The sequence below is a fragment of the Streptacidiphilus rugosus AM-16 genome (assembly GCF_000744655.1).
In the GTDB taxonomy this organism is placed as follows: Bacteria; Actinomycetota; Actinomycetes; order Streptomycetales; family Streptomycetaceae; genus Streptacidiphilus; species Streptacidiphilus rugosus.
Genome location: NZ_JQMJ01000001.1, coordinates 56,782 through 113,662, shown reverse-complemented (window position 1 = coordinate 113,662; position 56,881 = coordinate 56,782). Strand labels below are relative to the sequence as shown.

Genomic DNA, 56,881 nt, shown 5'->3' with positions numbered 1-56,881 from the left:
CGTCGCCGACCCGGTCGCACGGTGCGAGGGTGCCGTCGACGAGCACGTACTCGCTGCTCTCCTCGCGCAGGGCTTGGGTCAGGCCGGGCGCTCTGCGGGCAAGGAGGTCGGTGACCGCATGCACGTAGGCGTGGGCGGTGCCGACACTGATCCCGAAGCCGGCCGCGAGCTGGGCCAGGGTGTCGTGTTTGCGCAGGTACACCAGCGCGATCAGGGCTCGCTGGGACGGGCGGAGCTTGCACCGGCGGTCACCCTCACGGGTGACAATCAGCATGGTGACCCACTCGACGATCGCATGGGGCAGGTCGAGTGCGGCAGGATATGTGACCAACGAGGCCTTCTGGGTGATGAGTTGAGACTTCAAGCACCTCTCTCAACACCCCGAGGGCCTCGGGCGTTCTCCTGCGGTCAGCGGTCACGTGGGACATCACCCGATCGGTGCCCACTCTGAAAAGGCTCAATGCCTTCGAGGCCTACGACGTCGCCGCCGAGGTGTGGCTGACCCTCTCCGGTCTCGCCGCGGCCGGCGGATTGCCGGGACCGGACCGCGTGTGGACAGTCATGCGGCAGATCATCACCGTTGTCGTCACCGACACGCACCCGTGCGACAGCCCGCTGCCCTGCGCCCCGCAGCCGCGTCGCTAGCAAGGGTGCTTGTGTGCCAACACACCACGGTGGCCATGTGTCGACGCTCCCGCAATTCTGCGAGAGCGTTGACACCATGCTCATGATGGCCTTCCTTGCCGCCGTTCGGAGCCGGCGCATACCCCGCTCCATGAACGCTTTCCTGGCCCAGACATTCCAACGAGGTCCCGCCTGTTTTCAGGTAGCAGTTGGAACTGCGCGCGCATTGGTTTCCGTCCAAGTCAGGTGTTCGACGGGCCAAGGTGGTTTTGGGGTAGTTGCCTGGTACTGGTCTAGTGCGGCCTCCCCCAATTCTCGGAAGCCGTCCTTGATGATTTCCAGATAGTTTTTCATCACGACGACCGATGCGTTCGCTGAGAGCGCTGTTTGTAGCTGAGCGGAAATTTCCGGCCTTGGAACGTATGTGATTACGTGTGCACTTTCCTGCTTTTCTGCCCAACTCACGTGAGTGCTGACGTCGATGCGCTCGTACCCCTGCTCGCGCCGGTCCAGGCGGCCCAGGTCGTCCTCTGAGACCCGGTACACGGCGCCGATGCAGGTGTCCTTGGCGTTACTGGGGATGAGTCCCAAAGCCACGGTCACCCCGGTAAACTCCGTTCCGTCCGTGTAGCGGAGCACCCGTCCTAGATGCGCCGACCTAAAGGTCGGCTTGTTCCAGGTGCGCTTCCAGCCCCGGAGTGCGGCCTCGAAAGGGCCTTCGGCATTTATGAAGGAGCGGCCAACTGTCTGAGCAATCGAGCGCTGGCTCACCAAGGATCCGTACCCGAAGACGTAGAGATTTCCACATCTTCGAGTATTCTCGCCCGGAGATTTCTGGAGCAAAATGTCACTTCCTATCTGGATGGGCGAATGCGGCGTCCATGCTCTCTCGCCGATTCGATGCTGAAGATGCGCAGGAGGGCGAACGGCGGGGCGATCGATTAAAACGATCGGGCACGTTGCTGCCGGACATGCAGCAGTGCGAGGAGAGCTCGGTCGTCATCGCGTGCTCCCTAAGGGTGTCCCGTAATGGATCTTGGGATGCGTTTGGGCGCTTTGGGGGCTGGGTCCACGTCTGCTCAGCTGGCCTGGATGAGGTTCTGCAGGCGGGCGACGCCGAGCATGGCGTGGTGGACGCCGTCGTCGCCCTTGAGCCGGCAGTCGCGCAGGATCTTCCAGGTCTTCATCCGGGCGAAGACGTGCTCGACGCGGGCCCGGACCAGCTTGTGGGAGCGGTTGTGCTCGCGCTTCCATTCGCAGAGCTCGCCGCCGGCCGGGCGGCGGTGTGGGATGACCAGGCCGGTGCCCGGGTAGCCGTCGTCGGCGATCGTGGCGGTCTTCCCCACCGCCGCCTTTGCTCCGGACTCGACCCAGGCCTTGCAGTCGAAGCGGCCCGGTGAGGAGGCCGAGGTCGACTTCGCGGACCTCTGGCTGGACCTGGCCGGGCAGCGCCGCAAGTGCGTGCTGTTTACGCTGCGGCTGTCCTACTCCGGCAAGGCCGTCCACCGCGTCTACGCGACCGCCTCGCAGGAGGCCTTCCTCGAAGGCCACCTGGACGCGTTCACCGTGCTGGGCGGTGTCCCCTCGGTGCACATTCGCTATGACAACCTGCGGCCGACGGTGAAGCAGGTCCTGTTCGGCCGGTCCCGGCTGGAGTTGAACCAGTGGGCGAAGTTCAGATCGTGGTAGCAGTTCTCGGCCTTCTCCTGCGCCCCGGGCGAGGACGGGGCGCACGAGAAGGGCGGCGTCGAGCACGAGGGCGGAAGCTTCCGCAGGAAACATCTGGCCCCGCCGCCTTCTCTGAACTTGCCGCTTGAGACCCCTCGGCTGCCTCCAGGCCCTCGATAGAGTTGGGGTGATGACGGGGGAACCGAGGCCGCTGGCCAACGATCGATGAGGATCGCGGCGTCGAGGACGTGACGCTGCTAATCCTGGAGTGGCTGGGCGAGCAGGGTGTGAACGCCATGATCAGGATGGACGCCGAGAGGCTGGCTGACAACGCGCCAGCGTGGACGTTCGCCGCCAGCGGCGGCCCGTTGAAGCATGGCATGCGAGCTGACGGGAGGACTGTCCAGCAGTGCATGTCCGCCGCGCTGGCCCAGCTGCGCGACGCTGGACTGTCGGTTCCGTTCTGAGTCGTGGTGACGGGCGGTCAGGCACCGGTCTGATGACCGTCAGCCCATCTTCCCGATTTTCATGGCTCGTGCTCGCTCGCCGGTGTTCTCTGGGCGGATTCGTTCGGCCAGACAGCGCCGGTGGGAGATGACGGTGTGACTCCCCGGGCCGTCGTTGCTGCGAGAGTCCAGGATGAGGGCGTCCCCACCCGGGCTCAACGTGATCCGTTCACCGCAGAAGTCGCAGCGCCAGGTCATCGACTCCAGGTCGGCGGGGCGGATGCTGAGCCGCACTGATACCGGCGGATGCCAGCGGTGGATCTGCTCGATCACTGCATCGATCTGCGAACCGACCGGTGGAAAGAGCGCGAGTAGTTCGTCATGGCTGCTCGTGGTCCGGGAGAACTGCTGGATCATGTCGATCGAGGCCGACAGGTCGGCGTGCTCGTGACCGATGATCTCGACGATCACGCCCCATGGGTGATGGCTGAGGACCTTTGCCTGAACTTTCTGGCCAGGCAGCAGCGCCAGACTCTCCGTCTCGAACCTCTCCACGAACCGCTTCTCCATCCATCAGCCCAGCAGGCCGGACCGGGTAGCGCTCATGTCCGCGCCTCGTTGACGTCGGAGCCGATCACCGCGCTCAGGGCCCGCAAGGCGTCATCGTATTGGTGGCGGTCGAACTGGAACGGTCCGAACCCCGTGTAGTCGCGGGCCGTGCGGTAGGGCTGCTCGAAGGAGTCCCAGGTCACGAGTTCGGGGGTCGCGGTGATGTGGGCCATGAGCGGCCAGCATCCCCACTCCCTGCATTCGCAGCCGAGCTACGGCGTCTTCGGCCCCATCGCGTTGGTGGAGCGACCGTGGAAGTGGTCTTCCATCGGGCCGAAGCGGAAGAATTCTGGGATGAGTCCGCCGTAGGCGTCGCCTGCGGGCTGCATCCCGGCGTCCAGTTCGAACCTGTCGATCAGCTCGGGGAGGGGGATTCCGTCGATGCGCAGGACGATCTCGAGCACGCCGCGATCGTCGCGCTGTCGGCTGTCGAACCGGATCTCATTGCGGGCCATCCTTGGATTGTCCCAGCTCGTTGCTTCCCGTTGGCAGTCTGGCTTCGGCTGTGACGTGACGTCCCGCGATGTCGGGGAAGGCGGGCATGCCGAGGTGGACGGCGGTGGTGCGGTGGGTGATGAGGTTGTCGAGTTGGGCGGGTTTGGCGTTGGCCGCGGCGAGGCTGACCTTGAGGCCTTCCGCCTCGCCGGCCCACCCCTCGCGCTCGGCCTCGGCGATCCGGTCGATAAGGTTGTCGCGGATCTCGACGAGGCGGGGGCATTGCGTCGGCGTGACCCGCAGGAGTGGGCATCGGATGCAGCTGTGCTCGTGGATGCAGCTGGTGCCGTAGGCTCGGCCGCAGGCGCCGAGGGCGACCTTGCGGCGTTCGAAGTGGCCGAGGAACTCTTCCCACTCCTCCGCGGTGGGGCTGCGGTATTCCTCGCTGGGCCCCAGGTCTCGGCGGCGGGCGATGAACGCGCGGTGCCCGTTGATGGCCTCCTCGGGATAGACGGCCTTGTAGCCCATGGTCGTGCTGATGTCGCGATGTCCGAGGATCAGCTGGGCGATGTGGGGCGGCATGCCGTTCATGACGGCATCGGTCGTGAAGATCCTCCGGAAGTCGTGGGGAGCGAAGTGCAGCGGCTTGCCGGTGGGGTCAGTGAATCCGGTGGCGGCGAGCGCGTCTTGGAGGAGGGTGCGGATGCCGTCGATGGGGATCGGCCGGTCCTCCAGTCCGATCTTGCGCTGGAACAGCAGCGGTAGGGGCGGGTTCCAGACCTTCTCGTCATGGTCGTAGGCGATCACGAGCGGGACGCCGCCGTCGGCAGTGCGGACGCGGCAGATGATCGCCGAGAGCACGTCCGCGAGCCCCGGGGAGACGACCAGAAGCCGTTCCTCGTCGGACTTGGACGGGGCGATCTGCACCAGGGGAACGACCTCACCTGTGCTCGGCAGCCGGTATTGGACCAGGCTGTGGTGCGAGACCTCGCTCAGCTCCTCGATCCGGATCCCGGTCATGCGCAAGACTTCGACCGCGGCCCAGCCCCAGAAGGAGTTGCTCTCCTCCCTGGCCAGGTTCCGGCGTCGCCCGGTTGCGGGATCCTCGGCCCAGGGGTGAGGGGAATGCCGCTTGAGGGCCGCGCGCCGCAGGGTCTGCCCACCGGCGGTGAACAGCTCACCGGGGCGGGCTCGTTTGGCGGCGGCCAGACGGGCGGCGGCGGCCTTGCGGTTCCGGTCGACCGCTTCGATCAGTGCCGGCAAGACGGGGAGTCGCTCCTGGGTGCGCTGGTCCATGCGGGCCTTTTGCCGGGACTTCATCTTGCGGTGCTGCACGTCGGCGGCGCGGACTGGACAGGGGACGGCCCACGGGCCCCAGCGGGAGGGCTCGTCCAGGGCCCACTGGGCCAGGTCCAGGTAGAACGCGCGGACGGTCATCAGCGTGTCGGACGCGGTGGCCCGCTCCACCGTGGTCTCCACGACCTGGCCGTGTTCGTTGGTGCTGCGGACGGTGCGGATCTGCAGGCGCCGCTTCCAGGCCGTGGCGACGTCCGGCGCGAGCCGCAGCGAGTCGATCCCGGGGTGGTGCTTCTCCAGGTCCTTCCAGAACCACAGGGCCAGCGCGGTCGCAAGGCCGGTCAGCGTGTTGTAGTCGACGGCTCTGCCAGGCCCTTGAAGACCTCACTACCACCGGGAACCCCGCTGCGGCCGAAGCCGCCACGACGGTCGAGACCGCGTACCGCACCGCCCGCCAAGCCCTCACCTACCTGCGGGAGGAAATCCGCCGCCACAACGGACAGCACCAGTATCTGACCCCCGGCAGGAAACACGCGTCCTGGCTCAGGCGGAGAACCACACTGTGCGCAGCTCGTAGTCGCTCAGGGGGATACCGCTTTTGTGGGGGGCGAGGCCGTTCAGTTTCGCGGTGTGGGCGCCAATCTGATTGAAGAAGCCCCAGATGATGTAGCCGCCGCGGTCGTACTCGATCTGCTGGGCTTGGCGCAGAAGGCTGGTGCGGGTGTTCTGGTCGACGGTGGCGCGCGCCTGGGTGACGAGACTGACGTAGCGCGGATCGGTCCAGTGAGTCTCGTTGAACGGCGTACCGGGCAGGCTGCCCTCAGTTGCTTGGAGGATGTAGTTCCGGGTGAACCAGTAGTCCTGGGCGAAGGGCCACTTGAGGTAGTTGTCGCCGTAGAGCACGCCTGGGTCGACCTGGCGTACGTGGACGGTGATGCCGGCGGCGGCGGCCTGCTGGGCGAACAGGTGTGCAGATTCCACCAGGCCGGTGGCCACTGGCGCGGTGACAAGCTCGACGGTCAGATTCTCGTGGCCCGCCTGACGGAGGAGGGCCTTGGCCTGGGCGATGTCCTGGTGCCGTTGCGGGGCGCTGGAGAGGTAGGCGGGGTCGAAGCGGGCATACAGGTCGTTCGCGACCACTCCGTGGCCGCCCAGAACCTGACGCACCATCTGCCCTCGGTCCACGACCAGCCGAAATGCCTGGCGAACGCGGTCGTCGTCGAATGGAGGAGTGTCCACACGCATAGTAAGAGGCAGCCAGCCGCCGGTCTCTGACTCCAGTACGCGCAGGTCCGGTCGGCGGCCGACGGAGCCGATCTGTCCTAGCGGCAGCTCGTCGATCGCGTCGACCTGTCCGGCCAGGAGCGCATTCACGCGGGCGGTTTCATCGGGGTAGTCGACGATGGTGACCTTGTCGACGTACGGCTCGCCCGGACGCCAGTAACGGTCGTTACGAAGGAACGTGCTCTCCTTGCCGGGAGTGAAACTGGAGTAAGTGAATGGCCCGCTTCCCACTGGATGCCTCGGGTCGTAACCCACCGGCACGACCCCCGTGCTGTAGACCGCAAGAGCCTCGGGCAGGGTCACATCCGGATGCTTGAGAGTCAGCTGCAATGTCAGCGAGTCGACGATCCTAATGTTGTTCGGGTCAACCGATGCAAGGCTGGGCGCCGCGTCTTTCGGGTTTGCAGGGTCGAGGATCCGGCGGAGCGTGTAGACGACGTCCTCCGCCGTGACGGACTTGCCGTTGTGGAACACCACCCCGGAACGCAGTCTGATCGTCCACACTCGGGCGTCAACGGAGGGCTGGATCGATTCGGCCAGTGCGAACTCCACGGCGTAGTCCGCGTTGTAGATGGAAAGGGTGTCGTACAGCTGGATCACGCGAGCGATATCCGGAGCTGCCACTGGAGTATGGGCGTCGATTGTGTCCGCGGTCGATCCGCCGGTCACGCCCACCCGCAGACTGCCGCCCCGGCGCGGCACCCCTGGACTGCCCACCCCCTGCGACGGCGCCCGAGACGTACAACCAACCACAAGCCAACCAGCACCAGCCAGCCCCACACCAGCCCCCATACGCAGAACTTCGCGACGACGCGGTCCCCGGGGCGATCGAGGCACCTTTTCCGCCGCGAATTTTGAACCAATCCGATGCTTGTGCAAGCTCAACCTCACCACGATCTGTTTGTCGGCATGAGTAGCGGATCAGCCGCCTGGGACATGGCGCCGCCACACGTACATGCCAGAGCCTGTGCCTCGATCACGAATCTGCGACGCCTGGTCCGAGAAAATCACTCATCCCGAAAACCATGCCTTTCGGAATTCGTAGTCGCTCAGGGGGACGCCGCTTTTGTGGGGGGCGAGGCCGTTCAGTTTCGCGGTGTGGGCGCCAATCTGATTGAAGAAGCCCCAGATGATGTAGCCGCCGCGGTCGTACTCGATCTGCTGGGCTTGGCGCAGAAGGCTGGTGCGGGTGTTCTGGTCGACGGTGGCGCGCGCCTGGGTGACGAGACTGACGTAGCGCGGATCGGTCCAGTGAGTCTCGTTGAACGGCGTACCGGGCAGGCTGCCCTCAGTTGCTTGGAGGATGTAGTTCCGGGTGAACCAGTAGTCCTGGGCGAAGGGCCACTTGAGGTAGTTGTCGCCGTAGAGCACGCCTGGGTCGACCTGGCGTACGTGGACGGTGATGCCGGCGGCGGCGGCCTGCTGGGCGAACAGGTGTGCAGATTCCACCAGGCCGGTGGCCACTGGCGCGGTGACAAGCTCGACGGTCAGATTCTCGTGGCCCGCCTGACGGAGGAGGGCCTTGGCCTGGGCGATGTCCTGGTGCCGTTGCGGGGCGCTGGAGAGGTAGGCGGGGTCGAAGCGGGCATACAGGTCGTTCGCGACCACTCCGTGGCCGCCCAGAACCTGACGCACCATCTGCCCTCGGTCCACGACCAGCCGAAATGCCTGGCGAACGCGGTCGTCGTCGAATGGAGGAGTGTCCACACGCATAGTAAGAGGCAGCCAGCCGCCGGTCTCTGACTCCAGTACGCGCAGGTCCGGTCGGCGGCCGACGGAGCCGATCTGTCCTAGCGGCAGCTCGTCGATCGCGTCGACCTGTCCGGCCAGGAGCGCATTCACGCGGGCGGTTTCATCGGGGTAGTCGACGATGGTGACCTTGTCGACGTACGGCTCGCCCGGACGCCAGTAACGGTCGTTACGAAGGAACGTGCTCTCCTTGCCGGGAGTGAAACTGGAGTAAGTGAATGGCCCGCTTCCCACTGGATGCCTCGGGTCGTAACCCACCGGCACGATCCCCGTGTTATAGACTGCAAGAGCCTCGGGCAGGGTCACATCCGGATGCTTGAGAGTCAGCTGCAATGTCAGCGGGTCGACGATCCTAATGTTGTTCGGGTCAACTGAAGAAAGTTGGTGTGCGGCTTTCCTGGGATTTGCAGGGTCGAGGATCCGGCGGAGCGTGTAGACGACGTCCTCCGCCGTGACGGACTTGCCGTTGTGGAACACCACCCCGGAACGCAGTCTGATCGTCCAGGCGCCGGCGTCAGCGGATGGTTCGATTGATTCGGCCAGTGCGAACTCCACGGCGTAGTCCGCGTTGTAGATGGAAAGGGTGTCGTACAGCTGGATCGCGCGAGCGATATCCGGGTCGTCCACTGGATCGTGCGCGTCGATTGTGTCCGCGGTCGATCCGCCGGTCACGCCCACCCGCAGACTGCCGCCCCGGCGCGGCACGCCCGGGCTCCCGGCACCGCCCGAGGGTGCATGAGAGGTGCACCCGGCCACCAGCCACCCGGCGCCCGCGGCCACCGCCGCACCGGCGCCCATACGCAGCACCTCCCGCCGCCGCACATCAATCTCGGGCCCCGGCATATGCCCCACCCACCTTTCATGACAGTTATGGATAAATGAGACACTTGATGATCCTCCCACTCCTGGAACGGCACGAGGAGCAGGCGCACGGAAGGACACGAGGAGTCGCGCAGGGCAGGGCTGATTCGAAGTCCCGGTGATCTTGCGTCCGGGCTGGTCACGGGATGTTGAGGAGGTCGAGCGGGCGGGTGAAGGGCTCGTGGGAGACGTGGTGGAGGCCGGCGGCGATGTTGGTGTGGCCGTGGTCGCGGGGGGTGTGGATCGCGAGGTTGCGCAGGGTGGCCATGTTCTCGGGGCCGTGGCCGGTGTGGATCTTGGAGGCGTCCTCGCCGAAGGCGGTGTCGCGGACGAAGTGGAGCCGGTTCTCGGTGGTCCATTGCGAACGGGCCAGCTCGTTGATCCGCTGGGGTGTCGTGAACGTCCCGTGCAGGGCTTCTCGCTTCAGCCCCTGCCAAAACGATTCGGCCAGCGCGTTATCGTAGCTCGACCCGACGCGACCCATGCTCCTGCGGATCCCGAACCCGTCGCTGACCCGGGCGAACGCGGCGGAGGTGTACTGACCCGTGGTCGGCATGGAAGATCACTCCGTCCACGTGGCCGCCTCGGGCCGCCACCGCCATCGTGAGGGCGTCGACGACCAGCTGCGTGCGCATGTGGGTGGCCATCGACCAGCCCAGTACCCGCCGCGAGCAGATGTCGATCACGCACGCGAGATACAGCCACGAGCCACCGACCTGCACATATGTGATGTCGCCGCACCACTTCTCGTCCAGGTCCCCGGCCGTGAAGTCGCGTCGCACCAGGTCCCTGGCGGGCGGCGCGAGCCGGTCAGAGACCGTGGTGCGCTTGCGCCTGCGCAGGTGCCGGCCCTCGATCCCGTTGACGCGCATCAACCGCTCGACGCGCTTGCGGTTGACGGTGTGGCCGAAGCCCCGCAGCTCGGCGTGGACCCGGCGCACTCCGTAGGTGCCCTTGTGGTCGGCGCGGATCTCGCGGATCTCCGCGACCAGGGCCTCGTCGGCCACCTGGCGGGCCCGCCGGGCTTCGGCGCCAGGCAGCCACCGGTAGTAGCCCGAGCGCGAGACACCCAGAACCCGGCATATCCGCTGCACACCGAAGACGGCGCCGTGGACGGAGATGAAGCCCCAGCGGCCGGCCATGCCCTCATCTCCCGCGCGAAATACTGGGCCGCCCGCCGCAGGATCTCCCGCTCGAGCTCCCACTCCTTCTCGGCCTTGCGGAGCCAGCCGTTCTCGGCCCGCAGCCGGGCGAGTTCCTCATCGCGGCTCTCCGGCGCGACCTTGCCGTTGCTCGCCCGGCCGGCCTGCCGCACCCAACTCCTCAGCGTCTCGCCGGTCACCCCGACGTCCGCCGCGACCGCGGCAAACGTGCGCCTCCCGCCAGCCGCGCGAAACAGCGCGACCGCGTCCTTCCTGAACTCCACCGGATATGGAGACTTCCGTCCCACCAGACACCCTTCCTCGGACCATCAAGATCCATTGTCGAGTGTCCACACCTCGGGAGAAGTCTCGGAACATGTGACACCCCCTGGCAGCACAGCGGTGCGGTCGCCCGTCCCGGCGAAGGGATGGGGGCCGCGCCGCGCGCGTGCCGTCGGCTGTCAGAGCAGGTCGTCCGGGCTGAACTGCGCCTGCTGGCCGCTCAGGTCCTGGCCCGGCTGGTAGCCAGCGAAACCCGGCGCCTCCTGAGCGTCGAGGTGCTCCTGGTAGTCGCCCTGGCGCAGTGCCTGGGGGTCGATACCCAGCTGGTCGAGCATGTCCGCGTGGTCGGGCTGGCTCGGGTCGATGCCACCCACGCCCTGCAGCATCTGCGCGGCCTGCCCGTGGTCACCACCCGTCTGCCCGACGAGGTTCGCGATCTGGTGCGGGGAAAACGTCGCCACGATGACTCCTTGCAAGAGGAAGGATCGGGGGCCGCAGCTGGCCCCCGGCCAAGCCAACCCCCGATCCGCCTCCGCCGCAGCCCGGACTGCGCTGCCCGGGGCAGGCATCTACACCCAGCGACGATGAGACGCTCGAACTGGCGCCGAGTACGCCATCCATGATCTTGCAGGGTATCCCCGGCTTCAGCCGGGGAGGGAAGGCATCCTTGGCGCGGAGCCGCGGAGCCGCGAAGCGGCGGAGATCCCTGCGCCACTGTCTGTGATGGTTGCTCACGTTCTGTAGTATGATCCTGGTTGTCGACCTTGCAGGGGGGTGGGCCGGGTGATCCGTGCGTACAAGTTCCTCATGCATGCTCACCGTGGGCCAGACGCAAGCGCTTGCCGAGATGCTGCGTGACCACTGCTCTCTCTATAACGGGGCCCTTCAGGAGCGGCGCGACGCCTACCAGCACGCCTCGAAGACGAGCGTCACGTACGGGATGCAGTCGGCGCAGCTAAAGGAGATCCGGGCGTTCGCCGGGAGATGGTGCGCGCGGCAGCGGTCTAGCATCCCGAAGAGGTGGGCTTCGTCGGTGATTTCGCCGAACAGCACGGTCGTGTCCCAGAATGATGACGCTGTCCAGTTCGGGGAACAGCTCCTCGCGCGTCGCTTCGGTGAGGACGCCGCGCCCCGGATCTCGTATCGCACAGCCGGTCCTTCCCGGGCAGCCGTTCACCGACGATGGGGCCCTCACCATTTTCTCGTGTGAGTCGCGCACGGGCGCCGGGTTGCCGGGCTGTGCCGTCCGGGGGAGCGTTGGAGATATGCGGTCGCGCTCGGGGCATCCCCGTGGCCGCTCCGTTGTCCGCCGCGTCGCGAGCTGTCATTCCCAGCAGCCTGGCGGGGACGGCGACCGCCCTGCCTTCCGATAGCGGGGCGGTCTTGCTGTCACCCCGCGGCGGCGGTGCTCTTCAAGAGCCCCTTTGCCCGGTTCTACGATCATCTGGTGTCGTCTGTCGAGGAACTCAAAGCAGCTGTCCGGGAAGCTGACCAGCGTATGGTGGCCTACGCCGCGTCGATGAGCGAGCGTTCGGCGACCCAGTGGACGCTTGAGGAACGCGCCCGGCTGCATCAACTTAGCGAGGCGGCGCGCCAGGCACGTTTGGCGCTGCTGCGCGCTATCGATCCCACCGTACGCCCGGAGGACTGACCCTGGTGTGCGGCGGTCGGGGCAGTTGCCGCCGCACACCATAGGTGGGCGCCCGCAACGACGGGAGGTGTCGCAGGCGCTGCTCAGCCTTGAAGGAAGCCCCGGGCCGGCGCGCGTAGCGTCTTGGCTGCCGGTGCGTCAGCGATCCCCGGACCGCGGCAGAACCAGCCCGCGGAACTCGGGCTGCCGGTGATCGGCGGAAGACCAGGGAAGAAGGCCCAGACGGTGAACGATGATTCCCTTGAGCAGGCTGCCGCGGCGGTCGAGGCGGCGAAGCGGGATCTGTACGCGGCCCGTCGGGGCCTGGCCGCGGCCGTCACAGCGGCGCGCCGTGAGGGTCTGTCCGTCCCCCGTATTGCCGCGCGGACCGGCCTGGACGCCAGCGCGGTCCGTAATATGCTCGCCGCCGCCGGAGTCCGGTAGCCGGGTTCCACCGGAGCGTAACTTGGCTAGGGTGTTCGAGTTCAAGGCCGAGTCCGGGGGCCGCGTGAGGTGCGCTGGCATGTGGCGCCGGTCGGGATGAGCACGACCTTGTGCGGCGTTTTCTGGCTCCGGCCGTGGCCCGCCCGGTCGCCGGTCTGGACATCACGCGGGTCTGCTTGCCGTGCATGAACGCCCTCGCCATCAACTGAGTCGTCCACGCCCTCGCCGGCACCTCTGCCGGCTCCGCAGCCTGGTTGAAGGCCGCGTATTCTTCGGGCCCGACTGCCCACAGGGAGCGCATTCCCGCGGGCGCCACTGGGGGGAGTTACCCCGTAGCCGGGGTGCCGTGCCGAAGGGCGGACTCCGGGCAGCGCCCCGTGGCTGAGCGCTGCCACCAGGCTGGACAGCGCGCCCGCGGTTGGCATGCTGGGGGAGGCAAACGGGTGGCCACGAGGAAGGCCCGGCACCCGCAGGGGTGCCGGGCGGCGATCTCGCGCGAGCGTGATGAAGCGTTCAGCGACGGTGATCTGACGGCAGTTTACTGAGAGATCTAGGTCTTTCGGGCTCAACGCATGCGTTCGAAGGTCTGCAGGTGGTCGGGGGTGTACCAGGCGCTGCCATCGTCTCCGGTGACGATCCGCTCGGTGTCGCGGGGCTGTCCGGGCTGCTTGCGGTTCACGTCCCACTTCAGGTACTGGATCGGGTGGCCGGCACTGTCGGTGCGGGGCAGTACCCCGTCCTTGTTCGGCCAGGTGGTGCCGCCCTTGGTGCCGGAGCCGTCGTTCGGCGGCCACTGGCCGGCGTCGATCAGCTTCAGCGTCTGCCACGCCCTGTCCGGGACCGCGGCGCGTACGGAATCAGCCGAGGACGCGGCCGACCGCGCTTGTGCGGCACCCCGGGTCGCAGCGGGGTCAGCGTGGGCTGGTCCGGTGCAGGCGAGAGCTGCCCCGGACAGGGCAACGGCAGCCAGTACTCGCTGTGCAGTGTTGGTCATGCACCGCCAACGATCTTCAAGTGCAGGGGTCACGCACCGCCACATCGGCATCTGGCCCCATCCAGGGCGCGGGTGTGTCGCCGGGCCCCAGGTGAATGCTCGATTACCGTCCTGACTGTGCGTTCGGGCTGGTAGCTCGGCCGGGGGGCGGGAGGTCTGTGGTGTTCCTGGTCGGTTCGCTGGTGCGGGTGCTGCGCGCGGTGGGCGGGTACGAGGTCCGTGGGCTCCTCGCTTCCTGGTTCCAGGGTCGTGCCTGCCATAATGCCGCTTTCGCTTCGGCACGGCTGTGTGCGGAGCACCAGGCTCGTCAGCGGGCGGTGGAGTGGTGAGCGCGGGTTAGGGGGTGGGCCAGTGTTCGAGGGCGTCGACGAGTTGGGGGAGGGTCAGTTCGTTTCCGCCGGTGTTGGGGCCGTGGGCGCGGGCGAAGCGGAACGCGCCGTCGTGGTCGAACACGGCGAGCAGGGTCCACGGCCCTTTGGACATAAGGACGGTTCCGTCGGGTTCCCAATAGACCCGCCAGCCGAGGCCGCGGGCGGTCGCGTCGAGGTAGAGGGCGTCGCGTCCGAGCGCACTGTCGGCGTTGTTCACGACGGCATTCCGGTAGTGAGCTCGCAGATTGTCTCGTCACCGCGTCGCAGGACCAGCGTAAACGTCAGGCCCAGGGCGTCGGCGAGCCGCTGGAGGCTGCGCATGCTCGGCGACGAGGCACCCGTCTCGATCCGCGACACGGCACCCTGCGCCATCCCCGCACGCGTCGCCAGCTGTACCTGAGTCAGGCCGGCCTTGGTGCGCTCGCCCGCGAGCAGCGCGCCGATTCTCGGGCCGCAGGACGGTGCAGGGTCTCTTTGCTCCGGCACGACCGCAGTGCCGTGAGGAGCGAGGTCATTTAGGGCACTGGTCAGGCGTTCTGTCCGCATACTCCCTTATTGTGGATCCCCGGCTGTCCCGTGCCGGGATTCGGCGCGCGGGCCCGTCCTGACGCCTGATCCGGTCCGGGCGTGTCGCCCACGGGAGCCTGTGAGCGTGATTCCGGGTCAGCGGTGCATACGGGTCGGCCTGTCGGCGTTTGCGCTGTCGCGGCTGCTCGCGCTGGTGGCGCGGCGGTTGACCTCGTGCTCGACGGCGTGGAGCACTTCGCGCAGGCGTGCGGGTCGTAGCGTGTGGGGGTCACTGGTCGCTCGGGTGCTGGCGTAATGATGGACGCGGTGAAGCTGGCTGATGCTGAGCCGTTCGAGCAGGACGCGTTCCCGGGCGTTGAGGGAGTTCATGAGGGGTTCTGATCCTCGCTGGGCTGGGCCGTCGAGTGCTCGGGACGGGACAGGGGTTGCCACCCTGGGTCGTCTTGCCCAGCACTGTCCTGCCGAGGATCCGCCACTGCGCAGCGAGCTGGACCCGAAAATCGGCTCGGGTTGGCGAATCGATTCTGCAGCAGGGGTGACACATCTCAAGTCGTCGACGTCGGTACTCATGATTGGAACAACGAACGATCCGCTGATCGGCAACTCATCACCTTGAGTGTTGGGCCCTGACCCAATGCCGGGACTCTGTTGGTGATCTTGTGGGGAGTGCTGACGGCGGATCGGTTGTGCGGTTCGCACTGTGCACCGCCAGCGGCTGACCCTCACAAGATCGCCAACAGAGTCCCGGCATTGGGTCAGGGCCCCAGGTCTTCCTTGGTGTGGTCGTGGCGCAGCAGTTGGGCAGCAACGGGTTGCAGGCGCGCGACTACCTGATCGATCTGGGATCTTGGGCTGTCCATGCCGTCCATGATGGCCCCGCCCGGTTCGCGGGCGGGGGGCCTTCCATCATGTCCTGGCGACGGTGTCGGCAGCGGCGATCACGAACTCCTCCAGGGAGCGGCCTTGGCTTGCAGCGGCGTCCTCCCAGCGTGCCCGCTGCTCGGTGGTGGGCTGGATCTGGATTGGCTCAGGCTCGACACCGGCGTCCCGGGTGAGTGCGGCCTGCAGCACAGGGTCGGCATACACCTGCGCTGTGGAGCGCCAGGCGGCCAGCACTGCTGATCGTTCCTCGTCGCTGGCGGCGGCGACTTCCGCCTCGGCCTCCTCCAGCGCGTCGATCGGCAGATGTTGGCGAACCTCGGCCGGCAGCTCCGCCCCACTGTGGGTGGTGCGCTTGAGGTGCTCGTTGGGTGGGATGGGCATGCTGGGGCGCTCGTCGTCCATCCCGGTCACGGTACGCGCCTGCGCTGGCGGGGCGGGGCGCTTCCGGATGTGATCCACGTTCGGGTGAGCGTGGGCGTGTCCCGTGGACCGCGCCGTCGGCCAGCGTGATTCTGGCCTCGGGCCGCGCACCAATCGGACGAGCGCGCGACCTGCTGGAAGGCCTCGGCGCTGGGTGACTCCGGAGGGCCGGGGCCACAGCATTCCCGTCATTCGTTCGGGCGACCCTGGCGCCTCGCAATCCAGGCCGCTGCCTGGCGAGACTGAGCCGGTCGCATCTTTTGGTCGAGCGTGCGACACGGCCGGGCCTCATGCCTCCACCACCGCGGCACTCCCAGTGAGGTCCAGTCCTCCAGCCCCAGGCGGACGTCCGACGGGCCGTCGCTCATGACCCGAGCGTGGCGACTACCGCTTCCGGCTGCAGGTGCGTGTGGTTGCGCGGGGGCGCGCGACTTGGGTGGGGCGGGCCTGCTCCGAGGTCGTGGGCCCGCTTCGGGTTCGGCCTGGCCCGGTGGACGTGCCCGGCCGAAGCCCCCGGCCGGGGGCTTCGGCCGGGTTGGCGGAACTGGCAGACGCGGCCGCTTCAAGAGCGGTTGCCTGATGGGCGTGCGGGTTCGACTCCCGCACCCGGCACCCCACAGCGCCTACGAGCTGCGGAAATGCGGGCTGCGGGTGAGACTGGCAGAGGTCCGCGTGATCCTCAGTGTCGGCGGCCGTGGCAGAGTCCAGGTGTGCGGCCAGTCGAGTCCCGGTTGATGGCCACCAGAAATCCAGGTAGATGGCCTCTAGCCTGCGGTGTTCCTGATCGCTTCCTTATCTGAAGGAGACCCCTTCGTCCGGTTTGCTGGTGTTTGCGAAGCATCAGCGATACCGGTCGAAGAGGTCCTGTGACGAAGTCTGACAGAGAGATCATGGAGATATTCGAGGCGTACGACCTGACCGAGACGGTCTGGTCGGCGGCCGCGCTCACGGGGCACGACCCGAAGACGGTCAAGCGGTATGTCGAGGCCCGCGCCAGCGGGCGGAACCCGTTCGAGCGTGAGCCGCGGCCGAAGATGATCGACGGCTTCCTGGAGAAGATCGAGGAGTGGGTCGAGCAGTCGAAGGCGTCGATCCGCGCGGACGTGGTCCACGACAAGCTCGTGAAGATGGGCTTCCAGGGCAGCGCGCGCTCGACCCGGCGGGCGGTGAACGCGGCGAAGACCGCGTGGAGGGCAGGCAAGCGCCGGACCTACCGGCCGTGGATCCCCGAGCCCGGGAGGTGGCTGCAGTTCGACTGGGGCGAGGGCCCGAAGATCAACGGCAGGCGGACCTGGCTGTTCTGCGCCTGGCTGTCCTGGTCCCGGTTCCGGGTGGTGATCCCGGTCTGGGACTGCACTCTGGGAACGCTGGTGGCCTGCCTGGACACCACGCTGCGGAGGATCGGCGGGGCGCCGACCTACGTGCTGACCGACAACGCGAAGACGGTCACCGTCGAGCACATCGCCGGGATCCCGGTCCGGCATCCGCAGATGGTCGCCGCGGGCCGGCACTACGGCTGTCAGGTCGTCAGTTGCGTTCCCTACGACCCCGAGAGCAAGGGCGGGGCGGAGGCCACTGTCCGGATCGCGAAGGCCGACCTGGTCCCCACCGAGGCGAACCTGCTGCCGGCCTACGACTCCTTCGCCGAGCTCGCGGACGCCTGCCGGATCTGGTGCGAGCAGGTGAACACGCGCCGGCACCGGGCGACCGGGCAGGTCCCGGCCGACCGGCTCGACGTCGAACGCACCACGCTGCACGTCCTCCCGCTGGAGCCGCTGGCGCTCGCGCTGGGCGAGGAGCGGGTGGTCGGCTCGGACCGCACGGTCAGCTTCAACTCGGTGCGCTACTCGACGCCGCCCGGCTACACCGGCGCCAGAGTCTGGTGCCGGGTCGTCGGCGACGAGCTGTCGATCACCGCCCGCACCCCGTCCGGCGACCTGGCCGAGATCTGGCGGCACCAGCTGTCCACGCCCGGCGTCCCGCAGATCATCGACGCCCACTACCCCGACCACTCCGACGGCCGCGGCGTCCACCAGCCCAGGCTCCAGCCCCGCTCCGAGGCGGAGATCGCGTTCGTGGGCATCGGCCCCGGCGCCGGCCGCTGGCTCAAGGAAGCCGGCCCCGCCGGAGCGGCCCGGATCCGCGCGAAGATGGCCCACGCCGTCGAACTCGCCACCGTCCTGGGCAACGACCGGGTCGACCAGGCCCTCGGCCTCGCGGCCGCGGCCGGGCGCTTCGCCGAGGACGACCTGGTCTCCATCCTGGAGCACATCGCCGCCAACAAGCCCGCCGCGCAGGTCGTCCGCGCCGATGAGGCCCACTCCGTCCAGAACGGCACGATCGGCTGGCAGGCCCTGGGCCGCTGAACCACCGCACTCCGTCCCGGCACCGATCCTGACCGCACGTCAACACACGAGAACGGCACGTTCATCATGAGCTTTCCCCACCCGCCGGCGATCCCCGAGGAACTCGACAAGCTGATGCGCCGGATGCGCCTGCCCTACATGCGCAAGGCGGCACCCGACGTGCTGGCCACCGCCCGGGCGCAACGCTGGGATCCCGCCGAGGTGCTGCGGCTGCTGATCTCCGAGGAGGTCACCGGCCGCGACGCGGCCACCCGCCGCCTTCGCCGGCACGCGGCGAACTTCCCGACCGGCAAGACCCTGGCGTCCTGGCGGGCCGAGGACTCCACGATCCCCGAGCCGACCCAGAACTCGCTGGTCACCCTGGAGTGGATCGGCCGGGCGGAGAATCTGGTGATCGCCGGCCCGTCGGGGACCGGGAAGTCGCACTTCACGGAGGGTCTGGCGCAGGCCGCGATCGAGAAGGACCTGCGGGTGTCGTGGTTCACCCTGGAGACCTTGGCCGCCGCGATCGGCAAGTCGAAGGTCGACGGGTCGACCGCTCGGACCGTCGCGCGGATCTGCCGGGCCGACCTCATCGTCGTTGATGATATTGGCCTATTGCCGGTCGGCGAGGATGCCGCCGAGGCGTTCTACCGGATCATCGACGCCGCCTACGAGCGCCGCTCGATCGCGGTGACCAGCAACATCCACCCGTCCGGCTTCGACACGATCATGCCCAAGACCCTCGCCGGGGCCAGCACCGATCGGCTCATGCACCACGCTCACCTGGTCCAGACATCCGGCGACTCGCATCGCCTCGCCGAGGCCCTCGCCGGCAAGGGAGTGGTCCCCTTGAACTGACCCCCACCCCCAGGAACACCACTGGCCACAGGCATGGATTTCTGATGGCCACCAGCCTGGACACCCGAAGACCGCCCACCTGGGCATCTCAATGGCCGTTGACATCCTCAGGTCGCGGACCATGCCGGGCCCTGTGGCGGCTTGCCGGGTTGTGGCAGGGCCCGGCCTTATGCGCCCGTGGCCCGCTATGCCCTCGCCGGCTGCGGGCATCGTCCGGCCCGCGTTGCCTCTCGCGGGCCGGACCTGGTTTTGGTGGGCTGTGCGGGTGAGTCTGCGGCGTGGGTGGGCGGAGTGCATCCGGTGCGGGATGAAGCTGGGGGAGTCGCATCGTCTGGGAACAGGTGCGGCGTAGCCGGGTCTCGGGCCCTTTCGTGGCGCCCCAAGGGGCCCCCGGCGCGGCTTGCTCCGCCGTGCCTGGTGGGGTGCGGCTGTCTTGGTGTCGGCGGGCCCCGCACCTTGTTTGGGCCCGCCTGGCGTCGAAGGTCCGCCGGGCGGGCCCGGCGCTTGTGGTCCGATTGGATGATCATCGCGTGTCGGTGCCCGGCAATTCGCGCCAGGTGCGGATGCTGTAAGTGAGGTCGTACGGTGATGCTGGCCTCGTCCTCGGACCCCGCCCGGGCGCCCGTGATCCTCCCGGGTGGGGTCCACTTGCGTACCTTGGCGGCGGCTGTCCGGGTGACTGTCGCGTGTCCGCTGGGGCTTGCGGACAGGCCGGGGCGGATCATGGTGGTGTCGCGCGCTTCCTCGCGTGGCACGTCTGGGCTGCCGGCCTCTACCCGGCGACCCTGGGCGGCGGCTCCACCGGGTGGACTCCGGGGCCGCCGCCCTCCCCGCAGCGCGGTTCGGAGCTTCCGCTGGTGCTCCACCGAGATGAGGCGCTGGTGTCGCTACGGGTCCGCGGGCGCCTGAGGCTGATTGTGGTGGTGAGGCAGCCATGGAAGGCCGTCCTCGTTCGGACCTGCCCGGCGTCAGTGACGTGCCGCCTGGCGGGTCCGACCTCTGTTGTGCGACTACTGCTGTCGCTCGTCCGGGTGACGATCGCGTGTGCTGGCGCGGCTTTGGTCGGGGCGTTGGAAGGATCACCGTGACCGGTCGGCGGACCATGCAGCCCCAGGCTGGTCGGGCGGCGGCCCCTGGTTGGGCCGCCGCCCTCAGTGTTCCGGGGTGGCCCGGCCGGGTTCGCCGTCTGGGGCCGCTGTCATCTCAGGGCCGGTGTGCCTGGGGCGCCGGTCTGCGTCGATGTGCTGGCGTCGGTCGACGGCTGCTTCGCGTTCGGCCTTGGCTATTGCCGCTACGACGTCCGGGTCGTTCAGGTCGAGGCCGAGAAGACGGGCGATGCGCTGGTCCATGGCGGCCAGTCTGCCGTGGCGTACGAGTGATCGCCGCGTGTCTCTTCGGGGCAGTGCGCCATGGTGGGCATGTCGGCGGCGCGTGAACCGTGACCCAGTTTGGCCGGATGAAAACGGACCCGGTGCTGGTGGTTCAGTCGGTGTCGTTGGGGTCGGTGGGGACGCGTCCGAGTTCGCGGCCGCGCATGCGAACCTCACCGTGGACGGCGACCGGGTGACGTGGGCGATGGACATGACCGGTGCAGAGCCCGCTCTGCTGATCGAGTTGCTTGCCAGCCACGGCCAGGAGATCCTCTACATCCCCGGGGTCGTGGTCAACCGGGCCACCGACAGCTACCGTGGGCAGGGCAAGACAGACGCCCGCGACGCACGTGTGATCGCGGACCAGGCGCGGATGCGCCGGGATCTGCAACCGGTCCGCCCCGATGACGAGGCCGTCATCGAACTGCGGCTGCTGACCGAGCACCGCGCCGATCTCGTCGAGGACCGCACCCGCACGATCAATCGGCTCAAGTCCCTGCTCAACAGGATGTTCCCGGGCCTGGAGCGGGCCCTTGACCTGACCGCGGCCGGCCCGGTGGTACTGCTGACCGGCTACCAGACCCCGGCTGCGATCCGCAGAGCCGGCACCAAGCGGCTGGCGACATGGTTGCGCAACCGCAAGGTCCGGTCCGCCGAAGCCCTCGCTGCCACGGCGGTCGAGGCCGCCGGGCGCCAGCACCCGGCGGTCACCGGGGAGAAGAGCGTCGCGCAGATGGTGCACACCCTGGCCAGGGAAGTGATGGCCCTCAACGAGAAGATCGCCGAGACCGACCGGCTCATCGAGGGGCGGTTCGTGAGCACGAACTCGCAGACGTGATCGCCTCGGTGCCCGGCATCGGGACCACACTGGGCGCGGAGCTTCTCGCCGCGATCGGCGGCAGCCTCGACGCCTTCCCCACCGCCGACCGACTCGCGGCCTTCGCGGGCGTCGCCCCCGCCCCACGCGACTCTGGGAAGGTCAGCGGCAACGACCACCGACCGACGAAATACCACCGGCGACTGCAACGCGTCTTCTTCACGTCCGCGTTCGTCAGTGTCCGCAGCGATCCCAACTCGCGCCGTTTCTACGACAGGAAACGCGCCGAGGGTAAGAGCCACGTCCAGGCCGTGCTCGCTCTCGCCCGCCGCCGCGTCAACGTGATCTGGGCCCTCATCCGTGACCGACGGTGCTACACCGTCACACCCCCAGTGACTCCTGCCGCTTGACTCCCAGATTGGGAAGCGTCGGTGTCATACGGGGAGTCGAACCGCAAGCTCGCGGGCGGCAGAGCGTGGCCGTCGCGCCAGCGCAGTTTCCCGCGCGCGTCTCAGTAGTAGTGGTGCACCCACACCCGGCGCAGGATCTCCACCTGAGCCAGTGTCCGAAGTCGGGGTGGGGCGTCGGACGCCCAGCCGGCGGTCAGGACCTTGGCTCCGTCCCGGGCCGAAAGCCTCGGCCAGGGCGGTGACTCCCGCCTGCCCGCCAGGAACCTTGCCGATCTCAACCTTGCGGCCGTAGCGCTTGTCCCACTCCGGCTCCACCAGCGGCAGCAGCCAGTCCGGGGCCGCCTGGGCCAGCTGCTCGAGTGCGGTCCGCAGGCTCTCGCCGGCCAACTCCAGGCGGCTGAGCCTACGGACGGCGGCGAGCACGTGGGTGGCGTCGGTGCGCTGGCGGCCGCCCTTCTTGAGCAGTCCGGCTTCGACCAGCCGGTTCAGCATCACCTGCAGCAGCCGGTCGGCCGCGTCCCCCTCGGCCAGGCGGGCCCGGAACTCGCACAGCACCGAGTGGTCGAACCCGGAATCGTCCACCCAGGCCGAGGGCGTACTCCCAGTCGATCCTCGTGCGCACCGCGTTCGCAGCCGCGCGGTCGGACAGGTTCTCCGCGAACTGCAGCACACTGACCAGCGCCAGCTGCCCCGGCGACAACCCCGGCCGCCCGTCACGCGGATACAGGTCCGCGAAGTCCTCGTCCTCGAACACCACGTCCAGCCGGTCCCGCATCAGCATCGCAGGCGTCCCCTTCGGGCACGCCGCCCTTCGCGCAGCGCCCCACCACCTGCCACGTCCCCGCACGGGCCCGCCACCGCAAGGTCAGCCGCAGGCCCACCGAACCCCTGGGCAGCGCTTTCGCCGACGGCTCACTCACCCCCGCGGCCTTGAACCGGATACCGCCGCGCCGCCTGGCTCAGGTCCTGCGACTGCTCTTCCTCGCCGTCCGGATCTCGCCCACGGCCACCCCACGCGGGACGTTCGACCCCACTCGCGTCCAGATCATCGCGCGCCCCAAGCAACGCGAAGCGTGATCCTGCCGCACCGCCACCCACTACCCTGTAGTCACACAAAGCGACGAGTTGCCGACTTAAAGTGATGCTCATAGCGTGGCGTCGACCGGTTCTCCGCAGCAGATGTGCGCGGAGGACCGGCATCCAACCGTCGGGTGCCCGCCGCCGTGCAGACCCAGGCCGGCCCCGCTCCGAGGCCCCGCCACGGGCCGTTCCATCAGGAGTTGTACTGATGCTTCGCAAGATCGCCTCTGTTACGGCAGCCTGCGCCCTGGCCGTGCTCGCCGCCGCCGGAACCGCGTCCGCCGCCCCGCAGACCGCCCCCCACTCCGCGCCCGCGATGGCCGCCGAGCACCCCCATCACCACCTGTACAAGGGGCGCGTCATCGCCCGCACCGGACTGCTGGTCCGCAGCGCGCCGAACCGCAACGCCCCCGTGGTCGGATCGCTGGACTACGGCCAGACCGTATGGATCGAGTGCAAGGTCAACGGCCAGTGGGTGGACGGCAACCCGCGCTGGTACAAGCTCGCCGACGGCCGCTGGGCCTGGTCCTCAGCCCGCTACATCGCCAACATCGGCGAAGCGCCGCGCTGGTGCCGCTGACACCAGCCCGCTGACCGCGCCGGCCTGCGCCCCGTGCCACGGGCCCAGGCCGGCGCTGCCGCGCCCGACGCCAGGCGGCGTGCCTGCTCCGCCTCCTACTTCCCCGTCACACCCTGTCCCGAAGACGCAGGCGGGAGCGTGTTCCCCGCCGGGATGGCGGGCATCCACCGGGCCTTGTACAGGCTGGTCTTCGCGATGCGCCGGGTGCCGTCGGGGAGGTGGAAGGTGAGGGTCGAGGTGCACCACTGACACGGGTTCTCGCTGTCGGGGGCCACGGTGAGGACCTGGCCGCTCACGGGATCGTCGCCGATGCTCTTGACTCCCGGCGTGTCGATGCCGGCCTGTCCGGTGTAGGGCACGAAGGCGTTGCCTGCGATGGAGTATTGGTGGACGTGGGTGTTGGTGGTGACCCACAAAAGGTTCGGGGCGGAGGCGACCGCGTTCAGGTCGTGGCCTCCGTGACTGGGCAAGGCGACGGACCTTTCCAGCTTCATCTGGGGATGGCTCGCGCTGCCGCCGATCGTGAGGGCGACGAGCCTGGTATCGCCCACGGCCCACAGGAGCCTTCGGGTCTGGTCCCATTGCAGTCCGTGCGCGCCCGCAAGGTCGAACTGGGTGTAGTGGGCCGACAGAGCCGACTGGGACGCGGTGTAGATCCGGACGAAGTCCTGGGTGCTGGCGACGACCGCGACGTTGCCGTTAGGAAGCACCTCCACGCTGTGGGCGTTGGCGCCGGTGCGCCCGGCCCACCACACCCACCCGGCGGGGTAGGACACCATCGCGGCCAGGCCCCCTGACGCGCAGGCAAGTACCCAGTGCGTACCGTTCCACAGCCGGTACTTGGCCTCGCTGACGTTGGTCCAGGTGCGCTTGGGCTCCAGACCGGCCAGTTCCTCCCGGTCCAACGGTGACCAGGACCAGGAGGCGGCACGGGCCGCCCGAAGGTCATGGACGCCGCGCGTGGCGTGCTGCCATGCCGGATCGGTGACATCCAGCAGCAGCACCCGCTCGCTGGCCTGATCCGCAGCCAGGACCAGACTTCCGGCACCGGCCGCCGCCAGATGCGCGGCCCGTCGGGAGGTCCGGGGCCTCGCCACCGAGCCACCCAGACCGGCCACACCGACGGCCTTCAACACGGCACGCCGGGAGAGCCCCCCGGACCGGCATGACAAGGGGGCAAGCATTCCAGAGGAAGATGAGTTCACCCTTCCATGGCAACCCGGGAACGGCCTGCGACGGCCGAGCAACACACCCCGACCTGCCGACCTGTCAGCCAGACCGACTCCGTTGCTCAACGCACTCGGCACAGGGTTCGCGCTCGCCGCCACTCTGGCCGACAGGGTCCTGCCCGGCGGCTGGGGGACCGCCTCCGCGCCGGGCTCGGTGTCGTCACCACCGTAGCCGCCCTGATCCTGCTGCTGGTCCTGCCCGTGTCCGCTGCCGCGCTGCCGTGGCCCTTCCTGCTCGGCCTGGGGCTGGGAGTCTTCACCCCGGCCAACAACGCCCTGGTCATGCGCGCCATCCCCGCCTCGTCGGCGGGAACCGCCGGAGGCCTGGTCAACATGGCCCGTGGGCTCGGCACGGCCCTGGGCGTCGCGGCCGTCACCCTCACCCTGCACCTGGCACGTCACGGCTTCACCGCCGCCCGGGCCGCCGCCGTCCTACTGGCTGCGTCCCTGGGCGCGGCCGTCAGCGCGCTCCCCAGGCGCGGGTGAGGGATGACGGCGGCCGGGGCCAGGCGTGCGCTGAATAGCAAGAGCCATTTATAGAGCATGCATATGCGCTCTTAATAGCTGTTGTATGCTATTGCGGAGGCGGATTCTTCAACCCGGAGGAACGGTTGTGCGGCTGACGACAGGGCAGGCGGCGGGAGAACTGGGTGTGACCGGGGCGCCCTTGCGCAAGCTCGTGCAGACCGGACTGGTGCCCGGCGTCCTGAATCGCCCTCGAGGCCAGGTCTTTCCCCTGGAAGCGCTCCAGGCGCTCAAGACCGCACCGCACACGGACCTGTCCTTGCTCCCGGTCGCGCAACTCGCGGTGCTTCGCATCGGCCCTGCCATGCCCGTCGTAGGGGACGAGGGAGAGGACAGGGCCTGGCTGGGTTTCGGCACTCAGCTCACGCCGCATGAGATTTTGCACGCGTCGAACCGCTGGTGGAGGTGCGACCCAAGCCGCGTGGCCGAGGGCCGAGTCTTGCCGGTGACGGTGTGCGGGTTCGTCGTGGCCGTCTTGGTCGACCTCAATGACTGGGTGGACAACGGCGAACCCGCGACGCTGCGCCGCTTCCACTTCACCGGCGCGCGGCTGGCCGGCTACGTCACCGACCTGACCAGCCCCGAGGGTCACGTGCTCCTCCCTGGCGTAGACGCCGAGGACCAGAAGCTTGCCGCGCAGCTGCTCGGGAGCAGGCTCCCGTCGCAGTCAGGTGGGCCGATCGCCTATGTCCCGGCCGGTCCGGCGGTTGTCCACGAGGGTGTCAGCTGATGGATCGCGCCTCCTACAACGCCGGGCTCGCCGATCTGCGGCCACTGCGCGACGACATCGCCAGGCTGGAGAAGACCCTCACCAAGTTGCTGCGTGACCGGGAGAGCCGGGTTCGCAAGCTCGGCGGCTTCGACGACGCGAAAGCCGCCGCGATCGCGAAGGCCGCGGGAGTCAGCATCGGGGACGTCGTGGCGCTCGTGCCGCGCCTGGACCCCACGCCCGATCATGCCCGTGCGCAACTTCACCAGCCTGCAGCTGCCGCCAGAGCCCCCGAGCCGGCACCGGAGGTGGCCGCCGAGTTTGGGCCCGAGGGCGCTGTCGCCCCAGCGTTCCAGTCGGCCGCAGCCCAGCCCCGAATGCAGACGCCCGAAGCTCCCGCCCTGACGCCGCAGGCAGGCCACGCTGAGGACGACGTTGCGCCCGCCACCGTGGAGGTAGACGACAAGCCGTCGCCGCCTGCGGGGCGACCGCCTGGTGAGCGGATCGAGTTGCCTTCCATCCCGGACGGCGCGGCAGGCGAGGCCTACACTGCGGTGACACGCGACCTGTTCTCCCAGCGCCCCAACTTCACCCAGGGATCGCGGGAGATGGGGTTTTTGGACACGGTCAACGGTGTGCTGGTCTGGCGAGGCGGTGAGGTTCGCCTGGAGCTGGGGGCGCGCGCCCCGGAGGAGATCCTGGACGCTGTCCTGGCGGTCGCGCCGGGCATCGAGCGCCTCTACGTCACCGCGGGGGACCCGTGGCATGCCGGCGCGGAACGGTATCCCACTCTGAAGCAGGCCGTCGCCGCGTGGCTCAACACCACCTCGCAGCGCTGGACGGTGGACACCGGCCGGGGCCGGGACCGTATGGCCGGGCATTTCGTGCACGCGCGCCAGCCGGTCGGCCGCTACACCCGCGCCGGCGCGGACCGGAACGGCGAGCATGTGGAGATCCGCTCCGTGCGCGAGTGGTTCGACCCGGACGGGGCAGATCCGCAGCTGGTGCGCGAGGCGTTCGTGTGCCTGTGGAAGGCCTTGAAGGTCAAGTGGCCTGACGTCGTGCTGATGGGGTCTCCGTCGCAGACGGGCAAGGACCTGTGGGCGCGCACGATCCCGCTGAAGGGGCAGTGGGCGGGCGGCTACCCGGTCCTGTCGGAGGAGCTGCGGGGTCTGTTCCACGCGACCGCCGGGCAGGGCCGCACCGAGCTGATCCTGCCGCCGCGGGTGTCGGCCGAGCTGCCGTGCCTGGTCGAGTACGACCGTACCTTTGCCTACGCCCGGCACACCTGGCGCAGCCCGGTCGGCGCCCCGGGGCGCGTAACCGGGGCCGAGTTCGCGAAGCTCAGCGAGGCGGAGCAGAAGAAGCTGCTCATGTCCCCGGCGCACCTCCAGGTCCGCGTCACGGTGCCGGACGGGTGGGAGCACGTCGGGTTGCTGCCCGCGCCGATCAGCGGTGACCGCAACTGGGAGTACCCGGCCACACCCGGTGCGACGTTCACGACGTGGGCCGGCGGCGCGGAGATCTACACGGCGCTGTCGAACCCGGTCGCGCCGTGGCGTATCGAGGTGCTGGACGCACTGCTCTTCGCCGAGGGCGACCCGATCGACAAGTGGTCCAAGTGGCTCAAGGAGGCCTGGGCCTCGCTGACCGCCGCAGCGCGGATCCACGCGGATGCCCGCCAGCGCCAGGCCCTCTACCTGGCCTCCCGCGCAGTGCGCAGCATCCTGCTGTTCGGGATCGGCGGCTTCGCCCAGCGTCCGCGCCTGGTCACCGGCACCACACCCGCGGACGAGCTGCATCTGGTCCCGGAGGGCGCGGAGATCCTCACCCACGACGACCGCCACGTCACCTGGCAGCGCGTCAGTGGCTTCTCCCGCGACCCGATGGCCCACCCCGAGTGGTCGGCCAGCGTCTGGTCCGGGGCCCGGGCCGCCCTGCTGTCGATGCGGATGCGCCCGGAGAACGCCCAGGTCGGCGCCCTGCACGTCCCGGCCGGGCAGGTGGTGGCGTTCCGCACCGACGCCATCTACCTGACCGCCCGCCACGACTGGCCCTACCACGGCGAACCGGGCGACTACCTCCTCAAGGGCCACCTCACCGGCCCCGTCCCGGCACCCGGCAGCGAGGACGAGCTGCTGGCGATCCGGGACAAGGGCCGCACTGCCCTAGCCGCCACCGAGGCCGGTGAGCGATGACCACACCGCAGCAGCCGGGAGAGGCCGCACAGCTCGCACAGCAGCTGGTCGACGCCGGGTTCAACCGCCGCCAGATCGCCGACATGCTGCAGCGCAACGCCTCCCTGGTCTCCCAGTTCTTCACCAAGGGCAAGGGCGCCAGCTTCGTGCCCGCACTGCGCCAGCTCGTCCGCGCCGTCGAGGGCGGCGAGCGCGACCCGGAAGCGCTGCAGGCCATCGCACAGCAGAACCTGACGAGGCGACTCACCAAGGATGGGCGCGTGGCCCGGGTCCGCGGCCGCGACGTGCTGGAGACTCCGGGCGGGTCGATGGCCGGCCGCGCCGGACGCCAAGCGATCGCCCGCGGCGCAGGCCACCTGGCAGGCGTCATCCACGACACCGCCGAGCGCGGCGGCCGGGTCGCCGTCACCGTGCGCATGCGCAAGCGCCACTTCGCGCTCTCCTCCGGGTCGAAGGACGACTCACCGGGGCTGCGGCGTGGTGTGGTCCCGCGCGCCGACGGCACCGAGGAACGCTCCTACGGCTCGAAGGTGTCCGGCGGCTTCGACGCCCGCGAGTGGTCGGCGATGGTCGCGGCCGCCGGCGGCGACGTCACCGCCGCCGTCCTGAAGTGGCTGATCGACACCGGCCGCGCCACCGAGGACGCCGAGATCATCTACATCGAGGTCCGCGGCTGGACCCCCAGCCGCTGACCACCCGTCACACCCCGCAGGATCAGACGCCGCACCAAGTCATCGAAGAGGGATCGGACAAGTGGAGACCCAGGCTGTGGACACCGACGGCGATCCCCGCCGCGTTGAGGACACCTGGGAGCCGGCGGCACCGCACCAGTGCGCCCCTGAGGCGGCCGGGCCATTCCTCATGCCCCTGCGCGAGCACCAGAAGCAGGCCGTCACCGCAGCCTGGCGGGCTGTGCGCGACGGCGGCCGCGCGATCGTCGAATCCTGCTGCGGCTCCGGCAAGACCCTCATCGCCGCGGCCTGTGCGCGGCGCGTCGCACCGCGCGGCACGGTACTGGCCACCATGCCCACCATCGAGCTGGTCTGGCAGACCGCCGGCGTGTGGCTGCGGCACGGCGGCCGCCGCGGACCGATCGTCATCGTCTGCTCCTCCTCGGAGAACCGGGAACTCGAAGAAGCCGGTCTGAAGGTCGACGCGGTCATCACCACCAAAGCCCACAAGATCGCGGAAGTGGTCCGCGCTGCCGCGGGCCGCCCGGTCACAGTGTTCGCCACCTACGCCAGCCTCGACCGCGTCGTCGAAGCCCACGCTCTTCACGCGATGCCAGGCTTCGACCTGGCCGTCATCGACGAGGCCCACCGCACCGCTGGCTCGTCCGCCAAGCCATGGGCTGCCGTCCACGACGACAGCAAAATCCCCTCCCGCCGTCGCCTCTACTTCACCGCTACCCCCCGTATCACCGATGGCATCACCTCCGGCCTCGAAAGCAGCGAGCAGACCGTCATCTGCTCTATGGACGACCCCGAAGTGTTCGGCGAGACGGTATTCCGCTACCCCGTCGCCCAAGGCATCGCCGACGGCCTCATCGCCGACTACGAAGTCATCGTCCCCGTCATCACCGACCAGGACCTCCAGGAACTCCTCAACGAGCCCGGCATCGCCGACCTGCGCTCACGCCGCACCAACGAGGAACTCCAGCGCCTGGCCCTGCAGATCGCCACCTGCCGCGCCATCGACACCTACCAGCTGCAGCGGGTCATCACCTACCACTCCCGCATCCGCGGAGCCCGCGACTTCATCCACACCCTCCACCACGCGGCCCAGCTCCTGCCGCCCAGCGACCGCCTCACCCACCTCTACCGCGCCGCCGTCGCCGGAAGCGACCGCCTCAAAGACCGCCGCCGCGCCTTCAACGAGTTCGCCACCGCGAGCACCGCCGGCGGCCACCCCAGCGCCCTGATCGCCAACAGCCGCCTCCTTGCCGAAGGCATCGACCTGCCGGCCGTCGACGCCGTGATCTTCGCCGACCCGAAGAACTCGATCGTCGACATCGTCCAAGGCGCCGGGCGCGCGTTCCGCGTCCCCCTCGGCGTGACCGGCAAGATCGCCAGGATCATCATCCCCGTCTACCTCCCCGCCACCAACGGCGACGAGACCGCGGGGCAGGACGACACCGAGACCGAACTCAACCGCAGCGCCTTCGCCGCCGTCTGGCAGGTCCTGCGCGCGCTCGCCGCTCACGACGAGCGGGTCACCGCCCGCATCACCGAGCTGCGCACCAACCGCTACGGCGCCGGACAACTGCGCCCACACACCGCCGCACCGGGCCTGGAAGAGGACACGGACGCCGAGGAACTGGAGGACAGCCTCCCGGCCGAAGACGTCGAGTGGCTGCGCGTGGAGACCACCGCCTATGAAGACCAGATCCTGCGCACCCTCAAGCTGCGCGCGCTCAGCCCCCGCACCGCCGAGTGGGAGAAGTGGTACGAGAAGGCCGAGGCATTCCACCAGCAGCATGGTCACCTCGACGCCCGCGAAGGCGACCTCGTCGACTGGCTGAACCGGCAACGCGAAGCCCGCGCGGCCGGACGGCTCGACGCCGCCCGGACAAGCGAACTCGACCGGATCAGCATGATCTGGGACAAGCACGCCCACGCCTGGGCACGCGGCTACGCCTACGCCAAGGCCTGGCACACGCTCCACGGCGACCTCGCCATCCCCGCAGGCGCCAAGATCGACGGCTACACCGTCGGGCGATGGATGCGCGTCCAGCGCCTGAACCCGAACCTGACCAAACGGCAGCGGCAGCTGCTCGACGATCTGGACCCGCTGTGGAGATGGGACCCCAAGTGGCAGCGCGGCTTTCGCCGCATGGACGCCTACCTGAAAGCCGGTGGCACTCTCACCGGCCCCCGCAACCGCCCCGGCCTCGGCGACGACACCACCTTCCGGCCGGGAGTGTGGCAGCACCAGCAGATCAAGCAAGCCGACCTTCACCGCGACCAGATCGCACTCCTCGGGACCCTGGGTGAGTCGGGGTGAGTGGTGCGACGCGCCGGGCCTGACCCGACTACCCTAGCCCGACACCTTACGGAGGAAGCCCGATGAGCATCGACCCGAAGCACCTCGAGATGATCGAGGAGGTCCGCCGTCAGATCCCTTCGGACTGGAAAGTGGAGTTCTCAGGCGACACCATCGTCATGCAGGCGTCGCCCACTGACATCCATCAGCGAAACCTGGCGATCGTCCAGCGCCAGTTCGAGCGCCACGCACCGGACGGACATCTCTTCTCGAACAACACCGACCTGTACTCGCCCCAGGTCGCAAAGTTGCGCAACCCCGACCTGACCTACCTTCCTGACGAAGCTATGACAACCGGAAGGAACACCACGCCCGCAGATCTCGCACTGATCGCCGTGGAAGTCGTGTCCCCGTCCAACCCGGAGAACGATTGGACCGGAAAGCTCAGGGACTACCCCCTCATGGGTATCCCGCTGTACCTGATCGTGGATGCTCAGCAGAAAACAGCGACTTTGTTTCAGGAGATCGACGGAAACCGCTACCGCATGCGGGAAGACGCCGATTTCGGCCAGAAGATCCATGTCCCGGCCCCCTTCAACTTCGCCCTCGACACGTCCGAATTGCTCCCCTATTGAGCATGTAACAACTTCGTTCTCTCTGGTGAGCGGGGTTTGACAGGGTCGGAGTTGATGCTCCTTCCGAGACCGGGGGTGGTGATCGACTTCTTCTGAAGGAGTGTGACTGGGCGCTGCTGGCCGGCGTCTCCGGTCTGCTGCTCGGGGCCTTGGAGCCGTCCTACCGGGGGTGCGGTCCCGGCGTGGACGGTGGAGGCGTCTTCGGCGAAGGTGACGTCTCTGATGTGGTGCGAGGAGTTCTCCATGCCCCAATGCCCGCGGATCGCGGCGGCGAGGTCGGCGGGGCTGGCCTGGTGGACGTGGAGGCTGGTCGGCGTAGACGCTCTCGCGGGTCTCGCGCTTGCCGGTCTTCTTGCGGCGGCGGTGGACGCGGATGGCCAGGTGGGCGTGGGGGACGGCGATGCCGCCGAGTTCGTCGGGGATGGCGCAGGTCTTGATCGAGCGGGACTCGCGTCTGCCGTGCCGGGTCTCGGAGGCGGTGTGCTGGATGGGGATGTCGCGCCAGGGCAGGGCGGCCAGCTGGCGGTGGGCGGTGGGCTGGTTGGTCTTGATCACGGCGATGTAGTGGGCCTTCTTGGTCTCGACCAGCCAGGAGACGTTCGCCTTGACCGAGTGCAGTGTGTCGAAGGTGACGACGGCGCCGGCCAGGTCCAGCGGCGCGAGCAGGGGCTTGAAGTGCGTGGTTCGTTCGTCTTCGCGCCGACCTCCACCTGAGCGAGGGTCACGACGCGGCCGTGGGTGACCGCGGAGAGCAGGTGCCGGCGTACCGCCGCGAGACGGGCCGAGCCCCTGAGCGCCTTGCCGTCGACGGCGATGACGCGACGCCGCCTGGGCGTGGACGGCGTAGCGGCCGGCTCGGTGGCGGCGCGGTGCCGGTCGGCCAGGTAGGCGCCCACCGCCCGGTCCGCCACCTCAACAGGTGACGGCGGACACCCAGGGCCGCCAGCAGGGCGTCCGAGGCCCGCGCGCTCCACTCGGCGATGCTCTTCGCCCCCGCCACGACCGCGCAGGCGCACACACCAGCAGGATCGCTGTCAGCGGGTACCACCGGCCCCGTCGCGAGCGGGGGTCGGGCACCGCGTCGAGGTAGGGGCGCAGGTCGGTGACCCGGTCGGCGTTCAGCGGACCCAGCTTCACCAGCACGGCAGGGACACGAGAAGATACAGCGACAGGCAGGGGCCACCTCATGATCATTGGACTTCAGACACCACAATGATCACGAAGCCCGTGCCTGCCCTGTTATGCACCCCAACCGCTCACTACCCGACCAACTGCACGACCCCGGAACTTGCAACCGCCCTGGCCCCCGCGGGGTCCGCGTTCCTCGTCAGCCGGGCGGCTGGAGCGGAAAGGTCCTGATGGGAAGCCCCTGGTAGACGTCCGTGTCGTCGGTGAGCAGCGGCAGGCCTTGGGGCCAGTCGATGCCGGGGGAGGCGGCGTGGGCGGCGTGGGCATGGGGCCAGGGCAGCGTGGTGCGGCCCACGGCGCTGGCGGCGGCGAGGTCCAGGTCGAGGAAGGTGAGTGCTTCGAGGGAGGCGAAGTAGTCGGCGGATCCGGGACGGTCGCGTTCGCTCTGGGCCAGGCACATGGTCGGGACCAGGATCCGGCGCTGGGGAGATTGGTGGGTGGTGTCGTAAACGTAGGACAGGAAACGGTTGCCGGCGGCCAGGGCGGCCAGGGCGGTGTGGTCCAGGACGACGGTGCCAGGTGTCAAGACGCGTCGCCTTCGAGGCCGGCCCAGAAGGCGTGGGCGGCCTGCCGGTCGGGGTCGGCAGGGTCGTCGTCGATGACAACGCCGTTGGCGGCCATCGCGGCACGGCCGCGGGTCTGGCGCTCGGCGAGTTCGGCGGGTGTCAGGGTCTGCGCTGCCATGCGGGCCACGACCTGCTTGATGGACGTGTGGGAGGCGTCGGCGATCGCCTTGAGCCGGTCGCGCACCTCCACATCGACCTGAATGGTGGTGAGTGCCATGGGCCCACTCTATGCCATTCTATAGATTCTCTCTAGAAGGGACTCCTTCTCTGAGCCCGCCACCGCCGCGTTCTCCGCTGCGGGCGCCGTCAGGGGAGGCGTTCGCGCTGGGCCACGTGATCATGGATGCGACCGAGCACGTCCGGACCCGCGAACACCTCTCCCTCGCCTACGAGCTTGGCAGTCGTATCGGCTCGAGTCTGGATGTGGTGCGCACGGCGGACGAACTGGCCGACGCCGTCGTGCCGGAGCTGGCTGACGAGGTCGTCGTGGAGCTCTTGCCGGAAGTACCCACAGGCCAGCAGCTTCCCCCTGCCGAGCGGCTGGAGCGGTCCCTACTGCAGCGGACCTCGTTCCGGTCCGTCCACGCCGCCTGGTCTGAGCCGACCGGATCCCACCCAGCGGTGGACCAACTGATGGAGCGGGCACTACAGGGCGAAGACCGTGCGTTCGACGGGGTCCTCCTTGAGGATCCGCACCCGGCCACAGGGGCATCCGGCCGGCGTCCGCGTAGTGTCCTGCCGCTGTCGGCCGGCGGCACGCTGCTGGGCTTCACGGTGCTGGCACGGTATGCACCGCGAGCTCCCTTCGGCGAAGCAGACCTGATGCTGGCACGCCACATCGCCGAGCACACCGCCGCGTCCATCGACAACGCCCGCCGATACATGGCAGAGAGAGCGGTCGCCTCGACGGTCCAGGACAGCTTGGCATCGAGTTCCGCTGCACCGCAGAATGCCGTGGAGGTGGCCACCAAATACCTTCCGGTGGCGAGCGAGACGGGCGCGGGAGGCGACTGGTTCGATGTCATCCCGTTGTCAGGCGCCCGTATCGGGCTGGTTACTGACACGAAAAGTTCGGAGTGTGTGAGGTCAGGCCGCTGTGATGGGTTCGAAGCGGAGGGTCAGGCCGAGGCTGTTGGCTTCCTTGATCATGCGGCGCATGGCGCGTTCGGGGTTGCGCTTGGTGAAGTAGCCGGCACCCAGTTCCCGGTAGGGCGCTTGGTCGTGGAGTACGTGCCAGATCGCGATGGCGAGCTTGTGCATGACGGCGACCAGGGCGCGTTTCGCGCCGCGGCGGGAGGCGATGCGGCGGTAGAAGACGGCGAGGTAGGAGTCCTTGTTGCGGACCGCGGCCATTGCGGCGATCCCGAGCAGTCGCTTGAGGTTGGTGTTGCCGTGCCGGGTGCGTCCGGAGCGGTTCACGCCGGCGGACTCGCTCTGCCCGGGGCAGACCCCGATCCAGGAGGCGAGGTGGTGGGCGGTGGCGAACTGGGCCATGTCGCCGCCGGTCTCGGCGATGACGATCTCGGCTGCGAGACGGCTGATGCCGGGGATGGTGTCCAGCAGGTCGAGGTCGTGCTGCTGGGCGGCGAGCAGTTCGGCGATCCGTGCGTCGAACATCGCGACCGTGGCGTTGAGGTGGTCGATCTGGTCGAGGTAGTGGCGGACCATGAACGCGTGGTGGGGCGTGAAGTCCCCGGGCGTTTCCCCGGGTTCGTGGACACCGGTTGTCATGCGGCAACGACCAGCGTAGTTGATCGTTGTTCGTAGGTGACCGGGCTGATCTGGCCGAGGCTGGAGTGCCGCCGCCGGGTGTTGTAGCGGGTCACCCACCGGAAGACGGCGAGTCGGGCTTCGCGGGCCCCGTTCCACCGTTTCCGTCCCTGGAGCGTCTCGCGTTTCATGGTCGCGTTGAAGCTCTCCGCGGCGGCGTTGTCCGCGCTGGTGCCCACTGCGCCGCGCGATCTGGTCACGCCGAGCTCCGCGCAGACGTGCGCGAAGTCCCTGGACCCGTACTGGGCCCCGTTGTCGCTGTGGAAAATCGCCCCGCGCAGTCCGGCTGCGCCGCGGGCGGCCGCGGCGGCCCGCAGGGCGTCGGTCACCAGGGACGTGCGCATGTGGTCGGCGATCGACCAGCCCGCCAGCCGTTTCGAGCACAGGTCCAACACCGTGGCCAGGTAAAGGAACTGGCCGCCACCGATGGGCAGGTAGGTTATGTCGCCCACGTACCTGGTGTTCGGCCTGGCCGCGGTGAAGTCACGGTCCAGCAGGTCCGGCACCGGTGTCGCCGACGGCTCGGGGATCGTGGTGCGGACCTTCTTGCGCAGGTGCAGCCCGACGATGCCGAACGTGCGCATCACGCGTTCCACGCGCTTGTGGTTAATCCGGTCCCCGGCATCCCGCAGCTCGGCGGTGACGCGCGGAACCCCGTAGGTCCCGTCCGAGTCGGTGTGGATCCGGGCGATCCGCTCGGCAAGCTCCGCGTCCGCCCTCGCCCGTTCCATGCGCGCGTCCGCGCCGGCCAGCCACCGGTAGAACCCGGACCGCGAGACCTGCATCATCCGGCACAGCCGCTTCACGCCGTAGGCGTCCCGGTGATCCTCGACGAACTGAAAGCGGCTGCTCACCAGCTGGTCTCCCGGGCGAAATACTTCGCGGCCCTGCGCAGGATCTCCCGCTCGAGCTCGAGCTCCTTCACCCGCGCCCGCAGCTGCCGGTTCTCCTTCTCCATCGCGCTCGCCTCACCGGCCCCCGGCCGGGCAGCCGCCTCCGCATCACGCACCCAGATCCGCAGCGTCTCGTGGTTGACGCCCACGTCCTGGGCCACCGACGCGTACGTACCGCCCGGCGTGGCGTGGTACAGCGCGACGGCATCGGCCCTGAACTCAGGGCTGTACTTCGACGTCCCCAACGGGAACTCCTGTTCTACGGATCCTCGCGATCCAATGATCAGGGTGTCCACGACCTGGGGGAAGCGCCCCCCGTCCAGGGCCTCGACCAGCTGTGGGATCTTGGCGCGGGCCTGGCGGACGGTGAGATCGGCCAGTCGCTGCGGGTCGCGTTCACCGGCGACCAGCGCCTCGAGGATCGCCCGGCCCGAGACACCCACCACGTTCGACAGAACCGAGGCCAGCTTGAAGCCGGTGTCCTCCAGCTCCTTCTCCAGCCGCTGAGCCTCCGCGCCCGCGGCCCGGACGACTTCGGTCCGACGGCGGGTCAGATCGCGCAGTTCCCGCACCGTGCGGGGCGGGACGAAGGAACCCATCACCATCCCGGACGCGCCCGCCCGAGCCAGGAACGCCGCGTCGCTCGGATCGGTCTTGCGGCCCCGGATGCCCTTGAGGTGGGAGGGATTGACCAGCATCAGGTTCAGGTGCGGCTGCAGCAAGTAGTAGACGCTGCGCCAGTAGTCCGAGGTCGCCTCCAGCACCACGACCTCGACGCGGTGTTCCACCAGCCAGGCCAGCAGGCGGCGGATCTCGGCCCGGGTGGTGCCGAACCGCTCGGTCTCCAGGCTCCACCGGCCCGGGTGCGTGGTGCTGGGGGTGCGCACGCAGCCGAGCAGGAACCGCTTGCCCAGATCGACCCCAGCCGACCGCAGATGGATGACCTCGTCCTTCACGTCCAGCCGGGCCATGACCGGCTCCCTCCCACTCGGCGACGCATGAACCGACGGGTGGCCCGGAGGGGTCATGGGACGGAGCGGAGACTGACACGCGTGCTCCCGGCGCCGGAGGCGGCCCTGGCACAAACCGTGGTTCCCTGAAGCGACCCCCAAAACCATCCTGACTTACGAGCTCACCGGCATCGCAGTAACAACGGCAGACCGGGACACCCAGGCCCATTTTCCCAGCCACGGGGTGATCACGTCAGTGACTCTGGGTTCCTGACTTCGGCATTTCGAGGTGGTTGGCCTGTTCGTGTGGCTGACTGATGGTCATCTGCGCGGTACGTCGTGTGTATGCGCTATGCGGATGAGGGCGGGTTGACGGCGGAGAGCCGAGCTGACCCGAGCCGGCTACCAGCGGCTGGCCGCCCTCGCCGAGCAGGAAGCGCCAGTTGATGCGCGCACTCCCCAGGGACTGCCCGAACGCGAACAGCGGCGCGCCCACCGCTGCGCCGAACGCACACCACCGCCCCGACCGCCGACTGCGGGACCTCACCCGGCTGCGTGCCGCACTCTCCCAGGAACGCACCCGACACAAGCACAGGGTGGAGAAGCTGCTAGCCCCGAGGAGATCGCCACCTGTGCGCGTGGCCGCTGGACGATCGAGAACAGCGTCCATTGGGTCCGCGACGTCACCTTCGGCGAAGACGCCCGCACCATCCGCACCCGCAACGCCCGCCGTCATGGCCACCCTCGGCGACATCGTCCGCGGCACCCTCTGGACCCTCGGCTGGGTCAACGCCGCCAGCGCCAGACGCGCCCACACCGACCCCATCGCCGTCCTGCGACTCCACGGCATCACATGATCAAACCAGACATTCCCGGAACACTCCGGGGCCCTGAGGGCAGGCAGCAGGAGATCAACCTACCGGCGACGGGCCCCAACCGTCACCGCCCAACGTGCATACAGGTACGCAATTTCGTCCGGTATTTCGTCCGGCTGTTCATCCTGGCGTCCCGGGTAACCCGATGATCTGATCTAACGGAGCGCTGAAAGATCCGCTCCGTCACATCCCCAGCACAGAAAGGTGCTGTCAGTGAAGGAAACCGGTTCCCGGAGCCCCCAGGATTCCCGACGCAGTGCGGACGCGTTCGTCATCCGCAACGGCTTCGTCCAGCCCCACACCGTCCGCTACGCACCGACCCCGAAGAGCTGAGGTACCCGGACCCATGACGCGACTCTTGCGCACCGCCGGTCCCGCCGTGCGGAGACTGTGGACCGCCGCCGTTGCCCTCTGCACGGTGCTCGTCTGCCTGGCCGGCCTGCCGGCGACCCACGCTTCGGCGGCCACGTCGACACAGCTGGTGACCGGACCGATATTCCTCACCAACGGGGCCTGGCCCAACCACATCCTGTGCGCCAGCGCTGACAACGACAGCGTCTGGCTGAAGTCGTTCGACACCGCCGACCCGTACTGCCAATGGATCAGGGTCGGTGACCGCAACCAGTTCCTGCTCTTCAACCCCGAGAAGCAGAAGATCGCCACCTACCTGGGCGGCAACGGCGGCGCCGTCGTGATGCAGGACCTGGCCCTCCCCACCCCCACCCAGCAGTACTTCTCCTGGGGCGGCGCTGAGGACTGGGGCGCGTACGCCCTGCAGTCGTTCTGGGACACCGGGCAGAACGTCGATGCCATGGCCCCCGACGGCGACAGCCCGCGGACCGACGCGGTGCACACCAGGGGCTGGCGGCACGGTTACCAGCAGGAACTGACCTGGAACGAGCTCCCGGTCGCCGATGCGAACATGGAGCGTGGCGTCGCCGCACTGACGGCGTACCAGAACTACCTGAACAGCGCGCTGGGCAGCGGCGCCCCCGACGAGACCGCCTGCATGACCGAGGACATCGCCTTCGGGTCGCCGTCCGCCGGCAAAGACGTCTCGGCCGAGCTCGGCTACACCGGCGACGCCTACGGCGAGCTGCGTGCCCGCGCCGACGCCATCGGCCCGTGGGAGCAGTTCACCCTGTGCCGAAACAACCGCAACGGCCTCTACTCGCTCCGCTCCTCCGCCAACGGCAAGTACGTCTCGGCCGAGCTCGGCTACACCGGCGACAACTACGGCGAGCTGCGTGCCCGCGCCGACGCCATCGGCCCGTGGGAGCAGTTCACCCTCGAGCCCAGCGGCGCCGGCTACGCCATCAAGTCGAACGCCAACGGCAAGTACGTCTCGGCCGAGCTCGGCTACACCGGCGACAACTACGGCGAGCTGCGTGCCCGCGCCGACGCCATCGGCCCGTGGGAGCAGTTCCAGTCCACTGCGGCATCGGCTCAGCCGCGCCCGATCTACGCCTTCGCCCACAACCTGAACTCCGCCGAACGGGTCAACGACGCTCTCGACGCCGGCTACAACGGCATCGAGGTCGATGCCGCGTTCAACGTTTCCGGCGGGTGCGCCGGCGGCTGGCAGTGGGTTGCCTGTGACCCCGGCAACCCGTCAAGCGACCCTGTCAATGCGGGCAACATCGGGCTGAAGCTCACCGGCGCGATCTTCGACGCCATGGCCAACGCCCGGCGCAGCGGCAAGAACCTCGCAGTCGCATGGGTCGACATCAAGGACTCCAACGACGGCGACCAGCCCGCCCAGATCAGCGCTCTGCGCGGCATGGTCCGTGACAAGCTGCTGGCCGCCGGGATCAGGGTGATGTACGAGGTGCCCTACTCGGCCGACAACAGCGCCGCCTGGAACGCTCTCAAGCAGAACCTGAGCCCCCTGGAGTCGGTAGCCGTCACCGGTACCTACTCACAGGTGAGCGGCACCTACTCCGCGCAGGGCGGCGGAATCCCCGCCGAGCACCGGTTCGCCACCGACGGCTCGGCCGTCTTCGCCACCCTGTACGGGACCTGCATGGCCAACGATGACAAGGTCACGGGGCTCAAGGAGAGCGTCGCCAACCGTGACGCTGGCAACCTCCGTGGCGTCTTCGCCTGGACCATGGGCTCCTCGCCCGACGGTGCCGACTGCGCGGCACGGATGCTCGGTGAGGTCGGCGTGAACGGTCTGATCGCCGGATCCCGGCTCTCGGACTACATCAAGGAGAGCGACACCGACCTGGCGGTTAAGAACGTCACCGACTGGGTCCACCAGCACCCCGACCAGACGCGGATGGCCAACACCCACGACAACCTCTTCGGCTGAGCCTAAGCCGGGCCTACCGCCTTCCATTATCTCGGCGGTAAAGGGTGGTTCGGACAGCCACAGTTGACGGGCCGTCCGAACTACCCGTGCCACGATCGTTAACGTCCCTGGCCAGGTGAACCCGGGGCTGAGTAGTTCCCCTCAATACCGCCGGCCAGGTCCGAGGCAGGTGCGCTGTCGAACCCGAGATCCCCCAGTGTCAACCCACGGCCCAGACGTTGGCTGATCACCTGGCCCAGAAGTGCGGCGGCTTCAGCTCGCGGTTCCTGCCCCTTCAACCAACGGGCAACCTGAGTCGGGCTAGGCCTAGCTTCCTGGCCAGAGCGTTTCGCCGCATCGATCAGGCGCCTGGACAGCCCGCTGTTGGTTAAGCCTGCCTCCACCATCGGCGCTTCCAGACGTCGGTTCCCCTCCCCCGGCTGCATGCTCAGACCCCTAACGCCAGCCCTGCGACGCGTCCATGACCACTGCCCATGAACGCTGCCATGCTTCCCGGCTGTCCGCACGGGTTTGCGAAGCTTGGATGTTGTCGCAACGGGGATGCAAGGCTCAACCCTGCCACGGAACAGCGCCAAAGAGACTGAATGCCACCTCCCCCGTATCCCGGAGGCCCCCGGCGAGCCGACGGATCCTGCAAGAAGACGTAGGGGCATGCGGTCCCCTCGGTGGCGCGGGCATCGGAGCCGGCACCCCTTGGGCCTCAGCTCGTGAGTGCCAGGACTCACACAAAAATCAAGATCACCCAACTGGTGATCCTGATGTCGGCTGGTACGACGCGCGCCACAGTGCTTCAATCGAACAGGTGCACGATTTAAAGCCCGCCCTACCCGCCACCTGGCCCGCCGCGGTGGAAGCCCCAGGCCTGCCCGGCTGGGAGGAGACCGCCTACAAATGGCTCATGGACCAGGCCCCCGGCGCCTGGCGCGAAGGCCTCACCGGACCCCAGTACCGGCAGCACCCCTTGATGCTCGCCCGCGACCTGCAGTACGTCATTGCGGGCCGTCTGCTGGGTGGCCAACTCAGTCCCGTCGTCGAGCATGTAGTGACCGGGAGCCTTCAATCGGATGATCTTCCTGATCATCCCGAATTGGCGCTTGGCTGTCACATCACGGCAGGGGCGCCTGCCTGTAACGCGCGGACCGGTCCGCCGGCCGGTGGCCTCGCGGGCGCGGTCTTCGAGGTCACAGATCGGCGCCCGACGCTGAAGGCTTGGCGTTGCGCGTCCCAGGCCAAGACGGTGGCGCGAAACCGATAGGGCGCTCCAGGGCAGGCCGGGGAGGGTGTAGGGGTGCCGGGGAGGTTGTTCGTATGGAAGGTCTGGTCAGGAGCAGGTCCAGCTCCGGCGGATAGGCGGGCGCGCCAGGTCTCGGCAGCGAGTCGGCGTCCCTCGGGCAGGGCGCCGCGGGCGGCATCGCTGTCAAGGAGGTCAAGCGGGTCCTCTTCGATGGGTAGCGCGGGGACGGCTTGCCCGGAGAGGCAAGCATGGACCTGGTCCAGATCCCACAGCCGGATACGGACGCCCGGGCGAGAGAGAGTGGGTGGCAGGACGGCGTAGAGCCGTCGGCGGCGGAACATGGTCACAGAGACGCCAAGCAGACTTGCGGCGTCGGCGTCGCCGATCGCTGTCCGGCCGACCGGAATGACACCGGGCCGGGAGTTGGCGGGGAAGTCCACGATGTTGTTCCTCCGACGGTAGGTGTCGTGGTCGTAGCTGCGGTCGGCAGAGGTCCGCTTGGGCCGACGAAGCGGCCAGCCCCGACGGCCCCGATTCGGCGGGGTCGTTTGGAGCAGCGGAATGAGTTGGATGACCTCGTCACAGTTGCCGCCGGCGAAGATCGCAGCCAAGAACATCAGGCAGACCACCTCACCCCGGCAGCCAGCTGTCTTGTCTAATCCTGAGCACGACTCCTCTCCTGGACACGAACGAAAATGCCCTGGCGCCTGGAGAGATTTCCGTCCGCCAGGTTCTGCTGGCACGTCCGGGATGGGTGAGTCGGTGACTTAGATCAGACCAAAGGGCCGCGCGGGACACCAGGAAGAACAACCGGACGAAAGACCGGATGAATCGCGCACGCGTAGGCACTTCCAGCGGTGACGGCTGGGCCGACTGCCGGTAGAGTCCCCATAGTTACCAGCAAGTAGTGTCCTGTCGGTGCGCGGCGCCGGGTGCTGGTTGGTGTGGGAGGCCTAGTCAGTGGATGGTTCGGGTGACGGCATTCGGTGAGCTGCTGCTGGGTTGGCGCCGGGCTGCAGGACTGACGCAAGAGGAGCTTGCCGAGGCCGCTGGTGTTGCCGCGCGGTCCATCCGGGACCTGGAGCATGGTCGTCGGGGGCGCCCGCAGAGCCGCACGGTGCAGATGCTGGCCTCGGCCTTGGGGTTGACCGAGACCCAGACCGCTGCGTTCCTGGCCGCCGGCCGCACCGGTGCGGCAGCCGTCCCCGTTGCCGGAGACGCGGCGGCGGAAGCCGACCTGCTCGATCGTGACGGGCAGCTGGCGGTGCTGGAAAAGGCGGCCTCGATCGCCCGCGGCGGGCGCGGGCGGGTAGTGTTGCTGCGGGCCGGCGCCGGGATGGGGAAGACCTCGCTGCTGAAGGTCTGGGCCGAGCGCGAGCGCGCACGCGGCATGCAGGTGGCGCGGGCTTGCGGTAGCGAACTGGAGGGTGACTTCGCCTTCTCCATTGCCCGACAGCTCGCGGAAGCTGTGCTTGGCACGGCTGACACGGCCGGCCGGGACCGCCTGCTCGAGGGCCCGGCGCATCTGGCCACCCGGATCCTGCAGCCCGACGCCGACCTGGTCACAATCGCGGCGCTGCCGGATGCGCAGATCGGTGTGCTGCACGGCCTGTACTGGCTGATGGTGAACGCCGCCGACCACGGTCCGCTGGCGCTGGTGATCGATGACGTGCACTGGTCGGACCTGCCCTCGCTGCGGTGGCTTGCCTACCTGGCCCGCCGGCTCGACGGGCTGCGTGTACTGCTCGTCCTAGCTACGAGGCCTACCGAACAAGTCTCCTTCGAGGCCGTGCTGGACGAGATCACGGCCCAGCCGGATTGCCAACTCGTGGACCTGCCGGCTCTGTCGGAGGCCAGCGCCGCACGCCTGGTGCGTGCCGGCTTGGGCAGGGAGGCGGAGGGGGCGTTCAGCCGGGCGTGCGCGAGAGCGGCCGAAGGCAATCCGCTTCTGCTGCGGGAGCTGATCCGCAGCCTGGGTGAGCGCCACGTCGAACCGACCGGCGACAATGTCCACCGGGTGGCGGATCTGCACGGCCGTGTCCTGGCCACCACGGTGCTCAAGCGCCTGACCCGCCAGAGGGAAGCGACCGTGGCCCTGGCCCGGGCGCTGGTGGTCCTGCCTGACGGCTCCCGGTGGGAAGTGGCTGCGGCCCTGTGCGGCATGTCAGAGGCCGAGACCGCCGACCAGGCCCGCGCGCTGACCCGGATCGGCGTGCTGGAGCCAGCCGACACGGTCCGGTTCACCCACCCCCTGATCCGCACGATGATCATTGAGTCGATCATGACCGCCGGGCAGCTTGCCCACGCCCACGCCGACGCCGCCCGGATCCTGTACGAGGACGGCGCGCCCGGCGAGGTCACGGCCGCGCACCTGCTGCAAGCCGAACCGGCCGGCGAAGCCTGGCGCGTTGAGTGCCTGCGCGAGGCCGCCCGCACCGCCGCGAGGCGGGGCGCACCGCAGGCAGGCGCCACCTATCTGCGCCGGGCGGTGCGCGAGTCCGCCGAGCCCCGCGCACGTGCCCGAGTGCTCGCTGAGCTTGGGGGCCAGGAGATGCTCAGCGACCCTCGGGCTGCGGTATCCCACCTGACCCAGGCACTGGCCGCGATCACTGACCCGATTGAGCGTGCGCACGCCACCGATGCCCTGGCCGGCGCCCTGCTGGTCAACCGGCACCCCGAACACGCCGTCGATGTGCTCGCCCAGGCCATCACCGACCTGGAACAAGGCGATGCGGACCGTACGGACCAGGGACGGGCCCTGTCCTGGCGGCTGCAGTCCCAACTGGTCGTCATCGGCTGCGAACAGGCATCCACTGTCGCGCAAGCCCGGCACTGGGCAATGCGGCTTCGCAACCTGGACCTTCCCGGCGACACTCCGGAGGAACGAGCCGTCCTGGCCGCCCTGGTCATCCCAGCGGTGTGTGCCGACTCAAGCGCGAAAATCGCCGATACCCTGATCGACCGAGCGCTACGCGGCGGCATCGTCATCGAAGGCCCGGGCACTCAGCTCTTCGGCTACGGCTACGCCTGTTTCGCTCTGATACTCACCGACCGGCTCGACGACGCGGCGGTGTACTTCGGCCAATTCGCCGACCTCGGATCCCGCCACAGCTCCCCCTTGCTGTCCACCTTCGCCGCAATGGGACGCAGCGCCATGGCCAGCCGCCGAGGACAGGTCCCCCTCGCCCTGGCCATCAGCCTGGCCGACCTTCCCACCTTCGCCGCCGGCAAAGACCGGATGGCCCTCAGGTTCACCGAACACGCCGTCAATGCAATGATCGAGCGGGAGGAGCTGAACGAGGCGGCCGGCCTCCTGGACACCGTCGGCGACCTCGGAACCCTCGACTACACCTGGAGCACGCCGGCCCTGCTCGCCCGCGGTCGACTCCAAGCCGCCCAGGGACAGACCCGCGCCGCGCTGGCCACCTTCAATCAGTGCGCGGCCGGGGAACGGGCGTTTCCCCGGGTTCGTGGACACCGGTTGTCATGCGGCAACGACCAGCGTAGTTGATCGTTGTTCGTAGGTGACCGGGCTGATCTGGCCGAGGCTGGAGTGCCGCCGCCGGGTGTTGTAGCGGGTCACCCACCGGAAGACGGCGAGTCGGGCTTCGCGGGCCCCGTTCCACCGTTTCCGTCCCTGGAGCGTCTCGCGTTTCATGGTCGCGTTGAAGCTCTCCGCGGCGGCGTTGTCCGCGCTGGTGCCCACTGCGCCGCGCGATCTGGTCACGCCGAGCTCCGCGCAGACGTGCGCGAAGTCCCTGGACCCGTACTGGGCCCCGTTGTCGCTGTGGAAAATCGCCCCGCGCAGTCCGGCTGCGCCGCGGGCGGCCGCGGCGGCCCGCAGGGCGTCGGTCACCAGGGACGTGCGCATGTGGTCGGCGATCGACCAGCCCGCCAGCCGTTTCGAGCACAGGTCCAACACCGTGGCCAGGTAAAGGAACTGGCCGCCACCGATGGGCAGGTAGGTTATGTCGCCCACGTACCTGGTGTTCGGCCTGGCCGCGGTGAAGTCACGGTCCAGCAGGTCCGGCACCGGTGTCGCCGACGGCTCGGGGATCGTGGTGCGGACCTTCTTGCGCAGGTGCAGCCCGACGATGCCGAACGTGCGCATCACGCGTTCCACGCGCTTGTGGTTAATCCGGTCCCCGGCATCCCGCAGCTCGGCGGTGACGCGCGGAACCCCGTAGGTCCCGTCCGAGTCGGTGTGGATCCGGGCGATCCGCTCGGCAAGCTCCGCGTCCGCCCTCGCCCGTTCCATGCGCGCGTCCGCGCCGGCCAGCCACCGGTAGAACCCGGACCGCGAGACCTGCATCATCCGGCACAGCCGCTTCACGCCGTAGGCGTCCCGGTGATCCTCGACGAACTGAAAGCGGCTGCTCACCAGCTGGTCTCCCGGGCGAAATACTTCGCGGCCCTGCGCAGGATCTCCCGCTCGAGCTCGAGCTCCTTCACCCGCGCCCGCAGCTGCCGGTTCTCCTTCTCCATCGCGCTCGCCTCACCGGCCCCCGGCCGGGCAGCCGCCTCCGCATCACGCACCCAGATCCGCAGCGTCTCGTGGTTGACGCCCACGTCCTGGGCCACCGACGCGTACGTACCGCCCGGCGTGGCGTGGTACAGCGCGACGGCATCGGCCCTGAACTCAGGGCTGTACTTCGACGTCCCCAACGGGAACTCCTGTTCTACGGATCCTCGCGATCCAATGATCAGGGTGTCCACGACCTGGGGGAAGCGCCCAACAACGGTCCATGGTGACCACCCCTGCCTCCGCACCATGGCGGTCCGAGGCCGCCCTGGCCCACGCCGCACTCGGCCACCGTGAACAGGCATTCGCCTTGGCACACGAGGAACTCAATTTGGCCGAGGCCTGGGGAACACAAACAGCCATCGGCATCAGCCTGCGCGCCCTGGGCGTGATCACCGAAGGCCATGCCGGACTCGACCTGCTCCACCAAGCCGCCAGCGCCCTCGCCAGCTCCCCGGCCCTCCTCGAGCACGCCCGCGCCTTGTACCACCTCGGTGCGGCAGCCTGCCGCCTCGATGACACCGCCACCGGGAGGCCCATCCTGGTCCAGGCCCACGACCTCGCCAACAATTGCGGAAGCCGAGCCCTGACACGGCTCACTCGCACCGCGCTAGCCGCGATCGGCGCCGACCCCGGACCGCCGCCCCCCTCCACACCCATCCTGCCCGGCTTGGAATACAAGGCCTCCACCCTGACGGTCGCCGGCCACACCGACCGGCAGATCGCCCAAGCCCTGATGATCACCCCCCACACCGTACAAACCACCATCACCAGCGCCTGCCGACGACTCAACCTCCCAGACCGCACCCACCTGCCCGCGGCCTTGGGAGTGTTCTGAAGTTCTTCCAGAGCGCGTTGAAGCGGGCCGTCTTCAGCGGGCAACAGGGCCCCGGAGTGTTCCGGGAATATCCGGATTGACCACGCCGGCATCGATGGTGCCGTGGGCGTAAAGCGAACACGGCGCCTGTGGATCATGGAGTTCTCAAGGCTTCACGATCTGCAGAGGTGCCGTGCTCGTCGCTTCATCTTCTCCTACGTTCCTCGTGCCTGCGTACGCGCCCTGCCTAACACCTGTGCAGGCCGACGCTGGAGCGGTCCCCGACGGCCTGCTGCGGGCCCTGGCCCGGGTCCCCGATCCGCGTGATCCGCGCGGGGTGCGCTACCGGCTGGCGACGCTGCTCGCGATCGGGGTCTGCGCGATCACCACCGCCGGTCACAACTCCCTGGTCGCGATCAGCGAGTGGGCCCGCCGCTGTGACCAGCAGGTCCTGGCCGACCTCGGCTGCCCCTTCGACCCGATGAGCGGACGGATACGGTGCCCGGACGAAAGGACCCTGCGTGACGCCTACGGCAAGGTCGACCCGGCCGAGCTGACCCGGGCCGGCTACCAGCGGCTGGCCGCCCTGGCCGAGAACGAAGCGACAGCCGCCGCGCTTACCCCCGAGGGCCTCGCAGAGCGCGAACAGCGCCGCGCCGAACGCACACCACCGCCCCGAGTGCAGCGCCGGGTCTTCGTAGGGGACGGCAAGTGCCTGCGCGGGGCGAAGCGCCCCGACGGCTTGCAGGTCTACGTGTTCTCCGCGGTGCGGCACCGGGACGCGTTGACCGTCGCCGCCCGCGAGGTCGGTGCCAAGACGAATGAGTCCTTGCATCCGGCTTCCGGACGTTGGCGCCGCCGTGAAAATGGAGTGGGGTGGCCGCTTGCCCGACGCCGCTGATCTTTGGGCTGGTGGCCCGTAATGAGTCTGGTGCCGGGAGTCGCTTCCGAGGGGCTGCGCACTGGTGCTTCGAGCACGCGGGTTAGATTCTCGTCTTCCCTCCATGGCTCCCCGGGCGGTCATCACCGCGTCAGCGGCGATGAGGGGAACAGGTGATGGCTGCAGAGGAGTTGGAGCTCGAATCCGAGCTGGTGGAACGGGTCGCGGCAATCGACATAGCCAAGGCGAGCGGCATGGTCTGCACGCGGGTGCCCCACGCGACGCGTCCTGAGCGCCGGGTGCAGGAGGCCTGGAACGTCGCCTCGACGACCGAGGCGATCATGGAGCTGGGCCAGGCACTTGTCGCGCTGGGCGTCACCCGGGTCGTCATGGAGGCGACCGGCGTGTATTGGCGGCCGTTCTTCTTCCTCCTGGAGTCCTGCGGGCTGGAGTGCCGGCTTGTCAACGCCCGCGACGTGAAGAACGTCCCGGGACGCCCGAAGACGGACAAGCTCGACGCGATCTGGCTGGCGAAGCTCGCCGAGCGGGGCATGCTCCGTGCATCCTTCGTCCCCGAGCGACCCATCCGCCGACTGCGGGACCTCACCCGGCTGCGTGCCGCACTCTCCCAGGAACGCACCCGACACAAGCACCGGGTGGAGAAGCTGCTCGAGGACGCGCACATCAAGCTCTCCTCGGTCGCCACCAACCTGTTCGGACTCTCGGCACGGAACATGCTGGACGCCATGGTCGCCGGCGAGCGGTCCCCTGAGCGCCTGGCCGACCTGGCCCAGGGCAAGCTCAAAGCCAAGCACGCTGCGCTGGTCACAGCGTTCAACGGCCGGTTCGACGAACACCACGCCTATGTATTGGGGTGACTGGATAGGTGCCCCTGGGCGGAGGCGTGGTTGGTCGCCGGTCGGCGGGGACCGGTGAGGGTTCAGGTGGTGGTGGGTGTCCAGGGTCTGCCGCGCATGGCTTGTTCGAGGACGTCGAGCATGTTCTGACCGTGACGGTCGGTGGTGGCCAGGTAGGTGCGGATCGTCGCGAAGTCCTGGGCCCCGGCCAGGGTCCGTAGGCTTCCGGAGATCTTGATCCGCAGTTTCGCCATCCGGATCGTCTGCTCGGCCGGGTTGTTGTCGAAGGGCAGCGTCAGGTCGTGGACCCAGCGCAGGTAGTCGTCCCAGCGGTCGCGCAGGCGCTTGAACAGGGCGTTGTGCTTGCATTCGGTCTTCGATGACCGGGCACGGGTGGCCTTGATGCCGTCTCGGACCGTGGTGCGCAGGGCCTTCAATTCTCCGGTCTTGAGCCGGTCCTCGATCCGGTCGGCGCCAGTGGCGCGGGCCGTGTCGGCGGCCTTCTTCAAGGCCAGTATCGAGTCGATGGCCCGGTAGGCCGCGCAGCGCGCCGCCTGGCTGCCGCGTTCGGTGACCGCGATCAGTTCGCGCAGGGCGTGCGCGGCACACAGGGCGTGGGTGGCCTGGGTGTAGGTGTCGTATGGGGCCCAGGCGTCATGCATCGCGACCCCGGTGAAGCCGGGCAGGATCCCGGCGGCGTCCGTCCCTTCGGTTCCACGCCGTCGGTGCACGCTCAGGTGCACGAACATGCCGGTGGAGGCGGAGTGCAGCCAGTGCAGACGCCCGGCCGTGCGGAACCCGGTCTCGTCGAAGAACGCCAACGGCGCGGTGACGACCTTGTCGGCGACCAGGCGGCCGAAGGCATCCAGCCGGGTGGCGCACGTGCGTATCCAGGAGGCCACCGTGCCCGCGGCGACCGGCGCGTCGAACAGATCGGCCAGTGCCCGGGCGGTGCGGTCCTTGGACAGGAACTGCCCGTGCATCAGATAGATGCCGGCGGCCGCCAGGCGGGGTCCGTACTGCACCGGGGCGACCGGTACCTCTTCGGGCACCAGGGCCTTCTCGGCCCGTCCGCAGGCGCATCGGCAGGTGAGGATCCGGTGCTCGGTCACCTCCAGCCCGATGCGTTCGGGCAGGTCGAAGACCTGCCGGCGCTCGACGTGGGCCACGCCGGCTTCGGCCAGGTCGCAGCCACAGCCGGCGCAAGGGCCCTGGGGGCGGTACTCGACCTCGTGATCCGGGTCGCAGACCTGCCGCAGCGTGATGCCCGGCTGGCCCTTGGGGCGGCCCGGACCTCGGCCCGACTTCTCACGCAGCGACTTCGGCGCCGGTTTCGCCAGCCCGTCCGCTGACGGCGGTTTGGACGAGTTCGTGGAGTTCTGCCCCAGCCGGACCTCCAGGTCCAAGATCCGGGCCTTCGCCTCCACCAGCTCCGTGCGGACACCAGCCAGCTCGTCGAGGGCCCTTTCCAACCTGCCGCTGAGCTCGACGACCAGCGAGGACATCTCCTCGTAGGTCGGCAGCGTGGATTCGGCAGGCACAGCCCGTGATCTTCGCGGTCAAGCACCAGAAGATCAACTCAGACCCGGTCGGGCACCTATCCAGTCACGTATTGGGCACCCTGCTTGGGGCGATCGACCACGCGCAGAGCCAGATCGACGACCTGACACGGCACATCGAGACGTCTCTAACACAGCTGTCAGGGCCACAGGCGGACCTCGACGCCAAGAGGCCAGCTTCGGTCGGTGGCGCTCTCACTCCGGCGGAGCGGCTGGACGAGATCCCGGGCATCGGCGCGATCACCGCGCAGATCATCCTCGCGGAGATCGGACTCGACACGAGCGTCTTCCCCACTCCGGGCCACCTGGTCTCGTGGGCGAAGCTCTCACCGCGCACCATCCAGTCGGCAGGAAAGACCTTCCCGGGCGGCACCGGTCAGGGCAACCCCTGGCTCAAGGCCGTTCTCGGTGAAGCGGCAATGGCAGCCGCACGCACCGACACCTTCCTCGGGGCCCGCTACAAACGACTCGTCAGACGCCGAGGGCACGGCAAGGCCCTGGTTGCGGTGGCACGATCTATGCTCGTCATCGTCTGGCACCTCCTCGGGCGATCCCCAAGCCCGCTTCCACGACCTCGGGGCCGACTACCACCAGCGCCTGACGGACAAGGCCACCCGCACCCGCGGGCTCATCCGCCAGTTGGAAGCCCTCGGGCACGACGTCACCATCAGTCCGCGCACGGCGGCCGGCTGAGGCCCACTGCCACACGGGGCCCCGGCGAAGCCAGCAGGGCCGCCGCGCGATGGCATGGCCCTACTTTCGGGTTAGATCCCCGAGTTCCAGCCCTGATGGAACAGATCCCCGACGAGGAACTGGAAGACGCCGTGGTCACCCTCGACGCCCTGCATGCCCAGCGCGAGCACGCCCGCTACCTCGTCGAAGAGCGCGGCGCCCACTACCTGCTGAGCGTGAAGGGGAACCAGAAGAACCTCGCCCGGCAGCTCAAGTCCCTTCCCTGGAAGCAGATCCCGGTCCTGCACCGCACCAGCGAGCACGGTCACGGCCGCGAGGAGATCCGCGAACTCCAGGTCGCCTCCGCGAACGGACCCCTGTTCCCCCACGCCCGCCAGGTCGTCCGCATCCGTCGCCGGCGCCGCCTGCTCGGAGCGAAGAAGTGGAGCGAGGAGGTCGTCTACGCCGTCACCGACCTGCCCGCCGAGCAGGCGAGCCCCGAGGAGCTCGCCACCTGGGCCCGCGGCCACTGGACGATCGAGAACAGCGTCCACCGGGTCCGCGACGTCATCTTCGGCGAGGACGCCCGCACCATCCGCACCCGCAACACACCCGCCGTCATGGCCGTCCTCGGCGACATCGTCCGCGGCACCCTCCGCACCCTCGGCTGGGTCGACGCCGCCAGCGCCAGACGCGCCCACACCAACCCCATCGCCGTCCTGCGACTCCACGGCATCACATGATCAAACCGGACATTCCCGGAACACTCCGGGGCCCTGCCGGAAGGAACACCACGCCCGCAGATCTCGCACTGATCGCCGTGGAAGTCGTGTCCCCGTCCAACCCGGAGAACGATTGGACCGGAAAGCTCAGGGACTACCCCCTCATGGGTATCCCGCTGTACCTGATCGTGGATGCTCAGCAGAAAACAGCGACTTTGTTTCAGGAGATCGACGGAAACCGCTACCGCATGCGGGAAGACGCCGATTTCGGCCAGAAGATCCATGTCCCGGCCCCCTTCAACTTCGCCCTCGACACGTCCGAATTGCTCCCCTATTGAGCGTGTCCCAACTTCGTTCTCTCTGGTGAGCGGGGTTTGACAGGGTCGGAGTTGATGCTCCTTCCGAGACCGGGTGTGGTGATCGACTCCTTCTGGAGGAGACAATCACCGGCCGGGCGGAGGGTCACAATGTGGGTTCTTGTTCGTCCCGAAGTAACGCGGATCAAGTACTGCAAGGTCAGGCAGCCTTGACGGCCACCGTGATCTGTCGAGCCTGCCGCGAATTTTGGCGGGCCAAGACTTTCGCCCTGACATCAACAGCCACCCTCAGCCGCGCGACCGGGCCCATTTGTCCCGCAGCCACGCCAGGTCGGTCTCGGCGCGGGCGCGGGTCGCCTGTTCGCGGGTGAAGACGGTTTTGGTCTTGGTCAGGACCAGGACGTAGGGGCGTCCCTGGCGCCGGGTGGTGTGAGAGACGGGCAGGCCGGCCTGGTCGATGCGGTTGTGGAGGTGGCGGCGTCCGTCCTTCGCGAGCGGCCACTCCATGACCTGGCGGGTACGGGAGGTGAGGAAAGCGTCCAAGTCGAGGCAGAGTCCGCAGCCAGTCCGGCATGTCCCGGCCGGGGTGAGAGACCAGTCGTCGGCCGCGCGTACGGGGCGGGTCAGTGCCGCGACGAGCCGGTCCTCGCAGTGGTCGGCGAGGGTCTGGAAGGCGCGGGCGGCAGGTGCGCTCTCGCGCATGGTCGCCTGATGGAGGGCCGCTGTGCGCAGAGCGGGGAGCAGGCATTCCAGGACGGTGTCCGGCAGGCCGCACAGAATGGCGGCGATGGTGCCGGCGGTCTCGGGCCCTGCCGCCTGCAGGACGCGGGCCAGTGATGCGCCGAGCCCCTCCAAACCTGTGCGGCGCTCCGTCTCGCGGCCGACGCCGAGCCAGCTGGTGATCTGTTGCCCCACTGCTTGCCAGGCGCCCTCGGCCAGCGGCGAGGCCATCGCCTCCCCATCGCCGTCGGCGGCCCGCAGCGCGGTGCACAGGCCGGGCAGCGATTCGAGCCACGCCGCGCGGTCCGTCCATGTGCACGCGCCAACCGTGGCGAACCAGCAGCTGACGGCCCCGCGCGCCCATGTTCTTCCGTACCGCGCGGCCGCTGCCGCGAGACCCGGGGCGTGCCGCTCGCTCAGAGACTCCACCCCGAAAGGCGCGAGGAGCATCGTGGCGGTGTCCGCTTCCCGCAGTCCCACCGCGACGGGCAGGGCGGCGGCGAAGAGTGACGCGGCCACCTCGCCCGAACCGTGGTGTTTCCAGAACGGGGCGAGCGACCGGGCGAGCGTGCGCGCCTGGTCGAGGTTCCCGGCGTCCAGGTGGTCCTGAAGTTCCCGCAGTGCGCCCTCGGAGCCGGCCTCGGCGCGGGCCGTGAACGACCGCTGCCGAGGCCACAAGACCACGGCGGCCCGCCGGTACCAGCGGTCGAGCGTGTTGCCGTAGTTGCCCATGTAGCCCTCGTACTCGGACTGGTAGGGCGTCAGGTCCTTGTTCTCGGTGGTGGCGCACACCTCGGAGTACGCGACGGGCAGGTTGATCTGCTCGCCGCCGGTGCCGTCCGGGCGGGTCCACCAGCTCAGCGTGATCTCGTCGTCGATCAGCTCGTTCAGTTCGTAGGTGGAGAAGTCGCCGCTGCGAGGCCGTTCGGCACCGGGTTCCCCGTCGGGGTCCAGGAGGCATTCACCCTCGCACTCCTCGTCCTCACAGTCGTCGTAGTGCTCGACCTCGCCGTAGTAGTCGTAGCGATCGTACGGCTCATGCGCGTCCCAGGTCTCCTTCACCTCAGCCAACGCGAGGACCCCTTCGCAATCCGCCTCTGCGGCGGCCTGGCGGAGCAGGGTGGTGCGGGTGGCGTCGGCTCCCTTGAGGCGATCCCAGTCCAGGCCGCGCTGGGTGTACTCGTGGTCGAGGAGGTACACGAGGCGGTTCGGTGGCGCGGCCTTCTGCCGGCCGTAGGCGTAGCGCTCTTCGGCCGGCTCGGTGAAGTGTTCGGTCAGGCAGTGAGCCAGGTCGGCGACCGAGTCCCCGCCGTCTTCGCCAGACGGGCGGATGCGTTCAGCGAGGAGGTTCATGGTGAGGGTGACGCGGTAGCCGGACTTGACGGGCTTGACCTCGTGCAGGCAGTCCGCGTAGAAGGCGGTGAAGGTCAGCTTCTCCCGCGACGCCTGGTGGACGACGCTGCGGCCGGCGTGCGAGACGACGAGTTCGCCGCCGGTGTGGTGCGAGGGCAGCGAGACGACCAGGGTGCCCACCATAGAGTCGTCCTTCTCGGAGTCTTGGTGCGGCAGGAAGAACTGGCCCGTGCTGTAGACGAGCAGTGCGTGCGGCTCGGCACGCAGGACGGTGGTGGGCGGCAGGCCCAGCGCAGTACGGACACCATCGAGAACGACGTCCAGGGTGCGGTCCCAGTCAATGCCGCCGAGCGTGATGCGGTCCGGAGTGATCTCCCAGGTGTCGCGGACGCTGGTGTCGGACAGGGTCCGCTCGCCCCGGCCGAAAGATGCCTGCCGGGCCTGCGCGATCAGTTTCTTGGTGACCGGGGCACGCAGCGGCAGCGGCAGTTCCCCCACCCCGTCGACCTCGATGTGCAGCACGCGGGCCGGCATCTCAATACGGGTGCTGAAGTCCCCGCGCCGCTGTGCGTCGCTGAGCAGCTCCGCCAGCTGCTTCCGCGCTCCCATACTGTTTTCCCCCCAGAGGCGCAGCATGCCGTATGGCCTGTCACGGAGACCCTAACGCCGCGGGCAGTCCTTGGTGCCGGGATGTTGGCCATCCGGCGAGGGCGCCGTTCAGCGGTCATATAGTCGCCGTCCGCACGTCACCCCCAACGCTTCGAGAAGGAGCGAGGGGCTGGGACGAGCACCCACCGGGGTGGGTGAAGCTGAAGCCTCATGATTGAACACGGACACGACTGCACGAAGGGACGTAGGGCCTTCGCCCGTGAAGGTGGACACGCGGTTGGTTGTCACGCGGCGAGCGTGAGCTTAGCCGTGTGCTGTCGCTGTTCGTATTCGTTCGGGCTGAGCTGACCGTTGGCGGAGTGACGCCGACGGGTGTTGTAGCGGGTCAGCCAGGCGAAGACGGTCCTCCTGCAGGTGGCAGGGTCGCTGTAGTCGCGGGTGCCCTGGAGCGTCTCCCGTTTCAGTGAAGCGTGGAAGCTCTCGCAGGCAGCGTTGTCCGCGCTGCTGCCGACGGAGCCCATTGACCGGGTGACGCCCAGCTCCGAGCACAGGTCGGCGAAGGCCTGGGACCCGTATTGCGCCCCGTGGTCGCTGTGGAACACGGCCCCGTCCAGGTTGCCGCGGGTCGCGGCTGCCATCCGCAGCGCGTCGGCGACCAGGTCGGTGCGCATGTGGTCGGCGATGGACCAGCCCACGACCCGGCGGCTGAAGCAGTCCAGCACGGTCGCCAGGTAGAGGAACTCCCCGCCCGCCAGCGGCAGATACGTGATGTCGCCCATGTACTTGCGTCCCGGCTCCGGGGCGTTGAAGTCCCGCTGGAACAGGTCCGGGACGAGGGTCGCGGCCGGGTCCGGGACGGTGGTGCGGACCCTTCTGCGCAGGCGGATGCCGACGATGCCGTGGGTCCGCATGACCCGGGCGACCCGCTTGTGGTTGACCCGTTCTCCGTTTCCACGCAGTTCCGCGGTCACCCTCGGAGAGCCGTAGGCACCACCGGAATCGGCGTGGATCCGGCGGATCCGCTCAGCGAGGACTTGGTCCTCGCGTCGGCGGTCGGCTCTGGCCTCGGCGCCGCCGAGCCACTTGTAGTAGCTGGACCGGTTGACCTCCAGGACCTGGCACAGCCGCTTCACCTCGTAGGCGTCCCGGTGGTCATGGACGAACTGGAAGCGGCTCACCAGTTCGTCTCGCCGGCGAAATACTTGGCCGCCTTCCGCAGGATGTCCCGTTCGGTGGCCAGCTTCTGCTCGCTCGCCTCAAGCTCGGCCACCCGGGCCTCCAACTGCCGGATCCGCTCGTCGGGATCGTCGGAGGCGGCCGGTTGTCCCGCCCGGGCCAGTGCCGTCCCGCCCCGCCGGGCGTCGGTGGGCGCGATGCCGCGGCGGTCGCGGTCCCGCAGCACCCACTCGCGCAGGGTCGCCCTGTTGATGCCCAGGTCAGCGGCGATGTCCTTGTAGGTCGCCCCGGGCGTGGACTCGTACAAGGCCACGGCATCGGCCTTGAACTCGTCCGAGTAGTCCTTCATCGCCATCGGCGGTGTTCTCGCTTCCTCCGGATCAAGCAGATCCAGTATCAGCGTGTCCACCCATCAGGGCGAAGGCCCGTTCATGGAACGCCGAGGGGTGAGCTGCGGCCAGAAGGCCCTGGTGGTTACAGTGGTGTTCGGCACCGTGATCATCGCGCTGATCGGGCTTGTCGGCTCCTACACCGCCGTGTTCCGGCTGGCCCAGCCGGGAGTGCAAGATGGTGCGGTCCCTCATGGCCGCGATGAGCGAGGACTACGACCTGGAGTCGGAGCGGGAGGCCTACGTGACCGCGGCCCCGGCCAAGCGGGCACCACGGAAGGCGTCGTGATCACCCGCATTCGCATCGTTGCGCCCGGAACCATAGGACCTGGCGTGCTCGCGCCGCGTGTGCCTTGCGCCCGTACGCCTGGATCGAGGGAGAGGGTGCGTACGCCGTCGTTCGGGACTGCTCCGGCGCGTCCCTTCCGCCGGGGCCCCAATCGCGGACGATCGAGCTCTTCCAGTCGCTGGACGAAGCCGAGAACATGATGCGCTTGTACGCCAAGAACTGCACCGGCCACTGCAACAAGGACCGTCGGCTCTTCGAGGTGCAGACGTAGCCGAGACTGATCGGGCCCCGCCGCTGTCAGTGGCCGCCCCTACCGTCGAAGACAGTGCAACCGCCCGCCACTGCGGAGACGACCAACAACACGACGGGCTGGCCTACGCCGACACACGGGAGCAGACCGGCCTGACTGTTGGCGCACTGGATGGTCAGCTGTTGGAGCAGTAGTTTCCAGGGCCGCAGATGTTGATCGAGTGCGAGATCGGTATCTGGATCACCTGGCCGGAGAACAAGCCCCCGGATCCGAAGGCACAGCCGAACGCATAGGCAGATCCAGAGGAACTCGACTGGCAGCCGGAGACGCGTTGGATGCCGGATGCTTGTGCGGATGGGGCGAGTACGAGGCCCACGCCGCCGAGTGTGAGCACGGCTGTGGCCGTGGCGGCGGCGGTTTTGCGGCTGAGCGTGTGGATCATAATTGCTCCTCTGGGGTAATTGCCAACCCTCTGGGTGCCAGTCTTTACCTGCGATCCTGCTCTCGCATTCCGTGACTGGTACGGAGTCCTCCGTAGTGCTTCACTCGAACA

Annotated in this window: 52 protein-coding genes, 1 tRNA gene and 9 pseudogenes (1 of these 62 cut by a window edge); 31 read left to right on the top strand and 31 right to left on the bottom strand. The window is 68.6% G+C overall.

The window, feature by feature from the left end; translation table 11 throughout:
- On the bottom strand, positions 1-331 hold the 5' end (the start) of the coding sequence (locus tag BS83_RS00555; RefSeq protein ID WP_037600207.1) for an IS5/IS1182 family transposase. 422 nt of this gene lie to the left of the window's left edge; 331 of the gene's 753 nt are visible here — the first part of the coding sequence; its start codon is at positions 329-331; the stop codon falls past the left edge of the window.
- Between the two features lie 107 nt (positions 332-438).
- Here BS83_RS00555 and BS83_RS00550 point away from each other — a divergent pair, with 107 nt between their 5' ends.
- Positions 439-645 carry a hypothetical protein gene (locus BS83_RS00550; protein WP_037599611.1) on the top strand — a complete coding sequence of 69 codons (207 nt, stop codon included), beginning with the start codon at positions 439-441 and terminating at the stop codon, positions 643-645.
- Between the two features lie 177 nt (positions 646-822).
- Here BS83_RS00550 and BS83_RS43100 read toward each other — a convergent pair whose 3' ends face one another.
- Positions 823-1,467 carry a gamma-glutamylcyclotransferase family protein gene (locus tag BS83_RS43100; protein ID WP_269664821.1) on the bottom strand — a complete coding sequence of 215 codons (645 nt, stop codon included), beginning with the start codon at positions 1,465-1,467 and terminating at the stop codon, positions 823-825.
- 236 nt (positions 1,468-1,703) lie between these two features.
- Positions 1,704-2,015, bottom strand: a pseudogene (locus BS83_RS00545) (transposase family protein); the annotation flags it as partial.
- Between BS83_RS00545 and BS83_RS00540 the strand changes: the two are divergent.
- Both BS83_RS00540 and BS83_RS46140 read left to right on the top strand, forming a co-directional pair.
- Positions 2,002-2,313, top strand: a complete 312-nt coding sequence (locus BS83_RS00540; RefSeq protein WP_198035127.1) for a hypothetical protein — start codon at positions 2,002-2,004, stop codon at positions 2,311-2,313. The pseudogene BS83_RS00545 and the gene BS83_RS00540 sit on opposite strands and share 14 nt — an antisense overlap.
- Positions 2,314-2,540: 227 nt before the next feature.
- Positions 2,541-2,759: a hypothetical protein gene (locus BS83_RS46140; protein ID WP_198035072.1), complete on the top strand. Its 219-nt coding sequence runs from the start codon at positions 2,541-2,543 to the stop codon at positions 2,757-2,759.
- Between the two features lie 39 nt (positions 2,760-2,798).
- Here the strand turns inward: BS83_RS46140 and BS83_RS00530 are convergent, their stop codons facing one another.
- The 8 genes and pseudogenes from BS83_RS00530 to BS83_RS00495 form a co-directional block, all read right to left on the bottom strand.
- Entirely contained in the window at positions 2,799-3,293 is a 495-nt protein-coding gene (locus BS83_RS00530) for a hypothetical protein (RefSeq protein ID WP_037600201.1), read from the bottom strand.
- Between the two features lie 47 nt (positions 3,294-3,340).
- Positions 3,341-3,520, bottom strand: coding sequence for a hypothetical protein (locus BS83_RS46970; RefSeq protein ID WP_232247975.1), 180 nt, complete (start codon positions 3,518-3,520; stop codon positions 3,341-3,343).
- 39 nt (positions 3,521-3,559) lie between these two features.
- Positions 3,560-3,802, bottom strand: a complete 243-nt coding sequence (locus BS83_RS46965; RefSeq protein WP_232247974.1) for a hypothetical protein — start codon at positions 3,800-3,802, stop codon at positions 3,560-3,562.
- The gene (locus BS83_RS00520; RefSeq protein WP_051942264.1) at positions 3,789-5,261 is read right to left on the bottom strand and encodes a site-specific integrase; all 1,473 of its coding nucleotides are present in this window, start codon (positions 5,259-5,261) and stop codon (positions 3,789-3,791) included. Before BS83_RS00520 ends, BS83_RS46965 begins: the two co-directional genes overlap by 14 nt.
- A gap of 360 nt (positions 5,262-5,621) precedes the next feature.
- The gene (locus BS83_RS00515) at positions 5,622-6,962 is read right to left on the bottom strand and encodes an ABC transporter substrate-binding protein (protein ID WP_198035071.1); all 1,341 of its coding nucleotides are present in this window, start codon (positions 6,960-6,962) and stop codon (positions 5,622-5,624) included.
- Positions 6,963-7,373: 411 nt separating this feature from the next.
- A complete protein-coding gene (locus BS83_RS00510) occupies positions 7,374-8,954 on the bottom strand; it encodes an ABC transporter substrate-binding protein (RefSeq protein ID WP_084712980.1) in 1,581 nt (526 codons plus the stop codon).
- Between the two features lie 373 nt (positions 8,955-9,327).
- Positions 9,328-10,422 (bottom strand): annotated as a pseudogene (locus BS83_RS46960) (IS3 family transposase); the annotation flags it as partial.
- 153 nt (positions 10,423-10,575) lie between these two features.
- Positions 10,576-10,857 (bottom strand): hypothetical protein, encoded by a 282-nt coding sequence (locus tag BS83_RS00495; protein ID WP_037599603.1) that lies wholly within the window; start codon positions 10,855-10,857, stop codon positions 10,576-10,578.
- A 322-nt stretch (positions 10,858-11,179) separates the two neighbouring features.
- On the opposite strand from BS83_RS00495, the pseudogene BS83_RS46955 reads away from it, so the two are divergent.
- Positions 11,180-11,417: pseudogene (locus BS83_RS46955) on the top strand (helix-turn-helix domain-containing protein); the annotation flags it as partial.
- Here the strand turns inward: BS83_RS46955 and BS83_RS48675 are convergent.
- Positions 11,300-11,545, bottom strand: a pseudogene (locus BS83_RS48675) (hypothetical protein). The pseudogenes BS83_RS46955 and BS83_RS48675 overlap by 118 nt on opposite strands.
- Positions 11,546-11,801: 256 nt before the next feature.
- On the opposite strand from BS83_RS48675, the gene BS83_RS44740 reads away from it, so the two are divergent.
- Together BS83_RS44740 and BS83_RS00485 are read left to right on the top strand one after the other, a co-directional pair.
- On the top strand, positions 11,802-12,047 hold the full coding sequence (locus tag BS83_RS44740; protein ID WP_157596659.1) for a hypothetical protein: 246 nt from the start codon (positions 11,802-11,804) through the stop codon (positions 12,045-12,047).
- Positions 12,048-12,272: 225 nt separating this feature from the next.
- On the top strand, positions 12,273-12,470 hold the full coding sequence (locus BS83_RS00485) for a helix-turn-helix domain-containing protein (RefSeq protein ID WP_037599599.1): 198 nt from the start codon (positions 12,273-12,275) through the stop codon (positions 12,468-12,470).
- 565 nt (positions 12,471-13,035) lie between these two features.
- On the opposite strand, the gene BS83_RS00480 is transcribed toward BS83_RS00485, so the two are convergent.
- The 5 genes from BS83_RS00480 to BS83_RS00460 form a co-directional block, all read right to left on the bottom strand.
- Positions 13,036-13,464 (bottom strand): ribonuclease domain-containing protein, encoded by a 429-nt coding sequence (locus BS83_RS00480; RefSeq protein WP_037599597.1) that lies wholly within the window; start codon positions 13,462-13,464, stop codon positions 13,036-13,038.
- A gap of 336 nt (positions 13,465-13,800) precedes the next feature.
- Positions 13,801-14,052, bottom strand: a complete 252-nt coding sequence (locus tag BS83_RS00475; protein ID WP_037599595.1) for a hypothetical protein — start codon at positions 14,050-14,052, stop codon at positions 13,801-13,803.
- A complete protein-coding gene (locus tag BS83_RS00470; protein WP_084712979.1) occupies positions 14,049-14,381 on the bottom strand; it encodes a helix-turn-helix domain-containing protein in 333 nt (110 codons plus the stop codon). The genes BS83_RS00475 and BS83_RS00470 overlap by 4 nt, the downstream gene beginning before the upstream one ends.
- Positions 14,382-14,498: 117 nt before the next feature.
- Positions 14,499-14,732, bottom strand: a complete 234-nt coding sequence (locus tag BS83_RS00465) for a hypothetical protein (RefSeq protein WP_037599593.1) — start codon at positions 14,730-14,732, stop codon at positions 14,499-14,501.
- A 537-nt stretch (positions 14,733-15,269) separates the two neighbouring features.
- Complete coding sequence (locus BS83_RS00460) at positions 15,270-15,647, bottom strand: hypothetical protein (RefSeq protein WP_157596657.1); 378 nt, start codon at positions 15,645-15,647, stop codon at positions 15,270-15,272.
- Between the two features lie 547 nt (positions 15,648-16,194).
- Between BS83_RS00460 and BS83_RS00455 the strand changes: the two genes are divergently transcribed.
- From BS83_RS00455 to istB, 3 genes are all read left to right on the top strand, one after another.
- Positions 16,195-16,277: transfer RNA gene (locus tag BS83_RS00455), tRNA-Leu, on the top strand.
- Between the two features lie 278 nt (positions 16,278-16,555).
- Complete coding sequence (gene istA, locus BS83_RS00450) at positions 16,556-18,031, top strand: IS21 family transposase (RefSeq protein ID WP_037599589.1); 1,476 nt, start codon at positions 16,556-16,558, stop codon at positions 18,029-18,031.
- A gap of 66 nt (positions 18,032-18,097) precedes the next feature.
- Positions 18,098-18,871, top strand: a complete 774-nt coding sequence (gene istB, locus BS83_RS00445) for an IS21-like element helper ATPase IstB (RefSeq protein ID WP_037599587.1) — start codon at positions 18,098-18,100, stop codon at positions 18,869-18,871.
- A 1,151-nt stretch (positions 18,872-20,022) separates the two neighbouring features.
- On the opposite strand, the gene BS83_RS44735 is transcribed toward istB, so the two are convergent.
- Positions 20,023-20,220 (bottom strand): hypothetical protein, encoded by a 198-nt coding sequence (locus tag BS83_RS44735; protein WP_157596655.1) that lies wholly within the window; start codon positions 20,218-20,220, stop codon positions 20,023-20,025.
- A 202-nt stretch (positions 20,221-20,422) separates the two neighbouring features.
- Here BS83_RS44735 and BS83_RS00435 point away from each other — a divergent pair.
- Positions 20,423-21,468: pseudogene (locus BS83_RS00435) on the top strand (IS110 family RNA-guided transposase); the annotation flags it as partial.
- A 24-nt stretch (positions 21,469-21,492) separates the two neighbouring features.
- Here the strand turns inward: BS83_RS00435 and BS83_RS46950 are convergent.
- Complete coding sequence (locus BS83_RS46950; protein ID WP_232248018.1) at positions 21,493-22,050, bottom strand: hypothetical protein; 558 nt, start codon at positions 22,048-22,050, stop codon at positions 21,493-21,495.
- A gap of 58 nt (positions 22,051-22,108) precedes the next feature.
- Positions 22,109-22,243: pseudogene (locus BS83_RS46945) on the bottom strand (hypothetical protein); the annotation flags it as partial.
- A 155-nt stretch (positions 22,244-22,398) separates the two neighbouring features.
- Here BS83_RS46945 and BS83_RS44725 point away from each other — a divergent pair.
- Complete coding sequence (locus tag BS83_RS44725) at positions 22,399-22,545, top strand: hypothetical protein (protein ID WP_157596651.1); 147 nt, start codon at positions 22,399-22,401, stop codon at positions 22,543-22,545.
- 211 nt (positions 22,546-22,756) lie between these two features.
- Complete coding sequence (locus tag BS83_RS00425; protein WP_037599583.1) at positions 22,757-23,128, top strand: SH3 domain-containing protein; 372 nt, start codon at positions 22,757-22,759, stop codon at positions 23,126-23,128.
- A gap of 95 nt (positions 23,129-23,223) precedes the next feature.
- Here the strand turns inward: BS83_RS00425 and BS83_RS00420 are convergent, their stop codons facing one another.
- Positions 23,224-24,225, bottom strand: coding sequence for a DUF6528 family protein (locus tag BS83_RS00420; protein ID WP_157596649.1), 1,002 nt, complete (start codon positions 24,223-24,225; stop codon positions 23,224-23,226).
- Positions 24,226-24,339: 114 nt separating this feature from the next.
- On the opposite strand from BS83_RS00420, the gene BS83_RS48495 reads away from it, so the two are divergent.
- The 7 genes from BS83_RS48495 to BS83_RS46935 all read left to right on the top strand — a co-directional run bounded on the left by BS83_RS48495 (position 24,340) and on the right by BS83_RS46935 (position 32,120).
- Complete coding sequence (locus BS83_RS48495) at positions 24,340-24,843, top strand: MFS transporter (RefSeq protein WP_332262297.1); 504 nt, start codon at positions 24,340-24,342, stop codon at positions 24,841-24,843.
- A 127-nt stretch (positions 24,844-24,970) separates the two neighbouring features.
- Complete coding sequence (locus BS83_RS46940; protein ID WP_037599579.1) at positions 24,971-25,612, top strand: hypothetical protein; 642 nt, start codon at positions 24,971-24,973, stop codon at positions 25,610-25,612.
- Positions 25,612-27,789 carry a hypothetical protein gene (locus BS83_RS00405; protein ID WP_037599577.1) on the top strand — a complete coding sequence of 726 codons (2,178 nt, stop codon included), beginning with the start codon at positions 25,612-25,614 and terminating at the stop codon, positions 27,787-27,789. Before BS83_RS46940 ends, BS83_RS00405 begins: the two co-directional genes overlap by 1 nt.
- Positions 27,786-28,481 carry a hypothetical protein gene (locus BS83_RS00400; protein WP_037599575.1) on the top strand — a complete coding sequence of 232 codons (696 nt, stop codon included), beginning with the start codon at positions 27,786-27,788 and terminating at the stop codon, positions 28,479-28,481. Before BS83_RS00405 ends, BS83_RS00400 begins: the two co-directional genes overlap by 4 nt.
- Positions 28,482-28,542: 61 nt before the next feature.
- Positions 28,543-30,792 carry a DEAD/DEAH box helicase gene (locus tag BS83_RS00395; protein WP_037599573.1) on the top strand — a complete coding sequence of 750 codons (2,250 nt, stop codon included), beginning with the start codon at positions 28,543-28,545 and terminating at the stop codon, positions 30,790-30,792.
- Between the two features lie 62 nt (positions 30,793-30,854).
- The gene (locus BS83_RS00390) at positions 30,855-31,406 is read left to right on the top strand and encodes a Uma2 family endonuclease (RefSeq protein ID WP_037599571.1); all 552 of its coding nucleotides are present in this window, start codon (positions 30,855-30,857) and stop codon (positions 31,404-31,406) included.
- Between the two features lie 210 nt (positions 31,407-31,616).
- The gene (locus BS83_RS46935) at positions 31,617-32,120 is read left to right on the top strand and encodes a hypothetical protein (RefSeq protein WP_232247973.1); all 504 of its coding nucleotides are present in this window, start codon (positions 31,617-31,619) and stop codon (positions 32,118-32,120) included.
- Between the two features lie 613 nt (positions 32,121-32,733).
- Here the strand turns inward: BS83_RS46935 and BS83_RS00380 are convergent.
- The 5 genes and pseudogenes from BS83_RS00380 to BS83_RS43080 all read right to left on the bottom strand — a co-directional run.
- On the bottom strand, positions 32,734-33,120 hold the full coding sequence (locus BS83_RS00380; protein ID WP_051942254.1) for a PIN domain-containing protein: 387 nt from the start codon (positions 33,118-33,120) through the stop codon (positions 32,734-32,736).
- Positions 33,117-33,377, bottom strand: coding sequence for a hypothetical protein (locus tag BS83_RS00375; protein WP_037599567.1), 261 nt, complete (start codon positions 33,375-33,377; stop codon positions 33,117-33,119). The genes BS83_RS00380 and BS83_RS00375 overlap by 4 nt, the downstream gene beginning before the upstream one ends.
- A gap of 869 nt (positions 33,378-34,246) precedes the next feature.
- Positions 34,247-34,891, bottom strand: a complete 645-nt coding sequence (locus BS83_RS00370) for a transposase (protein ID WP_084712978.1) — start codon at positions 34,889-34,891, stop codon at positions 34,247-34,249.
- Positions 34,888-36,068, bottom strand: a protein-coding gene (locus BS83_RS00365; RefSeq protein WP_157596645.1) for an IS3 family transposase whose coding sequence is annotated in 2 segments (ribosomal slippage) — positions 34,888-35,798 and positions 35,798-36,068 — 1,182 coding nt in all. Because the reading frame shifts where the segments join, the coding sequence is not laid out codon by codon here. Before BS83_RS00365 ends, BS83_RS00370 begins: the two co-directional genes overlap by 4 nt.
- A gap of 246 nt (positions 36,069-36,314) precedes the next feature.
- Positions 36,315-36,794, bottom strand: a pseudogene (locus BS83_RS43080) (IS110 family transposase); the annotation flags it as partial.
- A gap of 367 nt (positions 36,795-37,161) precedes the next feature.
- Here BS83_RS43080 and BS83_RS48670 point away from each other — a divergent pair.
- The 5 genes and pseudogenes from BS83_RS48670 to BS83_RS00340 form a co-directional block, all read left to right on the top strand.
- A pseudogene (locus BS83_RS48670) lies at positions 37,162-37,446 on the top strand (hypothetical protein); the annotation flags it as partial.
- Between the two features lie 61 nt (positions 37,447-37,507).
- The gene (locus BS83_RS48160; RefSeq protein ID WP_269664820.1) at positions 37,508-37,630 is read left to right on the top strand and encodes a hypothetical protein; all 123 of its coding nucleotides are present in this window, start codon (positions 37,508-37,510) and stop codon (positions 37,628-37,630) included.
- A gap of 364 nt (positions 37,631-37,994) precedes the next feature.
- Positions 37,995-39,962 carry a hypothetical protein gene (locus BS83_RS00350; RefSeq protein ID WP_037599565.1) on the top strand — a complete coding sequence of 656 codons (1,968 nt, stop codon included), beginning with the start codon at positions 37,995-37,997 and terminating at the stop codon, positions 39,960-39,962.
- 898 nt (positions 39,963-40,860) lie between these two features.
- Positions 40,861-41,217 (top strand): hypothetical protein, encoded by a 357-nt coding sequence (locus BS83_RS44715; RefSeq protein WP_157596647.1) that lies wholly within the window; start codon positions 40,861-40,863, stop codon positions 41,215-41,217.
- A 952-nt stretch (positions 41,218-42,169) separates the two neighbouring features.
- The gene (locus BS83_RS00340; RefSeq protein WP_037599562.1) at positions 42,170-44,707 is read left to right on the top strand and encodes an ATP-binding protein; all 2,538 of its coding nucleotides are present in this window, start codon (positions 42,170-42,172) and stop codon (positions 44,705-44,707) included.
- On the opposite strand, the gene BS83_RS00335 is transcribed toward BS83_RS00340, so the two are convergent.
- A protein-coding gene (locus tag BS83_RS00335; protein ID WP_157596645.1) for an IS3 family transposase occupies positions 44,681-45,861 on the bottom strand; the annotation gives its coding sequence in 2 pieces (ribosomal slippage) (positions 44,681-45,591 and positions 45,591-45,861; 1,182 coding nt in all). The genes BS83_RS00340 and BS83_RS00335 overlap by 27 nt on opposite strands.
- An 80-nt stretch (positions 45,862-45,941) precedes the next feature.
- Here BS83_RS00335 and BS83_RS00325 point away from each other — a divergent pair.
- The 3 genes from BS83_RS00325 (at position 45,942) to BS83_RS00315 (ending at position 48,293) form a co-directional block, all read left to right on the top strand.
- A complete protein-coding gene (locus BS83_RS00325) occupies positions 45,942-46,556 on the top strand; it encodes a helix-turn-helix transcriptional regulator (protein WP_084712976.1) in 615 nt (204 codons plus the stop codon).
- Between the two features lie 235 nt (positions 46,557-46,791).
- Complete coding sequence (locus tag BS83_RS00320) at positions 46,792-47,436, top strand: transposase family protein (RefSeq protein WP_051942250.1); 645 nt, start codon at positions 46,792-46,794, stop codon at positions 47,434-47,436.
- Positions 47,437-47,591: 155 nt separating this feature from the next.
- Positions 47,592-48,293: an IS110 family transposase gene (locus BS83_RS00315; RefSeq protein ID WP_051942249.1), complete on the top strand. Its 702-nt coding sequence runs from the start codon at positions 47,592-47,594 to the stop codon at positions 48,291-48,293.
- 62 nt (positions 48,294-48,355) lie between these two features.
- On the opposite strand, the gene tnpC is transcribed toward BS83_RS00315, so the two are convergent.
- Positions 48,356-49,813 carry an IS66 family transposase gene (gene tnpC, locus BS83_RS00310; RefSeq protein ID WP_084712974.1) on the bottom strand — a complete coding sequence of 486 codons (1,458 nt, stop codon included), beginning with the start codon at positions 49,811-49,813 and terminating at the stop codon, positions 48,356-48,358.
- A gap of 5 nt (positions 49,814-49,818) precedes the next feature.
- On the opposite strand from tnpC, the pseudogene BS83_RS48665 reads away from it, so the two are divergent.
- The 3 genes and pseudogenes from BS83_RS48665 to BS83_RS00295 form a co-directional block, all read left to right on the top strand.
- Positions 49,819-50,280: pseudogene (locus BS83_RS48665) on the top strand (transposase); the annotation flags it as partial.
- A 339-nt stretch (positions 50,281-50,619) separates the two neighbouring features.
- On the top strand, positions 50,620-51,246 hold the full coding sequence (locus tag BS83_RS46925; protein WP_037599555.1) for an ISAs1 family transposase: 627 nt from the start codon (positions 50,620-50,622) through the stop codon (positions 51,244-51,246).
- Positions 51,243-51,563, top strand: a complete 321-nt coding sequence (locus BS83_RS00295; protein ID WP_084712973.1) for a Uma2 family endonuclease — start codon at positions 51,243-51,245, stop codon at positions 51,561-51,563. The genes BS83_RS46925 and BS83_RS00295 overlap by 4 nt, the downstream gene beginning before the upstream one ends.
- 267 nt (positions 51,564-51,830) lie before the next feature.
- Here the strand turns inward: BS83_RS00295 and BS83_RS00290 are convergent, their stop codons facing one another.
- Together BS83_RS00290 and BS83_RS00285 are read right to left on the bottom strand one after the other, a co-directional pair.
- Positions 51,831-54,224, bottom strand: a complete 2,394-nt coding sequence (locus tag BS83_RS00290) for a 2OG-Fe(II) oxygenase (protein WP_051942247.1) — start codon at positions 54,222-54,224, stop codon at positions 51,831-51,833.
- A gap of 284 nt (positions 54,225-54,508) precedes the next feature.
- A protein-coding gene (locus BS83_RS00285; RefSeq protein WP_408640946.1) for an IS3 family transposase occupies positions 54,509-55,755 on the bottom strand; the annotation gives its coding sequence in 2 pieces (ribosomal slippage) (positions 54,509-55,419 and positions 55,419-55,755; 1,248 coding nt in all).
- Between the two features lie 387 nt (positions 55,756-56,142).
- Here BS83_RS00285 and BS83_RS00275 point away from each other — a divergent pair.
- Positions 56,143-56,349, top strand: a complete 207-nt coding sequence (locus BS83_RS00275) for a hypothetical protein (RefSeq protein ID WP_037599549.1) — start codon at positions 56,143-56,145, stop codon at positions 56,347-56,349.
- 154 nt (positions 56,350-56,503) lie between these two features.
- Here the strand turns inward: BS83_RS00275 and BS83_RS46120 are convergent, their stop codons facing one another.
- A complete protein-coding gene (locus BS83_RS46120) occupies positions 56,504-56,770 on the bottom strand; it encodes a chaplin family protein (RefSeq protein ID WP_198035067.1) in 267 nt (88 codons plus the stop codon).
- Positions 56,771-56,881 lie beyond the last annotated feature (111 nt).

Bases quoted from the DNA above. Each gene is read 5' to 3' on its own strand.
- BS83_RS46970 (WP_232247975.1), bottom strand. From the start codon at position 3,520: ATGGCCCACATCACCGCGACCCCCGAACTCGTGACCTGGGACTCCTTC.
- BS83_RS46965 (WP_232247974.1), bottom strand. From the start codon at position 3,802: ATGGCCCGCAATGAGATCCGGTTCGACAGCCGACAGCGCGACGATCGC.
- BS83_RS00510 (WP_084712980.1), bottom strand. From the start codon at position 8,954: ATGCCGGGGCCCGAGATTGATGTGCGGCGGCGGGAGGTGCTGCGTATG.
- BS83_RS00480 (WP_037599597.1), bottom strand. From the start codon at position 13,464: ATGACCAACACTGCACAGCGAGTACTGGCTGCCGTTGCCCTGTCCGGG.
- BS83_RS00470 (WP_084712979.1), bottom strand. From the start codon at position 14,381: ATGCGGACAGAACGCCTGACCAGTGCCCTAAATGACCTCGCTCCTCAC.
- BS83_RS00465 (WP_037599593.1), bottom strand. From the start codon at position 14,732: ATGAACTCCCTCAACGCCCGGGAACGCGTCCTGCTCGAACGGCTCAGC.
- BS83_RS00460 (WP_157596657.1), bottom strand. From the start codon at position 15,647: ATGGACGACGAGCGCCCCAGCATGCCCATCCCACCCAACGAGCACCTC.
- istA (WP_037599589.1), top strand. From the start codon at position 16,556: ATGGAGATATTCGAGGCGTACGACCTGACCGAGACGGTCTGGTCGGCG.
- istB (WP_037599587.1), top strand. From the start codon at position 18,098: ATGAGCTTTCCCCACCCGCCGGCGATCCCCGAGGAACTCGACAAGCTG.
- BS83_RS44735 (WP_157596655.1), bottom strand. From the start codon at position 20,220: ATGGACCAGCGCATCGCCCGTCTTCTCGGCCTCGACCTGAACGACCCG.
- BS83_RS00425 (WP_037599583.1), top strand. From the start codon at position 22,757: ATGCTTCGCAAGATCGCCTCTGTTACGGCAGCCTGCGCCCTGGCCGTG.
- BS83_RS48495 (WP_332262297.1), top strand. From the start codon at position 24,340: ATGGCAACCCGGGAACGGCCTGCGACGGCCGAGCAACACACCCCGACC.
- BS83_RS00405 (WP_037599577.1), top strand. From the start codon at position 25,612: ATGGATCGCGCCTCCTACAACGCCGGGCTCGCCGATCTGCGGCCACTG.
- BS83_RS00400 (WP_037599575.1), top strand. From the start codon at position 27,786: ATGACCACACCGCAGCAGCCGGGAGAGGCCGCACAGCTCGCACAGCAG.
- BS83_RS00390 (WP_037599571.1), top strand. From the start codon at position 30,855: ATGAGCATCGACCCGAAGCACCTCGAGATGATCGAGGAGGTCCGCCGT.
- BS83_RS00375 (WP_037599567.1), bottom strand. From the start codon at position 33,377: ATGGCACTCACCACCATTCAGGTCGATGTGGAGGTGCGCGACCGGCTC.
- BS83_RS00370 (WP_084712978.1), bottom strand. From the start codon at position 34,891: ATGACAACCGGTGTCCACGAACCCGGGGAAACGCCCGGGGACTTCACG.
- BS83_RS48160 (WP_269664820.1), top strand. From the start codon at position 37,508: ATGGCCACCCTCGGCGACATCGTCCGCGGCACCCTCTGGACCCTCGGC.
- BS83_RS00350 (WP_037599565.1), top strand. From the start codon at position 37,995: ATGACGCGACTCTTGCGCACCGCCGGTCCCGCCGTGCGGAGACTGTGG.
- BS83_RS44715 (WP_157596647.1), top strand. From the start codon at position 40,861: ATGGACCAGGCCCCCGGCGCCTGGCGCGAAGGCCTCACCGGACCCCAG.
- BS83_RS00325 (WP_084712976.1), top strand. From the start codon at position 45,942: ATGGTGACCACCCCTGCCTCCGCACCATGGCGGTCCGAGGCCGCCCTG.
- BS83_RS00315 (WP_051942249.1), top strand. From the start codon at position 47,592: ATGGCTGCAGAGGAGTTGGAGCTCGAATCCGAGCTGGTGGAACGGGTC.
- BS83_RS46925 (WP_037599555.1), top strand. From the start codon at position 50,620: ATGGAACAGATCCCCGACGAGGAACTGGAAGACGCCGTGGTCACCCTC.
- BS83_RS00295 (WP_084712973.1), top strand. From the start codon at position 51,243: ATGATCAAACCGGACATTCCCGGAACACTCCGGGGCCCTGCCGGAAGG.
- BS83_RS00290 (WP_051942247.1), bottom strand. From the start codon at position 54,224: ATGGGAGCGCGGAAGCAGCTGGCGGAGCTGCTCAGCGACGCACAGCGG.
- BS83_RS46120 (WP_198035067.1), bottom strand. From the start codon at position 56,770: ATGATCCACACGCTCAGCCGCAAAACCGCCGCCGCCACGGCCACAGCC.